This is a genomic window from Caballeronia sordidicola, from assembly GCF_002220365.1.
In the GTDB taxonomy this organism is placed as follows: Bacteria; Pseudomonadota; Gammaproteobacteria; order Burkholderiales; family Burkholderiaceae; genus Caballeronia; species Caballeronia sordidicola_C.
This window is the reverse complement of the sequence record NZ_MTHB01000247.1, coordinates 1-54,547: the sequence shown is the minus strand read 5'-3', so window position 1 is coordinate 54,547 and position 54,547 is coordinate 1. Positions and strand designations below refer to the sequence as shown.

The window sequence follows — 54,547 nt, the reverse complement described above, 5'->3', positions numbered from 1 at the left end:
CCGATCGACTGTCGGCTCTTCGGCAACGAGAGCCTATAGGAGACGCTTGCGCGCATCGCACCAAACGAGCAGTTTGGCGCTCGTCAAACCCTCCGCATAGCAATACGCTGCACTGTCGCTGCCACGATCTTGCCGATTTAGGTTCACCGTCATCCGCGTTTCAATCTATCCCACGCACGATCCGCCCTGATAAATCGCCATAGCAGTGAACGTTTCGATCACATCGGAGCACTCCGCGGTTTCCTCCCTTGGGGCTTGTAGGACGCCTGCCCGCCTGCTTCTGCGCGAGTTCGCTTGCACGCGGATTCGGGCAGGCGTCCTACAACCCTAAACATGAAGAGACATTCGAGGCCGAGTCTAGGATTGCCGACAATTCAGCGGCAGCTCGCAAGCAGACATACGGTCATGTCCATGGGCGACCGGCCGAGGCGAGCCTCGTCTCGGTTTACTCTCTCCGTTGATCACGCGATTTTTCAGCCATGGATTGGTGCTATGGATATCGGTGCACTAGTCCGCGGTCGCCGCATCAGTTGTTTCGGCCTGCACCATCGCTCGCACGATCAGATAAACAGTTGGCAGATTGTCATCGTCACGCCGCCAGTCAACGGGATCGTCGAGGGCTGCTCCCGACAGGCGACTGTCGCCAAATCGTAGAAACATCGAACGAACTGTCTCGTTGTGCCTCGCCCGGAAGCCCCGATTCTCGAAGACCTGCTCGTCGATTGTCTGCAGCGTGCGCCAGGTCGGCAATCGCGCGCCACTTGAGTAACGGCGACGGCCGCTGTCGAGGTAACGACCGGCGGTCGTCGCCATGATCTGCTGGAGGTCTAGCGCGGCGCTTCGGAGCGCACGTTCGAGGGCTACGGAGTCGATTTGACCGGTATCCGTATCGAGATCAGTCGCGTTGATCATGCTGCTATCTTCCTAGGGGCTCGGGGCATGTAGCAGCAGCTTCAAAGGTGCTGCTTCAAAGGCGCTTGGCTTCGGTGTGCCAGCAACAGGCGAATCTGGGCGAGATAGCTATCCCCGACCGTGCAGTCTTCAACTGGTCGGTCATGTTGCCGTGACGTCGGTGGACGCACGCCGAGATAACGGCACACCGCGGATAAATACGGCTTGCCACTGCCTCCAAGATGCCGCGCAGCAGCAGCCACGCGTACGTCTCCGACATGCTTGCACAACCAGGCAAGCGTTTCGCGATCACTGTCGTTCAATATGCGTATGAGGTGGTTCATGACCTGATCCTGTATGGACATACACATGTAAATTTATACAGTATTTAATCGGGACGCAAGTCGAAACACAGGTTTGTCAGATTGAGGTGCAAAACCGCCGCAATCGGTACGCATGATTGACGCAAAATCGGGGGCGGTCGACCCAAAGGCAGTACGAATGGGAGCGCTGACAACGAGGACGCGGGCGTCCGGAGCGAAACGTTGAATGCGACTTGACGTGATCGAGTGTTCTCGATGAAGCAATGCGAAGAAGACTTGTAAGTTGTAGGCCTGAGGCCGTCGTCGTCCATTCCATCTCGGTCGCGCGCCGCCAATTGTCGTCCGGCAAAAGGCGGCCAGTTGCAGCCGTTCGCCGGGGTTCGATCGCGGACGTTCGAGCGACGATTCGCTCTCGGAAGGAGACATTCAGAGAGCCAAGTATCTATCGAGCGGGCCTCGACGGATCGAAGGACAAAACTAAACGATCTCCGAAAGCAACAGTGATGATCGGCTGCGCGGGGAAGCCAAGCGGAATGTATGCTGCAGCCTGTTATAGCGACGGAGCCGGTCAGGGCCAGCCGGTCAGGGCCATTCGCTTGCCGAGGCGCTGATCGCCTTCCAGCCCCACTGCATGCGCTTCTTGTCGAAGTTGAGCAGCGCGACGCCTGACACGAACTCGCCATCCTCTACGCCGGCTTTCTTCATCACGGCAGGCGGGATGAAAATATCGTCAGTTGTAAAGCCCATGTCGCCGCTCGTGCGAACGGTGCTCTCGAAGCGCCTGAACACGGCGGCGTCGGCCTGCTCGCGGCTGGGTTCCACCGAAAGGACCCGGTAACGGTCACACTTCTGCGACGTGAAGCGGGCCATCCTGACCGCCACCATATTCCCTTCGCACACCGGACCCGGCAGGGTGGCAAGCGGGATCACGCCATCGATCCCGCGCGCGACGATGAAGTGCGCGAGTTGCTTGTCCTTATTGACGTGGTCGATCACACCGACGCGAGTGGGGACGACATCCCAGTCGGCGCCGGCCCGTCGTTCGATCTTGTACACGTGGTAACGGTCGCCCGGCCGGAATTCCCCTTTCACTTGAACGGGTTCGCCGGAGCCGGCGTCGCGGAAAGGGAAGTCCGACTCTCGAACGAACACTTCCTTCGGCATGCCGTCGCCGGACGCCAGGTATATCCGCCGCCGCGTGCGCGTCTTGCCTTCCGCCGTGGTCACGGTGAAGCGTTCGCCGATCACAGCGGAAGTCCAGGGCAGGTCGTGCAGCAGCACGTCCTCGGCATGGGCTGCGCGGGCCTTGTAGTAGTCATGGTTCGACGCTGCCGGTTCCGTACCAGCGTACCACGGCTGCCGGGTGATCCGCGCGGCCGCTTCGGGTATCTTGTGCTCCGATGCCCTGCGATGAACAATCACGCGTTCCACCTCGCACTTCGCCCGCGCGAAGTCTTGCCCGGCGATTAGTGCATCGGCTAGTTTCAGGCGCAGCTTGCCGAGAAAGGTTTCGTCGCTGGAGCAGGTGAGGCCTTTGCAGTAGCAGGCGAGGGCAGCGTCGGGATCGGATGGCGCGCAGACATCGCCCAGCAATTCCCAGGTCCAGAACTCGTCCGGCTTCGCTTTGGTGACCAGCACCACGAACTGCATGGCTTCGCCGTGACGGTTCAGCGCCAGCAGGGCCTTGGCCTTCGTGTGCCTGAGCCAGAGACTGTCGGGATACCGGTCGATGGCATCTTCGAGATAAGGCTGAAGGTAGTCCAGGTCGTCTTGGTTGCACGACGCGATCACGTCTTTCGCGGCCAGCCTGATCACCTTTTCCGCAAGCGCCGGAAGGATTTTGCCATCGTCGGTCTGGTAGGGCTCGAAGTCGTCGCCGCTGAGATTGTCGAGATTCCACAGCCGCGAAAAGGCGAGCATTTTCAGGCTGTCCTGTCCGGCGAGCTGCGCCGCCTGCTTGAGCATGCAGCTATGCAAAAGCGACGGCTTTCCCACGGCGAGCATGAGGTAATCGCTGAGATTGCGCCTAACAAGTCCGACGTTCGGCGCGTCCTGCGTCAGCAACTGCTTGTTGTGACGATAGAGTTCCCAGCCCAGACTGGTCTGGATGTCCGCGTCGCCGGGCCGGGCGGCCAGCGCCTTGCGGTACAGGGCGACGGCTTGCGCGGCGTTGCCGGCCTGGCTCACGGTTTTCGCCTCCGCGAGCAGCCGCCCTTCCGGCCTGCACAGTGCAAGCGCCTTGTCGCGATGCGTGGCGAGAATCTCGTTGTCGGCGGAAGGAAGGATCGCTTCGAGCTGGGCGCGACAGGCTTCGAGCCGGGCGTCGTCACGGTTGGCGGACTCGCGCTTGATCAGGTCGATCAGGCACCAGGCGAGGGCGCTCTGCTCCCACTCGCCAGCGCCGGGCGCTTCCACCAATTCGAGCGCGAGTTCGTACGCTTCGTCGATCTTCCCTTGCTTGCGCCTGGCGAACACCTCTTTGCTGCCCGCCATCAGTTCATGCCCTCGGTGAGCAGCCGCTCCACCTCCGCGACCAGTGAACCCGGCGTACAAGAATGCAAGACAGGCTGGCAACTGGCGAAGCGGTCCTTGCTGTTGTACCAGATGTCATAGACCGCCTGCTCGACGCCCCTGGCGAAGGTGTAGCGCTGACACCATGGGAGCGCCTTCACGCGCGCAATCTGCATGTGCTGCGCGGCGGCGAGCCCGGTCAGGCGTTGGTGAAATGCTTGGAGGAACGGCTTGTCGAATACGATCGCCTCCGGCGGAGCCGTCGCCTCGATGACGACCATCCCGATTTTCAGCGGTGCGAGCAGCGCCTGCAACCAGCCGCTGAATTCGCCCACCGGCAGACCCTGTAGCGCAGTGATGCGTTCCTTGCCGTCATAGCCGATGTTGATCCGCGCCGTCTCGTTGCCGCGCCTGAAGAAATACGCTTCCTGGTACTGGTTGTGACGAATGTCTTCGAGATCCACTTCATGGCCCGCGAGCAGCGACTTCACGCGGCTGAGTATGGCGTGCAAGAACGTCTGCGAAGGGAGGATGCCGAGGGTATTCGTCACGGCGTCCACTGCGTTTATGACCTCCGCGGGCGGCGCGAGCGGCATTGACGGCTCGGCCGGAGCCGCGCTCAGCATGCCGGGCATCTTCACCATCTTGATTCCGCCGCCGAGCTTGAGGCGCGGCGGATCGAGCAGGTAAAGGTGGGATGCGGTGCGTGTAATCGCGGTATAGAACCAGCGGAAGTAGTCAGCGGACAATTGGCTCTGATGTGTCCGGCACTTCACGAACACATGGTTCCACTCGCTGCCCTGCGCCTTGTGGCAGGGCACCGCATAGCCGAACTTCAGGCGGAGCGCGTTGAAATAAGGGTCTGCCCGAAGCGCGTCGCGATACTGCTGAGTGCCGCGGCGAAGGTGCGAATGACGCATGCAGAAATCGACGTAGAGCGCCTTGTTCTGGTCGGAATCGAGCGCGGGCTGGTCGCTGTACAGCAAGTCTTCGATAATCTTCGCGACAAAGAAATGGGCCTGATCGTCCAGATCCCGGAAGCCGACTTCGACATCGCGAAAGTTCAGCGCGACATCAATGGCCTCGACTTTCCTGGTCTGCGGGTTCCTGCGCTTGAGCGTGACTGCCCGGCGTTCGGCATCGCCAAGCACCCGGCGCACCAGTCCGAAGTCGCCATTCGAGATGAAAAAGCCTTGGGCATGGCGGTTCGTGACCGCCATTACTTTGTCGCCGCGCGTGACTTCGGCGCTGCCGGGGAAGAAGTGCTCGCGCACGCTGCGATTGAACGCGGCTACATCGGAATTCGACCCGGCGATGATGATCGATTCGCCGTTGATCCTGTTCCCGCATGACTTGAGGTACGCAGGTATCCAGTCAGCGAGACCCATGTTATGCACATCGTCATGGCTCAAATCCACGTCGAGTTGATTGAAGACGCCCGTTCTCAGACTGTCACGCAGCGTCATCGAGTTGCGCATCACGCCGCTGCCGGCTTTTTGCCGTACGACTTCGGTCAGTTCATGGCCGGTCGCGCGCACGCCGTACTCGCGCAGGAGGTAGTCCTTGTCGAGCGCCGGCGAGAAATTCATGCCCACGGGCGGAAGCTGCGCGTCGTCGCCAATGAAGATGATTTTCTTGAAGTGGTCGTTGTGGTCGAGGTTGACATACTTGAGCCAGTCCCGCAGGAGGAAGCCACTGCCGAAGCGGAAGAACTCGTGCTCGTGGTAGACGTCGGCGAGCATGGACGCTTCATCGACGATGAACACGGTGTCCGCCGACAGTTCGTTGACGTTCAGTTCAGCGTAGCATTTGAAGGTCTCGCTGCCATCGAGTTCCTCCTCGCGATACTCACGGATATCCTTGAACGAGTAAATCGTCTTGTGGACGGTGTGGGCAGGCGACCGCGTCTTGCGTGCGATCACTTTCGAGGCCTTGCCCGTGGGCGCGGCGAGCACGTAGTTGCGGCCAATGGTGCGGAAATATTCCGTCAGGCCCTTGGTGATGAACGTCTTGCCGGTGCCGGCGTAACCCTTGAGGAGGAACACCGAGTGTTCCCGGTCGTCGAGGAACTGGCCGAGCCGGTCGACCAGGGAAGTTTGCCCGTCGGTCAGCGAGGCGCTAGCGAAGACGTCCTGAAGGCTCACGAGCCGGCGCGTCTGTTCCGGCGCGAGATCGATGGCGGCCGCCGCGCGGGACGATGCTTCCCTGAACTGCTCGAGCTTCTGGACATCGAGAATCCGGTGCAGATCCGTCAATTCCGTCAGCGCCGCCCGTTCCGAGGCCTTCAGCCGCGTCAGTTCCGCCGTGGCCTGCGCGAGTTGCGACGCCATGTCGTCGACAGGGCGTGGCGGCTCTTTCGCGGGATGCGGGGGCGCCGCGAAGTCCGGGTATGCCGCCGCCGATTCGCTGGTTCCGCACGTTCCCAAGAGCCACCGGGCGAGGTGATAGGCCTCCTTCAACAAGCCCAGCGCCTGGCCTGCGGCGAGTGAGGCGCCGTGCGCCGCTTTGTTGCCGAGCATGCGGATGGCATGCAGCTTGGCGACGATATCCGCGTCGACATTCGCCCGGAACGCTTCGGCATTGAGTTGCTCGAACAAGCTGCCTGACGACGCGACCGGCAGCCGCAATTCCCGATACAGCACCCCGGCCAGCGCCTCGGCGAAGCAACGCAACCTGACCGCGGCGGCTTCGGGATGGGTGTGCACCTGGCGTTCGGCTGCCGTCGCGTGTTCATAAAGCTGGGGCCACCGCGCCTGAAGGGCGCGGAAGTTAGTCGAAGTCATACTCGATATATGGGCTCGGCGAGCGATCACAGCTTGTTGGTTTGAAAAGCCAGCAGAGAGACGAACGGCCGAGCAGGCTGTTATTAAGCGAAATGTAACATAACGTAAAGACATTCGTTGGTGTGAGCGGAGGACCACCCTCGGGCTAAATGAAGAGCTGATGCAAACGCCCCGAAACCAGGTTCGCCACAAAAAAACGCCACCCGGAGGTGGCGAAAACACTTGTCTGCCTTGGCTAATCGTCGCGTTGCTGGCTTCCATCAAGTTTGTGACGCACGGTGATCGCGGGAAAGCGAGAGCAGCGGTCAAGCGGAACATTGTGCGTCTCATGTCGCCATCAGTCTTGGCGAGCGGATGGTCCCATCGACATATCTGAGTGCCAGTGCAGCATTGAAAGGGTCTTGGTGTCCGGTGATCGAAGCTACTTTTACCGTCGTCAATCCCTTCTAAAAGAGCCACGCACCGGCCGAGACGCCGCGCCAATGGCCGTTCCAGGTTGTAACCGGCCATATCCATTGCACTGGGTCGAATGTCTCTTGAGGGTCGACGAGAGTCATTCAGCCCACTCGTCGACATGTGTTCGTGTATACGTCAGCGTAGCTAATGGGCAAAAAAACGACGGCCACTGATCGATCTGCGGCATGATTGTCGAGCCGAGATCGAATGTAAGCGTGGATCTCGGTCGCGGCGATGCCCAGGGTTTCGCCGGCGCGTAAGACTGCCGCGTATGCGTCAAGCACGTCACCGCGGGCAATGTCGTAACCGCAGGCCGCCGACATCCAGCGCAGCGCACTCAGCCCCCCGACCATCGCAAACTCAGGCTCGCTTTTCACCGAAGCCTATCGCGGCGCGCGTCGGCATTCGCGGGTCGGTAGGGCCTAAGCGCGACGTCGTGGTGGCGCGGCTCGGCTGATCGATGTAGTTTCTGTCGACCGCTTTCGATGTGGAACGACGGCCGCTTCAGAAAGCTCGTCACAGGCGCACAAAGCTTGGAGATTAGCCCTCGCAGTGTTCACGCCACTCAGAACGAGAAAATGTCCGGTATCAGTCGCGGCTCCCGACCACTCTATTCAGGCCTAGACGATTATCCCGCTTAGGCGCAAGACGCTCGACGGTGCTCGATACCCTTTCGCGTGGCGGCCTTGCTGTTCCCGCGACCGCACATCTCGCACAGCCGTGCCCGTTATTGCACCGAGAATAGCGTTTAACGGTCGCGTTCTTGGAGAGGGCGCCGATTGATGCTTTTGGCGAAAACGTGGTAAAAATATAATCTCGCAGATTGTCGCGCTGCGAACCTGTAGCACGAAAACGCAATATATCAATCGAATGGGTTTGAAGAGAATGGCAACAGGTACCGTAAAGTGGTTTAACGATGCAAAGGGCTTCGGCTTCATCACGCCGGACGACGGCAGTGCTGACCTTTTTGCGCACTTCTCAGAAATCAAGGCGGACGGATTTAAGTCGCTGCAGGAGAATCAAAAGGTCAGTTTTGAAGCCAAGAAAGGTCCTAAGGGCATGCAGGCCTCAAACATTCAGCCTGAGTAATTGGTTTGCTGCCTGATTGAATGCTGCAACAAATGGCCCGCTCTGTCGGGCCATTTGTTTGCCAGTCGCGGTCGCGCCAATGCGTCGCCATTACACATCGTCAAGCTGCCTCGAGAATCTGCTCAGAGTTTTTGATCGAACGCTGCAGCGGCGGCATCGCTGCTCGGGCTGCTTTGCGGTAGGTCGTGTTTGTGTCATCGGAAGTTCGACGGTGCAGAAGCATGGAGCGTCCTTTATCTTGAGCAGAACCGGTCGTGCAGTAGATTTTTGTAGCTCCGCACATGCACGCCGATGTGACGTCTTCTAAGTCAAACTCCCTCCTATTCAGCGACTTGTCGTCGATTCGGCGCCAAATATCCGCAAGCCGGAATAGCTGTCGACTTTCTCCAGAGCGGGCGAGACCTTCTTGAGCAGCGAAATGGTGCGTAGGCCGCGAGTACGGGATCGGTACGGGCCGCGTGTTTGATTTCTGTTCGCTTCCTTTAGGCGCTGAATCGGCAGCGCCAAGCGCCAGCCAATGTTTGCCTGGATCAAACGGGAATGGGAACCTAGCGATCATCCCAGCGGTGCTGAAGGCATTCAACGGGGATTACGGGCGATGCAGTGATATGGGAGCGAAGCGGGGCGGATGTGGCGCAAACGGCAGGACCATGACCTTCCTGGGCGGCAGCAGCCGTAAGATAGGTCGCTGGGTGGCGGCCTATCAGTCCTGAGAAATGGCAGTCTTTGCAACTAAATGCCGATTGCCGCTGCAGCAGCAACCGCGTGCCCCGACAGGTGAGCGCGCCGGCCCGGAGCGTAAAACGCAATCGCTGGAAGACCGGTTGGTGCGCCACAGGCAAAGGTTGGAGCGCCGCAGTGGAGGGCATACGCGCGGCTCGTCGGATGAATAGGTCGCTGGTTGGCGACCTATTCGCCTTGGGAGATGGACCTTGTGCAACTAACCGTCAGCCCCCGCTTCATCAATAAACACGCGGGCTGATCCCGCTTTAACTCCACAAACCAGTTCTCAGGAGAAAAGGAGTTGCCGAAGCAAACCAACCAGACTGCGGAGCCGGTGGGTGGCGACTTGCTCGTGGTGATCATCCCAGTGCGGTCCATGAGCGACTCCAGCCATCATCGACGGAGCTTGAGCATGGTCCGAATGAGCCTCGACTGCGACATTTCTATTTGGCTCAAGTACGACATTACTACTTGGGGCCTACACCACCACCACTTGTCGAGGCCAAGTTCAGATGTCCGCCTGTCAAGGCTAGATTGAAATGTCGGGGTGCTGGCTAAATAGAGATGTCGTGTTTTGGGGTTGGTTTGAGGCTTGATGTGAGATTGATTTTATTTGGTGATTTTCAGGATTTCCTCTATATCTGTGCGAAGTGATTTCCACACCGAGCCTACCCAGGGTCCGGTGTGTCCCGATTACGCCAGCGTGTGGCGTGCGCGCCGGTTGTCCACGGCCGGCCGGCGGGAGGGCGCCTGTCACGCTCCGGACGCTGGCCGGCCGTGGACAACCGGTCAGCGTCTGCGGGTCAGCGGCACGGGGGCTGCCGGGAATCGGATGCGGGTACCGGGCCAGCGGGCGTGCAGCAGGTCGCCCTCACGGCTGCATTCAGATCGTCCAGCGTGAACTCACGCTGCTTCTTCGTGCCCGGCGCGCGCTCCTTGCTGCGCACTTTAGCTCCGCGATTGGTCCGCGACGGCGAGCCCGATACACGACGGTTATCACGCTGCGCCTGCAGCGCCTGCGCGACCTGCAGTGTGTGGCCCAGGCGCTTGTGCTCAATCACTACCCCCTGGTCGATCTCGGAGAGCTTGTCGTACGGCACATAGCGCAGCGCCGCGCCGTCGGCCCGGATCTCGATGCGACCGTCGGGATACTCCCACACGTCGAGGTAGCGACCGATCAGCTTACGGTTGGCTACGGTATCTTCCAGCAGGTAGATCACGCGGTCGTTGAGCACGGTCAGCGAGCGTGACACCTTGCGCATAACCCGCCACGTGAGGATCGCGTCGAGATCCTCGTCATCGCGCAGCGGCCGATGCGCATTGAACACGCTTCTCGGCGGCTTCGCAAAGTGCGCGTTGTAGGTCGCCATGAAGGACAGTGCGTACGTATTCGCGGCTTCCATGGTCTGGATGCCGCGCAGTCGCAACTCCTTGACCAGCCGGTCCTGCAGCGTCAGGTGCGCGCGCTCGACGCGGCCCTTGGCCGGACTGCTGTTGGCGCAGAACGTGTCGATGTTCAGTTCGTACATCGCGCGGCCAAACTGCGTGACGCGGTTGCCGGTGGTTGCCGCACGCGTGCTGCGGAACACGCTGTACTTGTCGCTGTAGAACGCCACCGGTTTGCCGTGTGACTCGAGGTAATGCCGCGTCGCCTCGAAATAACTGAAGGTCGACTCGGTCGCGGTGAAATGCAGCGCCATCAGCCGGCTGGTCGCATTGTCGACGTACACCAGCAGCGTACAGGCCCGCGCGCGCTCCTCGAACCACGCATGGTCGCTGCCGTCGATCTGGATCAGCTCGCCGTAGCATGAGCGGCGATTGCGCGGCTGGTGAATCTTGGGCGTCCGCTGCCGGCGCGGTGTCCACAAACCGGCCGCGATCATGAGTTGGCGGACCGTTTCCTTGGCCAGCAAAACATCGTGACACTCGCGCAGCTTCTCGCAGGCCAGAGTCGGCCCGAAATCGCTGTAGCGCTCCTTGATGATCGCCACGGCGCGTACCGCGATGCCTGCGTCAATCCGGTGATTGCTCGGCTTGGCGCATCGACCTGATATCAGGCCCGCTGCGCCTTGCTCGCGCAACCGTGCAGCAAGACGCCGGACCTGGCGCGTGGTCAGCGCCAGTCGTTGCGCTGCACGCCACGGTTTGAGCAGTCCGTCGACCACCGATTGAATCACTTTGAACCGGTCCAGCTCGCGCATCGTCATGGTGATTCTGTCCGTCGCAGCCATCCTAGCCTCCAGCGCCGAGGACTCGACGCTGGGTAAGCTTATGCCGCACGAACGCGGACATTTGAATCTAGCTAGAAGCGGACATTACTACTTAGCTGCTACACCACATGTCGAGGCCAGATACAGATGTCGGGGCTGCAGCTAATTAGAGATGTCGGGTTTTAGCTTTGGTTTTAGCCTTGTTTTAGAGTTGGTTTCAGCCCTCTCAATCTCTCTTGAAAGCGTCATTTCCCCACCGCGGCTGCCCGCAATTCGGCAGTTCTCAAGATGATGCCGTTCAGGTCCGCCTGCGTGAGCGCGCGTTGCTTGCGCGTATTGTTGGCGCGCATCTTCGGCTTCACCGGTTCGCCCTGATTGGTCCGCGAAGGCGAGCCCGAGATGCGCCGGTTGTCACGCTCCATCTGCACCTGCTGCGCCACCTCCAGCACGTGCCCCAGCCGCTTGTTGTCGACCACCGCCCCCTGGTCAATATCGGACAAGCGATCGTACTGGCGGTAGGTCAGGGCGCTTCCATTGGCCCGGATCTCGATGCGCCCATCCGGATACTCAAGCACGTCCAGATAGTGATGAATCAGGCCCCGGTTAAGCGGCGTATCGTCCAGCAAATACATCACGCGATCGTACTGCACGGTCAAGGTCGCCGACACGCAGCGCGAGACCCGACACGTCAGGATTAAATCCAGATCTTCATCGTCCCTGAGGGGCCGATGCGCGTTGAACGCGCTCCTCGGTGCCTTACCAAAGCGGCCATTGAAGTCAGCAATGAAGTGGGGCGCATAAGCGTTCGCCGCTTCCTTCGTGTCGATCTTGCGCAGTCGCAGTTCCTTCACCAGCCGGTCCTGCAAGGTCAGGTTGGCGCGCTCCACGCGCCCCTTGGCCTGGCTGCTGTTGGCACATAACGTATCCACGTTCAACTCGTACAAGGCCCGTCCGTATTGGGTTACGCCCTTGCCGGGCGTGCTCGCCGGCTTGTTGCAATGGAACACGCTCGCGCGGTCGCTGTAGAGTGCGACTGGCTTGCCATGCGCCTCGATGTACTGGCGCGTCGCTTCGAAATAACTGAAGGTCGACTCGGTCGCGGTGAAGCGCAGCGTCATCAGCCGACTCGTGGCGTCATCGATGAACACCAGCAGCGTGCAGGCCGGCGCGCGGTCCTCAAACCACCGATGATCGCTGCCATCGATCTGGATCAGCTCGCCCAGGCACGAACGCCGGTTCCTCGGCTGGTGAATCTTGGGCGGGCGCTGCTTGCGCGGAATCCATAGGCCCGCGTCGGTCATCAGGTGGCGCACGGTTTCCTTTGATAGTGTCAGCCCGTGGCATTCGCGCAGCTTCTCGCAGGCCAAGGTCGGGCCGAAATCGGCATAGCGGTCGCGAATCAAAATCAGCGCCCGGTACGCCGTTGCCTCATCGAGCTTTCGATTGCCCGGACGTCCTCGCGCAGCCGACCCAACGCCGCCTGCGCCAGCTTGTTTGTACCGCAGCACCAGTCGCTCGACCTGGCGCACCGTCAGGTGCAAACGCTCAGCAGCCAGCCCAGGCTTGAGCATCCTGTCCACGACGGCCTGAATCACTTTGAGTCGGTCGAGTTCGCGCATGTTCAACGTCACCAGGTCGGTTGGCTGCATGGCGAGCTCCTATCGTTGGATCGGAAGCTCCCAGCATCGCACCAGCAGCAAAACACGACATTTCTATCTTGCTTAAACACGACATTAGGATATTGCTGCTACACCACATATGTTGATAATTTATCTTATGTCAAATTTGTTAATGCAGACTACCTGCCCGGCAATCCGCTCTCCGTGTCGCGTCAGCGAGCACGCAAGGCCAAGCCGTGCGTGACGCGCTTCCTGGAGGACGATCTCTGGCAAGCCGTCAAAACCTCGATCGAAGCAATGCCGCGTGACACCGCGCGTGAGCAGAACCACTACGCACGCGTGCGTTGGCCGATCTCGCAATAGACCGAGCTTGCGAGTTGCCAGTTGCGCGTGTCGGCTGACCAGCGAGTCGGATTTTTCGCCTTGGCTTGCTCATACGCAGCCTGCCGTCTGACTAGCACCTTTTCTGCTTGTCCGTTGTACCGCCGACCCAGTGTCACGTATTCCACCCGCTGTGACAAATGCTTAACGTTGTACCAAGCCACAAACTTCTGCACTCACGCACGCGCCTCATCTAATTTGGCAAACGGCGTTCGGGCCGCATCGGACAGTACTTGGCCGTGCGAAACAGCGCCTCGGCGGACGCGTTGTTGATGCTCACCCGCGGCCGGATGAACGACGATTGCACACTCAACTCGGGCATGATGGCGCGCTGTCCAGGTTCACCTGCCGTGCAAACGTGTCTGTGTCGGCACAAGTCCGACTCTCGCGACGAACTCACGCTTCGACCGAGAGGCCTCCGCATCTTTCATCATGGAAGCTGCCGCCGCCGGCCAGCACCGGATCCACGCGTTATTCTAGTTGATCAAGCGCGAGCGCTAGGGCGTGTTGACAATCAACAGATCCAGATGAAAGCAGCGGAGAGTGCAACGAATGATGAGAATCGTTCGGAGAGCTTGTCGTAGCGGGTAGCAACGCGCCGGAATTGTTTGATGCGACAGAAGAACCGTTCGACCAGATTTCGAGAGGCATACAGATGTTCATCCAAAGGACGTTGCTCAAGACGATTAGCGCGACTGGGGATGACAGCTTGAATGCCTGCCGATTCCAGATGTTGCACGATCGCGTTTGTATCGTAAGCCTTGTCGGCAGCCAGACTGGCGGGTTTCAGCTCGCCCAGCAAAGGCAGAGCTTCGGGACTGTCTCCAGCCTGTCCGCCCTTCAGATGAAAGCGGGCGAGCATACCCAAGCCGTCGACCAGAGCGTGAATCTTGGTGCTCAATCCGCCGCGCGAGCGCCCGATCGCCTGTTCGCCTTTTTTTTCGCCGCGCCGGCGGCATGCTGGTGGGCACGCACAATCGTACTGTCAATGAAGACTTCCTCAAGGTCGGCGTCGCCCGCAAGCTCGGTGAGTACCGTATGCCATATTTGCGCCCGAGACCATCTGGCAAAGCGTTGGTACACGCTATTCCACGCTCCGAAATCGGGCGGCAAATCGCGCCATGGGCTACCGGTGCGCGCGATCCATAGCACGGCCTCGACAAACAGTCGATTGTCTCCTGCGGTCCGACCCGGGTCGGTACCCTTGCCTGGCAGCAAGCGGGCGATCCGTTCGTATTGGTCATCGCTGAGCATCAGTCTTGGCATCCTGTTCTTCCGCAAAAGACAGGATGTAAACAGCTTTCCTCACAAGTTAACAGCCCCCTCGGTGATGATTGTCAACACGCCCTAGGAAAAATCGGGTATCGGATCAAGATAAAGCCTTTTTCGCCGCTCACCGACGTCATGATCCACCAAGCCAGGGCAACGAACAAGCCGGCGCCGTTCGGACGGGTAACCCGCTAGCACAGAGACTCGCCAACAAATTGCATTGCCAAGCCTCCTGATATTTCCGCGATTTATCCCTTCATTGAGACGCATTGCATAGTCGTTTTCCCTATGTCCATTAAAGTTATTAAGTATTAATTTAATAGCCTAATGATATGAACTTAGCATTTGCCGCATCCTGGGCTGGTTCGAGGCGCATTGTCTCAATGGAACAAGGCCCTCAGCGGCATAGACGACCGACAAAGAAACGGATTGCGGTCCTGGTCTATGAGAACTGTTCTTTCGTGGATATCGGATTGATCCTCGCGGCCTTCGATCTCGCCAATTCAGCCGCGGCCGCCGCGCGAGGTCAGGACCCGCATTATTCGGTATCGATGCTGTCTCGCGATGGTGGGCCCGTGCAATGCTCCAATTTTGTCAGTATGGACACGGGTCCGCTTGATGGCTCGCCACCGTCCGGATATGACGCGCTTTTTATTGCAGGGGGAGAGGGAGCGTCTATTGCCGCTAAGGATAGCCGGACGGCGGACTGGCTCAAATGCGTATTTCAGACAGTGCAGGTCGTGCAAGCCGCCGGTAGTGGCGCGCTCCTGCTCAAAGGCGCCAACCTGCCCAACGCCCGGGGCATGGTCATTCCCATACGACCAGCCGGCAAGCAGCTCAGCCCGACGCCCGGCAACGGCCTGGTGAGCGACATCAACACGGGTTCATCCCTCATTACGGCCCTGTCGATCATCAAGAACGATTTCGACTATAAAACTGCCGAGAGCATCGCAGAAGGTCTGATGCCCTTTTCGGGCCGTTGGCTCGAACCGCTTCTCGGCGACCCGCCCAACGCCAACGTCGGGTCCACCATCAGGGAAGCGACACGCTGGATTGACGAGCATTGCGCCCGAGCGATCACGGTCGATGACATGGCTCAGAGCGTCTCAATGAGCGAGCGCACCTTCCTTCGGCATTTCAAGGCCGAAACCGGCATGCCGCCGTCCGAATATCTATTGCGCATCCGCTTGGACCTTGCGTGCAGGCTGTTGATCACCACAACTTTGCCTATCGATAAAATCGCGCGGCGCTGCGGAATGTGCAGCGGCGTGCGTCTGGCAAAGATATTCAAACGGAGCCTGGGAATTTCCGCCAGCGATTACCGCAACGGTGCGTCTGCGGCTGTGGAAAAGCCTGAGCACCCCAAGGATTCTCCTGGACCTCTGGAACAATTCGACGCGGAGAAGCTAAAACCCCGTCTTTTCAAGTCCGACACTTTCACACTAACCAAAGCGCCCTTGCAGGCCGCTCCCTCTCCGTTCAATTCAACTGCTTGCCATTATTAATCAGGCAATAACCCAGCCCGTGCGAAAATCTGCGGTACCGAAGAATAACCATCGGCCAGAAACGAGCGGTCACTGACACCCCATCAACGACCGCATCATTGTGCGGCAAAATGATCCGGTCACCAAACCTGACGAAGCATGATGAAATGGCCTACGAAGCGGCCAACATCGCCGGGCCTGTACTGGATCGCATACGCGCGTGTAATCGAACCAGAGATCGTGTGGGTGACAGACGCGTTTGGTTCTGATCTGGTGGTCGAGGAACACGGCCGCGACTGGGAGGAGATGCTCAAGCTCGTGGACTACGCGCCCAACGCGCGTTGGTATGGCCCAATCACTCCGCCGAGCCGCGGGACAGATACGGAATAGTCAGGGGAGCTATCCACCTAGTCGCGAAGATGGCCTTGTTCCACCATGACGCGACGCGCCACACTCGCGGCGAACATGTCGCGCCCGCGTGCGTCGGGCTGACAGCCGTTGGCGACATACCAATCGGGGAAAACATCCGGGTTGATATACGCCTGAACCACCAGGATTCCCTGGCTAACCAAGCGTTCGCGCAAAAGTTCAACCTGCTGCTTCCACTCCTCATACGAACGCGGTAGCGCATCACCGTCGATGAACATCGCACGGCTCCTGTCGTAATCTTCCCGCATATACCACTCAACGCCGAATACACCGACCTGCGAATCCATGGTTTCCTTTTTAGATAACCAGCCGGCATGCACGACCTTAGCGGTGGCTGCCATCGGCCCATGTAGCTGCATCTGAAGGCAACGCTGCGGAACACCATTTGGTGAAAAATAGCGCGGTGAGCCTCCGGACCGCAAAGCGGATGGCGCCAGCCGATGGCTGGCTCGCCGCGTCTATCGAACCGGGGTCATCGCGTAGTACAAACTTCGCCCGAACCTCAAGTTCATCCTTGCCCGCAAGTTCAGGACGAACGAATCTCGAAGCAGCTCGACCCCGCGGCCTGCTTGCGCAGGCAGAAGACTCACCGCCTGGACGAAGTCATCCACAGCGTCCGTGTTCGCATCCTCTTCGAGCACAGCGATTCCATGTTCTCGCTGCCCCTCCACCGCCTCCGGTCCTCTAGCGTTCTCGCCGAAGCACAGCAAATTCGAGATGCCTCGCTCACCACTTGGAATGAGCAACAGGTCCGCCGCGTAGAGTCCGCCAGTGTCATCCGGGCACATCCCGGCAAACCGGGTTCGCCCGGGAAACGTCGCCGACAAATCTGCGAGCCATGACGGTACGGCTTTGTCTCGCCTGCCCGCGATCAACAAGCGCACGTTGGCGGTTTGCATCAGCGCAAGAATGAGCGCGGTTTGCCGGGCAACCTGAGCGGTGCCGGTCATCGATGACTCGTTGCTCACGACAAGCAACGCGAAGTCGTCGTCCGACACGTTCATCTGCCTCCGCGCCCGTCGTCTTGCCGCCATCGAGACGTTACCGAGCCGTGGATCGGCTAAGACTTTCATCGGTGTCTGACCAGCAGTTCTGACTTCGAAGCGCTGATCGAAGGTAAGCAATGTCGCACGGAAAGCCAGCGAAGGCCGGGCGCTCCATTCGTTATCGACCGGACACGCAGCCGGGTTCTCGCTGCGCGTGTCCAGCGCAAAGACGGAGGCTGCACCGAATCTCCGCCTCAGCGTAAACGCACATTCGATGAATGCATCTGCATAAGTCTCGACGCCCACGAACACATAGGCACTTCCCGGAGCGTCGGTGGAGATATCCGCTCTGACTCGCTGCATCATCGAGAGGAGATGAGCCGACGTGACAGCAATGTCAGCCAGCGTCCCGCCGCTCGGATCCGTGTCGATAAAGTCGACGCCCGCAAATATCTCGGGCGCCAAGCCGCGCAATAGCGGCATGGCCCTGTTCAGCGGCGCAACTATCTTGATAGGAATGTTCGAAATGGAACGAATTCCATTGATCGAGTCGAAGATAATCTTTACCGACGCTGAATGAGTTCCTGGTATTAGGAAGACTATTGACGAGTGCAATGCCAGCCATTTAAGTAGGAAGATCGATTAGCCCGCTGGACGCCGCGTCAAGCCTTATTAGGCTAATTTCACCGGGCGATTTTTTATCACAAATTCATAACACATTTAGTACCAATTCTATAGAAATTTTTCTCGATTATAGAATATGTCCTCTTAACCATTTCGGACAATACATATCCCTTTTGAGACAGCTGACAAAGCAACATTTCATTGTTGGCTAGAATGATTTGAGGACACACACTAACGAGAAAAAGATGAACTTAGAGGGTGCAAGATCCTGGGCGAACTCGAGACAGGTGGTCTCGATCGAGCAAGGAACCCGACGGCACGGACACGCAACCAAAAAGCGGATCGCGATCCTGGTCTATGAGAACTGCTCTTTCGTCGAGATCGGTTTGATTGTCGAGACCTTTGACCTCGCTAACCTGGCCGCGCTAACACCGTCAGGTCAGGCGCCTCATTATTCGGTATCCTTACTGTCCAGTAAGGGCGGTCGCATTCAATGTTCAAACTCCATTAGCATGGAGACCAGTCCGCTGGAGGGCGCCTCGCCGTCCGGATACGACACACTGTTCATTGCAGGCGGAGAAGGTGCATCGACCGCCGCTACTGATGGCCGGACAAAAGAATGGCTCAGGCGCGTATTCCAGACGGTCAGGGTCGTGCAAGCGGTGGGGAACGGCACGCTCCTGCTCAAAGGTGCGAACCTGCCCAATGCCCGTGGAATGATCATCCCCATTCGGCCGGCCAGCAAGCTGCACAGTCCGGCGCTGGGCAACGATCTGGTGATCGACGTCAACGCTGGTTCGCCGGTTCTGACCGCTCTATCGCTCATTAAGTCTGATTTCAACTATGAAATAGCCGAAGGCATCGCAGAGCGTCTGATGCCCTTTTCCGGCCGCTGGCTGGAGCCGCTCCTCGGCGACCTTCCGAACGCCAACGTCGCATCGACCATTAAGGAGGCGACGCGCTGGATAGAGGAGCATTGCGCCCGACCCATCACAGTAGACGAGATTGCCCAAAGCGTATCAATGGGCGAGCGTACATTTCTTCGGCATTTCAAGGCTGAGACTGGCATGCCACCGTCTGAGTATTTGTTGCGCACCCGCCTCGACATTGCATGCAGGTTGTTGATAACGACTACCTTGCCTATCGACAAAGTCGCGCGGCGCTGTGGAATGCGCAGCGGCACCCGGCTTGCAAAAATATTCAAGCGCCGCTTGGGAATCTCCGCAAGCGACTACCGAAATTGTGCGCGCAAGGATTTCGGTAATGGCTGAGCTCGCAAGGGTATGGTGCGAAGGACGACACGCACCTCCGAAAAGTCCAATGTCCGATTGCCGCAGCATTTAGGCAGTAAGGCGATGGCCCACGAGGTTAAGGTGTTGATCGAAGTCCAATTCGACCACATGCCCTCAAGCGCCTATACGCGAGGGCCAAAACCCCATTCAAGGCCATGCTAAAAGTTACGAAAGCGGTTTTCCCGGTTGCGGGTCTCGGTACCCGATTCCTCCCCGCGACCAAGGCCAGCCCGAAGGAAATGCTGCCCGTCGTCGACAAACCGCTGATCCAGTACGCGGTCGAAGAGGCCATGGCGGCCGGCATCACGGAGATGATCTTCGTGACGGGCCGCAGCAAGCGTGCGATCGAGGATCACTTCGACAAGTCGTATGAGATCGAAGCCGAACTGGAAGCGCGTGGCAAGCAAAAGCTGCTCGACCTCGTGCGCAGCATCAAGCCGAGCCACGTCGATTGTTTTTATGTGCGTCAGGCCGAGGCGCTTGGTCTGGGTCACGCCGTGTTATGCGCGGAAAAGATGGTTGGCGACAACCCGTTTGCCGTGATTCTAGCGGATGACTTGTTGTACGGCACGCCGCCGGTGATGACGCAGATGATCGAAGTGTTCGATCACTATCACAGCTCGGTGATCGGTGTGGAGGAAATCCCGGCTCAGGATTCCATGTCGTACGGCGTGATCGATGGCAAAGAATGGGAACGCGATATCTTCAAGCTGTCGGGCATTGTGGAAAAGCCGGAACCTGAAGTTGCACCGTCGAATCTGGGCGTGGTCGGGCGATATGTGCTCAAGCCGCGTATCTTCGATCACATCCGTGCATTGAAGCCGGGCGCCGGCGGCGAACTGCAACTGACGGACGCGATCCAGTCATTGCTCGCTGATGAACAAGTGCTCGCGTACAAGTATCACGGCACGCGTTTCGATTGCGGCAGCAAGCTGGGCTATCTGAAGGCGACGGTAGAATTCGCCCTGCGACATCCGGAAGTGGCTAAGGATTTCAACGCCTATTTATCGGCGTTCATGTCGACTTTGCATGTTTGACTAGTCGTAGGCATCTCCGCACGAAATGCCTCGTCGGTCGGGTCAGCGAGCATGAATACGTCCGCCGGCACGCCACGACCGAACTGCGTCAATGCGCGCGTCTCATCGTTCTCATGAGTTCGGAGAGGAACGTAGACGCTTCGATTTCCTCTTTCTGCACTCGCCACAGTAACGCTCCAGCAGATGCAATGGCTTCCCAGTCGCTATCTCCGACAATGCCGTGTGTGCGAGCAAGAACGCTCGCCAATGAAACAACCGTTTCCGACGGACGTTGGCCGTAGTTGGGGTTTTCGGCCATCTTCTTGAACAGCGTCAATATCAGCAAACTATCCATCTCTTTGCTCCAGGTCAGTTTCAGATTGGACATCGGATATCGCGAGCACGACGCAGTTCAGGTCAGTTCGCGTGCTGGGGCAATTTGTCTCCGGTGTGCTTCGCTTATTTTTCTGAACGCGTGCGCAAGGAACGCCCGACGTCACAGCGTTGCGTTGCCGCAGTCAACCGCGCAGTCAACCGCTTACTCGTCCCGATGGTTCGAAGACTTTTGGATTTCTATTCGGCGTCAACCTGTCCGCGGTGCGCTGCGCGGTACTCGCTCGGTGTTAGCGACATGCGGCGCCGGAAGACACGCGAGAGCCGTTCCCCACTTCCCAGGCCGCAGCGACGCGCGATTTTATCGACCGGCAGCGTCGTCTTTTTAAGAAGGTGGCAAGTGATCTCGAAACGCGCATTCAACAAGTACTCAGACGGCGTCACCCCTGTCTCAACCTTGAAACGGCGGAGAAAGTTGCGCTCGCTCATCCCCGCCACTTCCGCGGCTTGCGCAATCGAGATAGAACGCTTGCAGTTCTCACGAAGCCATTGTCCGGCTTTCTGCACTCGGTGCGTCGCATCGATCTCGTCAGATGCATCCGTTTCCACACTGGGGAAATCCAGGTTCGACGACGTCACGTGGCGGGTAATCCGCTGCGCAATTTCGATTCCCAGATTTTCCGGAATGAGTGACAGTGCAGCAGCGAGCGGGCTGCTTGCATCGCGACGTGCGAACCGCGTGCTCTCTCGCGCCCCGATGGAATGACGTTGATATTGTGCGCCGGAATCGCTAATGCCGAACGAAGAGTGGCGCCGATATCCCGTCGCCTCAACCAATCGGGATGACCGGTCATTCCATTCCACGGTGTTCGCGTTCGACAGCAACTTGCGAAGCGGTCCTATCATCGACGAATCAGTCAATGCGATGTCGCTCTCGTTTCCGAGCATGATGAAAACACCATCGAAGCGGCGGCCTGAATGCTCATCGAGCGCATCTGTCCGTATGCCGACCGATGAAGAGTCCTTTACATAACCGCCTCGGGCGGAAAGCAAAACTACTGATGAGCCGATCCCCACCGGACGCTCGGCTTGTTTCGCCAAATTGACTTGCTGACATACCTCGGCTACCAGACCTACGTCGAGTAGCGAGAAACCGTCAGACAATACAATTGCTATTTGGCCGTTTCGGCGAGGGCTAGACACGGCTTTGCATGAAGGCTTTGCAATACGACGTTGTGTCCTTGGTTCGGCCGACCCTGGCGAGCAGTGCTCAGTCAAACCGGGCAATCACTTTCAGGTCGTTGAGCCGACAGGGGTTTCGACGACGGCAAAAATTTTCGAATTTGGTCGACCGCCGCTTGAGCCATTTTGTAATCAACTCATCCGCTTGTACCTGCAATTTCTTCATCTTTCCTGGACTGTTCGAGGGTTGGCATTGCGATCTCCTTAAATGCCAGGAAAGGTTGGGAGCTAAATACGCGTCTCCTGACGCAGCGGCGTTAGCTCGCGTGTATGCGCTCGTTAGCGAGAGCGCATTCCAAGACTGTGCATCAGTGCGCGCTGGCTTATGCAGCGTCCTGATTCACGAGATAGACGCTGCGGTCCTCCACGGCCGCAAGCCAAGCGGGTGCCGGGCCGTGTCCGCTCCACGTCTTGCCAGTGACGGGGTCCAGATATTTTGGCGGCTGTGAGCCAGTAGATTGATCTTTCTTGGCTGCAGCTGTTTTCTTCGCCGCTTTCTTCGTCGCGACGGTCACGTCCGAAGATTTCGGTGCTTTGGCAGTCTTAGCAACTTTGAGTGTCTTCTTCGCAGGCACACCAAAATTCGACGGCTCTGCACCTTCGACCAGGAAACGGTTTTTGTTTCGCGCATTGGCGAGCCATGCTGGCGCGGGGCCCCGGCCGCTCCACGTCTTTCCGGTCTTCGGATCCAGATACTTAGCGGGCAACGTACTCTTTGCCGCCGCCTTCTTCACCGCTGAATTTTTCACGGCGGCGCTGGACGGTTTCTTGGCCGAGCTTTCAGGTGTGGTGGCGACGTCTGCGCTACCTGCTGTTTCGATCGGGGTGGCCGCGCCATCAACCAGAAACTTGTTTTTACTTCTCGTCGTTGCGAGCCATGCCGGTGCACGACCGCGTCCGGTCCATGACTTCCCTGTTTTGGGATCAAAGTACTTAACGGGGAACGGTCCCTTGCGCAGATCCTTCGTCGGAGATGCACTCGCTGTTTTCACGATTGCACGTTTGGATGCAGCTACTTCGCGCTTGTCTTTGGCCTTTGCCTCGATATCTTCAGTGGTGAGCCCGTGTTCCAGCATCAGTGCGCGGATGCTGTCGAGCGCAATCTGGGACTTCTGCGCGATGAGTTTTTCAGCCTGACTCTGCAGTATTGCGAGTTTTTCCTGGATTTGTTCAAGTGTACGCATGTGGACTTCCTTTGTTTCAAACCACCGGAGCAGGCACCGCTACGTTCCAGCGTCTTGAGGCGTTCTACGATGATGACACGCCTCCTGACGAACCGCCCGCGCCGAATGACAATTGGCGCGGACAGAAACGCAGTAACGAGACGCATCAATCCACGACTGACGAGCAGGCGCGCCTGTTTCGCAAGAGCAAGGGAACTGGAGCGATGCTCTGTTATATGGGGCATGTACTGACCGACAACCGGCACGGCCTGGTGGTCAACGCACAGGTGACTCTGGCGACGGGCACCGCCGAGCGCGACGCGGCCGGGCAGATGCTTGCTGATGTCGCGAGCGTTGCGCCTCGCGCCATCACGGTCGGCGCGGACAAGAACTACGACGCTGCTGGCTTCGTCGCCAGTTGTCGCGCGAATTGCGTTACGCCGCATGTGGCGCAAAACGATGGACGTCCCGGAGGTTCAGCGATTGACGAGCGAACTACGCGCTGGCCGGGTTACGCGGTAAGCCAGCAAAAACGTAAGCGCATTGAGCAGGTATTCGGATGGGGCAAGACAGTTGGACGAATTCGCCAGGTCATGTATCGGGGACTTGAACGCGTAGACCAGCTCTTCGTGCTGACGCAGGTCGGCTACAACTTGACGCGTATGCGCACACTTGCGGGCTGAGGGGCAATAAGCAATGGCGTAACACCGATATCGTGAACTCGCGAGCAACGTGGAATGCCTGCAAACGTCTTCCGCGTTTCAAAAGTGCGAGCCCCAGCATCCGTCGTAATGCACCCGAACGCATCAACGACCGATATTTCAGCAGCCTGTTAGTACTACTGTGTCATAAAAATCGTGGCATTATAGGAGCGTCTTCATCCTTTTTATGAGGAAGCGATGGACTGGGAAACATCGTTCGACGAGTACCTGGAACACTTATGTGACACGATTGGACACAGTGATCGTCGCGCTGGTCTGGTGGGATATTGTCAGGGGCTGATGCTGCCGATTGCGCGTAAAAGTGTCGAGCCACTAGCAGCCTATCTCGAGCCTCATCGCGTGAGTGCGCGGCACCAGTCCCTGCATCACTTCGTTTCAAAGTCCGAATGGTCGGACGCCGCATTACTCGAACAGGTCCGGCGCTGGGTATTACCGCACATGGATCCGTCAAACGGGCTGTACTGGATCATCGACGACACGGGCTTTCCAAAGAAGGGAAAACACTCGTTTGGCGTGGCGCGACAATACTGCGGGCAGTTGGGTAAACAGGATAATTGCCAAGTGGCCGTGAGCCTGTCGATAGCCAACGGGGAGGCGAGCCTGCCCATCGCTTATCAGCTTTATTTGCCGCAGGAATGGGCGCACGATCCGGCAAGACGGCAGCAGGCTAGTGTGCCGGAGGAAATTGATTTTGCGACCAAGCCGCAGATCGCCATCACGCAGTTGCGTGAGGCAAGGCAAAGCGGTGGGCCGAACGCAGTGGTGCTGGCTGACGCAGGTTATGGAAACGACACGGCGTTTCGTGACGGCGTTGGTGAACTCGGACTGCAATACGCCGTGGGCATCCAGTCGAGCACTCGCGTGTGGCCACCGGGCCTTGCCCCACTGCCTGCCAAAACCTCAACCGGCAAGGCTGGCCGACCACGAAGCCTGCAACGCCGGGTACCGGGACATAATCCCGTCGCAGTCAAGGACCTAGCACTAGCGCTCGAACTATCCTGCTATCACACGGTTTCGTGGCGCGAAGGCACGCGTAGCGCCCTAAGTTCCCGTTTTGCAGCGTTGCGCGTGCGGACCTCCCACCGTGATTATTGGCGGGCTGCGCCGCGCGATGAAGAATGGCTGCTTATCGAGTGGCCCGTTGGCGAACTCGAACCAACCAAATACTGGCTTTCAACGTTGCCAAAAGAGACGGTTGTCGAACATCTCGTTCACGTTGCCAAAATGCGCTGGCGCATTGAGCGTGACTACCAGGATCTCAAGCAGGAGTTTGGCCTTGGACACTTCGAGGGGCGTGGGTGGCGTGGATTTCATCATCACGCATCCCTGTGCATTGCCACCTATGGGTTTCTCGTCGCACAGCGCCTCAATGAAGGCAGTAAAAAAAACTCCGAAATCCACAGTGCACCTGTCTTACCCGCGGACTATATCCCGCGCGGCTCCCCAGCGCATGCAGCGACACGTACCTGATTCGATCGCAACGCTGCGCTGGCGAATTGCTGCCTACATCTCCAGGCGATTACAGAGATGCCCATATTGCTGCGCTACTCCACAGAGTTTTATGACACAGTAGTATTAGGGCAAAATCGCCCAAGTGGTCAAGAGCTGGCGGATGGACGAGATGTACGAAGACGAGCCGGACATAAGCGTGCTGTCTTTACCTGAAAGCCAAAATCGCAGCACATTTAGCAATTCGAGATTCCACAAGACCTTCGCTCGCGTGCACGGGAACGCTCGAGAGTCGTCTGTGTGTTAGCTATTGGGGCCCGGGTCGACTGAAGCCGCCCGGGCCCCGCATGTCACCTCAAAGCGGCTGCGCGGCGTTCGCGGTCGCTTCGCGCACGAACGCGAGCAACGAAGCATCCACGCACGTACCGGTGATCAAATCGGGCTCCGCTTGCAGTGCGTGGAGGGACTTCGCTTGAGTGCGCGGATCGTCGCTCGCATAGCTTCTGAATAGATCAAGCCAGCGCCGCGCAAGCTCGCCTGTTTGCGATGTGTTTGGTCCGATGCCCGCGTCGATCGCGTCGATCGTGTCGCGCACGTCGGCCATCAGTTGCGGCCAATCCATGGCGTGCTTGCCGTAGTTGGCACGCATGAAGCGAATCACCTCTGACGACAGATATTTTTCGTAAATCAGCAGCTTGCTTTCGCTAAAGGCGCGCAGCACATAATCGCGCAACTGGGTTGGAATACCGATATGCGCCTGCATCGACGGTTCGCTGTCGTGCATCAGGTTCAGCTTGACGAGCAGGCGCGGGTCGCCGTCCGTGTCACGCTCAAGCAACGTCATCCAGCGAATCGAAAGGGCGCGCTTCTTCTCTTTCGTGCGGCACGCCGCTGTCCATTTATGCGCGTACTTGGTCGACGAGTTCGGTCGATTCGGAACTATGCCCTGATGTGCGCATGCAAAAAGAAACATCTGGTTTTAGGGCAGTCCGTCCAATGATCCGGCACGGCATTCACCACTCGTTATACGCAGTACAAGAAGAAACTGGGTGCTTCGGCGCTAGCAGAATTAACGGACGCGAACAACGTCGGTACGGATATCGCTAGCGCTAACGACGGCTTCACAAGGTCTCGCCAGCGTCTAGCTTAGCAAGAGCGACCCGCGCCGATCCGGAGATAACCAAAGCTGATCATGATAAAAATAAAGTATTTGCGCTGTAAATTCGGCTGCACCAATGTTCGCCTATGGATGAGCGCGTTACAGCGTCTTGCGGGTCCGAATTTTGGAGGTTCGTCTCTTGACGGGTCCCGCAGCGATAAGAACCCAAAGGATTGCTAATCATCGTATCTTTAAGCCTACCGGAGACACCGAAGTGATATCTGCCCCCGCAAGAGAAACTGCGATCCTACTCTCTGCCACGGGAGAACCCGCCAACAAGACCCGCCTGATTCTTTCGACGGCACTGGGGAACGGGTTGGAGATTTTCGACTTTACGGTCTTTAGCTTTTTTGCTGGCTTCATCGGACACGCATTCTTTCCGGCGAAAGATCCATTTACGTCATTGATGCTCGCGGTCGGCACCTTCGGGGCAGGTTTTCTGGCTCGCCCGATCGGCGCGGTTGTGATCGGCGGGTATGCCGATCGCGTTGGGCGACGTTCTGGCATGACGTTGAGTATTCTTTTGATGGCTGTAGGAACCGCCGCCATTGCGCTATGCCCTCAATATTATCGTATTGGTGTAGCTGCGCCTTTTATTGTGCTTGCCGGGCGGTTGTTGCAGGGGTTCGCCGCGGGCGGCGAGGTCGGTGCGGCGACAACGTATTTGATGGAGTCCGCAGCACGGAACAGACGCGGATACATGGTGAGTTGGCAGATGGTGAGCCAGGGCGCGGCTGCAACCCTGGGTGCAATATGTGGCTTTTCGCTTTCAAAGTTCATGAACCCCGAGTCACTCGCTGAATGGGGATGGCGTATTCCTTTTCTACTTGGAACATTGATCGCGCCCATAGGCTATTACATCAGGCGCCACCTGCCGGAGAGCGAACCGGCGGATGGGACCGATCATCGCATCAAGATTGTTGCATTGCTGACCGACCACCGCAAACATCTAGCCACGGCGATTCTCGTGCTGATGAGCCAGTCCGTAACCATGTACGTTGTCGTCTTTTTTATGCCGAGCTATCTTACTCGGGTAATGCATTTCCCTGCTGCTTCGGGCTTTCTCGCGGCAACTGTTTCATCCGTGACGCTAACCGTCGTTGCATTCATCGGCGGCCGATTCGTTGACCGCATGTCTTGTCGGAAGCCGCTAGTCATGGGTGCAACTGCCTTTAGCGCAGCGTTGTGTTTGCCAGCCTTTTTCATATTGAGCCACGCTAGTAATCTCGGCATTGTGATCGTGGTTGTCTTCCTCATGACTGCATGTCTGAGTTCGGGACTGGTAGCGACTCTACTTCTGTTGATGGAAATGTTCCCTACGTCCGTGCGGGCTACGGGCTCGGCCACCGCTGTCGCCGTCGCCGTCACGCTCTTCGGCGGAACTGCGCAACTCGCAGTGACAGCTTTGATCGCGAGGACCGGGGATCCCATGTTTGCTGGATACTACGTATTCATCTTTAATGTGATTTCTATTGCCGCACTTGCGTTTTATAGAGAAGTCAAACCCGATATAAAGTAGAAAGAAACGCCTTTTACGCTGGATTTAGTTCAAGTAATAACCGTCCGAAGTCCATCGTCGCGAACGAATCCAGCAAGCGTTGTGTCGGCGACATGATCCAAGATCGGCGGGCCGAATGAGGATCACCCTGAAGTTGGTGGGAACAACTTACGGTCTTATTCCATCTGAGCATCAACGCTCGATAGACGGAATTGACCAGATTTTAGCTCGCTCGATTGCGTCATAAATTGGGGGCTGGAATTCGAGTGAATGTCACTTTTATTAATTAATAACGATATGGAAGAGACAGATGAAATACGTTAAAACGTTAAGTGCGGCAGGAGCCGTCTTGTTATCGAGTCATTCGTTGGCCCAGTCATCGTCGTATGCAAGTGTCTTGGTAGCATCGCTGCCGGAATTTAATGGCAGTATCCCCAACAACGGAATTTCGCTTTACGGTTCGTTGGACGAAGGAATGAATTATCAGAGCGTCGGTGGTAAACACCTCTTCCAGCTTGAAAGCGGCGGAGAATGGACTTCCAAGTTCGGTATGTTCGGGCGAGAGGACCTTGGTGGTGGGCTGAAAGCGGAGTTCAACTTGGAGAGCGGCTTCAATGCGAGCAACGGTAACCTGCAAGCGAGTCAAACGATGTTTAATCGAGAGGCGTGGGTTGGCCTCAATTCGACGGTTTTCGGTCAGGTCCGTTTCGGAAATCAAATCGGTGTTGGAACGCCGCTCTTCTTCGATCCATTTGGTGAGGTCGGCAGCAACTCTGTGGTCACATGGCTCGGGTATGCTGGCGTACAAACGAAGTCAGGCATAGGCTACAACACGGATCTGGGCCCCGGAGGGAGCCAGGTGGCCCCACGGGTAGCAAACTCAGTAACCTGGAACACCCCGCGTTATGCAGGTTTTAACGCCGAATTTCTTTACGCATTTAATGGCACGACGGGAGTATCGCCGCTCGCCGCTAACCAGGGCGTGCTGGTTTCGTGGGCCCGCGGTCCATTATATGTCGCTGCTACGTACAACCGAGTCTGGAGCAGCCCCGTCGTTGTAAACGCGGGTCAGTCGGCCCAAACGATCCGGAATGACTTATATAGCATAGGCGGCGTCTACGATTGCGGTTCATTCGTTTTAGACGCTTACGTCGGGCAGTATAGCCCGCATTTTGCAGCCGATGGCATTGCCCGCGTCTATACGGTAGGAGGAATTTTACCGTTGGTACAAAATGTTTTCCGTGCTTCCGTTGTTTACCGGGACACATCCGGCGTGCGAGATAGTGAGAAAATTCCCGCTAAAGATTCTGCCGTTGGTGTGATGCTCGGTTACGACTACATTTTGTCGAAGCGAACTGCGCTGTACGCAAGGGCGGGTTTTATCAGAAACTACGGCATTTCCACCGTGCTTTTGAATAATAATCCACTTCCCACACAGCCCGGAACCACCGTTCCTTTGACCGGACAAACTCCAGTTACTGCATCGATTGGCATTTATCATAATTTTTGAATCACAGTTGGCACCCGTAGGGATCGATTTACATCGACCCACGACCAGGAGAAAAAGTTATGCAGTTTTCGAAAGTTGCACAGTTTGCCGTCATATTTTCTATATGCTCCCAATTGTATGCCCAGACGAGGGATCCCGGCCAAACCTCATCTTCGCCAATTGCTAGTCCTATTGGCACGTCGAATGTCGATGATACTCAGCTTGCCAAAGATGTCCGCGTCGCGCTAAGACGGGGCAAACGCTCGGGGTACAGTTTCTCGAATATTCGTGTTCGGGCCAAAAGCGGTGTCGTCTCCTTAACCGGCGCCGTGCCAGCCCAGACGGACGTCGACGCTGCCATTAAGGTATCGCAGGCGGTACCGGGAGTCACGGCGGTTGATAATCGTCTCACTGTGCATGTGCCGATGAATCGGTTCGGCGGGCAGTAGGGTGGTCATACTAAGAGGCGAATTCCCTAAGAAGCTGCCCGGGACGCAGAACTGGAAATCCCAATCCGCGCCCGGTGTCCGATAAGATCGCCGAAGCCCATCCGACGAAACGGATATCAAAGAAAACGCAGCCAATTTGCGTTGCCGCCAGCTAGCGCATTGAATGACGGGCCGTCGGTTTTCATATGTCGGCCGGAAAGTAATGTTCGGCCCCGCGCGTCGATTCACCCGGTGGGCCCGTTACAGCGGCCTTGCAGCCGGAATACCCTGAACTCGGACCAAAGTTGTTGAGCGGAAATACGTAACGGTGATGCGTGATCAGAACGTCGGATAATTAGCTTTTGGATCGTTAACTGGAGGATTTGTGCATGGCGGATATAGAGGTATATCGGGCACGGCGAGTGATTACAATGGAACCGGACATGCCGTTCGCCAACGCCGTTGCGGTGCTCGACGGACGAATCTTGCAGGTTGGCGAGATCGAAGATTTACGCTTTATCTCGGGCGCTCAAGTTGTAGACCAATTCGCTCAAAAGGTGATTTTGCCAGGCTTTGTGGAGGGTCATGCGCACATCGCCGCTGGGAGCGTCTGGAGGATGTGCTATCTCGGTTTCTTCGATCGAGAAGGCCCGAATGGTGAACGATGGCCGGGACTAAAATCGCTCGACGCGGTGATCGAGCGATTGCAAGACGCACAGCATTTGTGCGTTGAGAAAGCGGAACCTCTATTAGGTTGGGGTTTTGATCCCTTATACTTCGGGGGGATCCATATGACAGCGAATCACTTAGACGAAGTGTCGACGACTAGACCCGTCTTAGTGTTGCACAATACCTTCCACGCGTTGAATATTAACTCGGCGGCACTTCACGCGGCCGGGATAGACCGGACGGTTACTGCAGAGGGGCTAGTTAGCGATGAGGCGGGATCACCGACCGGCGAGATTCGGGAATTCGCGCTAATGCAGCTCGTCATGGCGTCGTTGAACGTAGATCTATTGTTTGCTGACCCCACGGAAACGGACATCTGGGACTACGCGAGTGTTGCAAGACGTGCCGGGGTGACCACAGCCTGCGACATGGCCAATTTGCTCAGCGGAGAAACGCTGCGAATATTACAGCGCGTAACGACCAGCGATGCCTTTCCGCTTCGGCTCGTTCCCTTGTTCTTGGGTAGGCCCGGTGACCCCGCACCGCAACTCAAACGTATCGCTGAGGCCATCGGTTACGGAAATGAGAAATTACATTTGGGACGCGTTAAACTCATTACTGACGGCGCAATCACAGCATTTACTGCCCGCATCAAAAAGCCCGGTTACTTCAATGGTGCCCCGAATGGACTATGGAACATGCCGCCGGCAGAGCTTTACTCCAAGGTCAGGGCGTTCCATGATGCGGGGTATCAAATTCACGTCCATGTTAATGGCGACGAAGCGTCCGAATTAGCTCTGGAGGTCTTTGAAAAGGTTCAGAGGGAAAGCCCGCAGACCCGACTGAAACACACTTTCCAACATTGTCAGATGATGGATGTCTCACAGTTTCGACGCCTTGCGTGTCTCGGGATCTCCGCCAATCTATTCACCAACCATATATATTACTATGGTGATGTTCATTACGAAACGACCTTGGGCTCTCATCGCGCTGGGTGTTTAAACGCCGCAGCTTCGGCACTTAAGGCAGGAGTGACAATTTCGATCCATTCCGACGCGCCCGTGACGCCCTTAGCGCCATTATTCACGGCTTGGGTGTCAATTAACAGAACCACTTCAAGCGGACGCCTTCTCGGAAGTGAAGAGAGGCTATCACTGGACGAAGCGCTTTATGCTATTACCATGGGAGCTGCGCGGTCCTTACAGTTGGACGATCAGATAGGAAGCATATCTCCCGGTAAGCACGCGGACTTTGCGATACTGGACGATGACCCATATTCGGTTTTGCCGGAGTTCCTGAAAGACATCGCCGTTTCCGGAACTGTCGTAGGTGGCGTCTATTTTCCGAAAAAGCGGCAATCTGAATCGTAAATGAAGGGCGTGATTCGCCAGCGCATTGCGGATAGATATAGGAAAACCACCCATTGCAATCGAGGCATTAAAGTGCAGACAGGTTTAACGATAATCGGCGGTTTTCTTGGAGCCGGCAAAACAACGTTGCTTAACCATTTGTTGAATGCATCAAACGGCCGTCGGCTTGCGATAATAGTAAACGATTTTGGTGCAGTTAATATTGACGAAAAGCTGATAGTTGGGAACGCTGATAGCATTATTAGTCTAGCCAATGGCTGTGTTTGCTGCGAGTTCGGCCCGAATATTTATGTAACGCTATTAAAATTATTGAAATCTGCAAGTCCGCCCGATGCCGTTCTAATTGAGACGAGCGGCGTCGCCGATCCTGGTAAGCTCGCCCAAATCGGACAAATTGGACAATTCCTGAAGCTTCGCGCGATCGCGGTGGTAGTTGACGCAGCCCACATTCAGACACATGCTCAAGATCCCTACTTGGAAGACACCATACTAAGGCAAATTAGGGCCGCGGATGTGTTAATTGTTAATAAATCTGATCTGGTTTCTACCGATGCCCTTAGCGGTCTAAATGCGTGGCTGGACGAGATATCGCCGGGTGTTCCCCGCCTTGAAGCGGTGGCGGGCAAGGTGCCACCCGAAGTGATCTTGGATGATCTGGCCCACGGTTGTGTCAAAGGTATTGACTTCTCGAGCTGGCACTTGGGAGCTGATCGCGCGCACAGTCTGCAATTCGTCTCCTGGCACTTTCACGTGGATCGCATCTTCTCATTAGAGAAATTGCGCAAAGCTTTTGATCTACTGCCTCCATGGATTTTACGGGCAAAAGGAATCGTATTTACGGACGAGGCTCCAAACCGGCAAGTCGTGGTGCAAAAAGTGGCCGGTTGGATCGACTACGGTGGTGTCGGTCCACGAGTTTGCGACCCTAGAGAAAGTCATATTATTTTCATCTCGCTACGTACGCAAGAATCATTCGAACCATATCTTAAGCTGTTTGCGAACGCGGTTACGTGATCGTAATACGTAGAGTCGCGCGCGTGACTAATTTAATTAGTTCGCCCTTAACAATCCCTGCATTCGCCAGTGCGCTTGGCTGGGCTGATTGATTGTGCGCAACTAGGCACAGCGATGAGCGAGAGGTCGTCTCCCGCGCGGGACGAACGGCGACATCACCGCGCCAGATCGCCCGCCCTGCTTTATCTGCTACACGCTTCGATCCGACTGATGAAGAAGTCGTGTGGCAATTGGTCGGGAATCCCTACTTGCAGGTCTTCACTGGCGAGAAGTTTCTTTAAACGGAGCCACCGATCGATCCGTCGAGCTTGACGCGTTGGCGCAAAGCGCCTCAGTGAAGCGGTATCGAAGAGCTATTAGCGGCAACGATTGGAGCGGCCAAACGTGCGAGCATGATCAAGGCATCGTGCGTGAAACGCATGATTCTCGACACGACGGTTACGCCCAAGGCAATCGCCCATCCAACCGTTTCGCGTCTGCTGGAGCGGTGCCGTGTACATTTGTTCAAAACTGCCGCGCGCAACGGAGTCAAGCTCAGACAGATCCACAATCGGGAGGCGCCGCGCCTGGCACTGCAGATTGGCCGCTATGCGTACGCCAAGCAGTACAAGCGAATAGGAAAGCGTTGTGCAACTTGCGCTCGCGCGTGGGCCGGGTGTTGCGCGATGTCGACCGGCAGATCGACCGAACGTCTGAGCGGGGTCGCACGGCTCTGCTGGAACTTATTACCCGATGAAGCGGATTCTGTCACAGAGCCCCAAGGAGAGAGTAGCCCCGCGCCCTCTCGGACGTGGGGCCCCCGAAGAACGGAGCGTGCGACTTTTCACCGCACTCCGCTCGCCCAGCATTAAGCGTCGTGCTGACGCGGTCTCGCCAACCGCGCGAGCCTTCGCAGGCGGTCACATTGTTGATTCGCCTCATCGCTGAGACGAGGAGCGCTAAACCGTCTTGCAACGGTCACTCACTAGCTGCCCCCGATGATTCTCAAATATGGACCTGCGACAACAGCACCACACGGAAGTCTGCACCCTTTCGGATCAGCGCAAATCTTGAACCCCTATACAGCCCGTTTCAGCCTTCCGTTCGCTTTCTCCGCGTTCTCATACCTGCTTCCCCAACAGATCCCCTGGCGGGTCACCTGCCTTGTTCGAGGCCATGAACTGGGGCAGGGAATTAGGCTTACCACGTTCCCATACTTGCCGACGCAGCTTGACTTCGTTACGCCTGTCCGTTTAGCGTCTGTCTCTCCCCCGGTAGCGCTCGCGACGACGTGCTCTCGCCAGGGTGAACCGTCTTCTGAAGGGTACATTGTCCCCGGAGCTTCGAACGCGATCGTTGCCAATCGCGCACGTCCGGGTAGGCAACTGCCGGTCGTAGAGCAGGTCACGGCTTCAACTTCCAATCCTTAAATGCTGAATGTGACAAGGCAAGAATAAAGCTTTGCCGTCTACTACCCTTGCCGATTTGCGTCCGGTAGACGGTGACACGTGTCGCACACAAAAACGCCTCTTTCGAATCTCGAGTGGGTGGACTGCTGGGTCAAGTGCGGGCGCAAGCCCGGCGAAGCGAACACTTGACGCGCGTGGGGTAACCAAGCTGAAGCGGGGCTGGTTGCGGCAGAATGCGGCAATCAGCCCTGCAAGACCAAGCGAACGATGACGAACCAAACCCAACTCTTTGAGGCCGCCTTGGGAATCAAGGCACCGTGGTATGTGCAAGGTGTCGATTTCGGCACGGAACTGACGATTGCCGTGGACTTTGTCGCGGGCAGCCGGTTTGCCTACCCCGGGGTGCCGGGCGAACACCCGGTGCACGACACGGTCATCAAACGGCTGCGGCACCTCAACTTTTTCCAGTTCGACTGTTATCTGGAGGTACGCGTGCCGCGTGTGCGCCTGCCGGACGGCTCGGTGCGGCTCGTGGAACCCGACTGGATGGGCAAACTGGATGGCTTTACGCTGCTGTTTGGCTTTATGCTGCTGTTTGAAGCGCTCGTGCTGACGCTGCGCCGAGAGATGACTTTTGCGGCGGCGGCCCGCCTGGTGAACCTGTCGTGGTATCGCGTGAAGGCCATCTGTGATCGTTACGTGAACCTCGCGGTGGCCGCGACTGATTTGTCCGAGCTCACCGCGGTGGCCATTGACGAAACCTCGTGCCGACGTGGCCACGACTATGTCTCGCTGGTCGCCGACATGGACCGCAGGCGCGTGATCTTCGTCACGCCAGGCAAGGATGCCGGCGTTGTCGAACGCTTTGCCAATCACCTCGAGGAACACAACGCCGCGCCTGCGCAGATCAAATCGGTCAGCATCGACATGTCGCCCGCCTTCATCAAGGGCGTGGACGAGCATCTGCCCGATGCGCGCGTAACGCTCGACAAGTTTCACGTGATTGCGCACGCGTCCAAAGCCCTCGATGGTGTGCGCCGCGAGCAGCAGAAAACCGATCCCGCATTGAAGGGCATGCGCTGGTCGTTGCTCAAGGATGCTGACAAGTTGAATCTCGCTCAACTGACCGATCTTGAGGCGCTGATCAGCCAGTACACCACCAACCGCACCGCCCGTGCCTGGATGTACCGCGAGCAGCTGCGCGAGATTCTCGATCGCAAACAGATCCATGTGCTCTCCAAGATGTTGCGCCGGTGGTGCACTGGCGTCATGCGTTCCAAGGTCGAGCCCATGAAGGATGTCGCACGCATGATTCTTCGTCATTTCGACGGCATCGTCGCGTGGGCCCAGACGCGCCAGACCAATGGCTTCATTGAAGCCATCAACGGCCTGTTTCAGGCGGCCAAGCGCAAGGCACGCGGATACACCAGCTTCAAATCCATGCGAACCGTGCTGTTCCTCATCGCCGGCAAGCTCGACTTCTCAGCCTTCAACCCACATGCCTCGTAAGCCGCATTACCCACTCCACTTTTGAAATAGCCACAAAAACAAGCTCTACGCGCTGCACGCATCGGAAGTCGAATGTTTGGCCGGAGGAAAGGTTCGTACATCGTATGAAATTGGCGTGAAGGTGTCGATCACGACGACTTACAAAGAAGGACTGGCCATTGGCGCTCGCTCGATGCCGGGCAATGCTTACCGATCGGCGCACGCTGGCCGAGGCTTTGGAGCAAGCGGCAATCTTGAGTGGTGTAAGTCCCGAAATGGCAATCGTGGATCGCGGTTACAAGGGCGTCGCAATGGAAGGGGCGAAGATTTACCACCCGGGCTTGCGCCGTCGTATTTCGCGTGGACAAAGTCGATGATCCGACGGTGCAGCGCATTAGTCGGTCTTGCAGAATGGCGTGAAGCAAGACGCGGCGTGGCAACAGGGGTGAATAAAGAGTTGCGGACTCCCAGAAATGGAATGGACGCCTCCCCCCGTAAGGGCTTGCAACTGAAGCGGTTCGGCGAGATGGGTAAAGAAAGGTGGGTTCTCGCAACCGACGGCATCAGATGTGCCAAAGTGGAAGTTCTGACACGTACCACTTGAGATAGGAGAACCCAAATGAAGCTTACCGCAGTCGGCGTTGACGTTGCAAAACGAGTCTTTCAACTGCACTGGGTCGAGCCTGAAACCGGTGAGATCGTTAGCAAACAGATCAAGCGGGCGGCGTTCCTCGAGCATTTCGTGAACCGCGCGCCGTGTCTGATCGGGATGGAGGCTTGTGGTGGGGCGCAGCATTGGGCTCGCCGGCTGAATGAGATGGGGCATCAGGTGCGGCTGATGCCGGGCAAGGTCGTCAAGGCGTTCGTGAGCGGCAACAAGAACGATGTGGCCGATGCCCGGGCGATCTGGACCGCGGTGCAGCAGTCGAGCGTGAAGTCGGTGGCGGTAAAGAGCGAAGCGCAGCAAGCGGTACTGGCGCTGCATCGGATGCGACAGCAACTGATCAAGTTCCGCACGATGCAGAGCAATGGCCTGCGCGGATTACTAACGGAGTATGGCGAAGTGATGGCGGTCGGCCGGTCAGCGCTGAACAAAGCGATGACTGACGTGCTGCCCGCTTGAGCGAGCGACTGCCGGCGGCACTCGTGAACACACTTCGCGAGCAATGGAGCAGGCTCGGGGCATTGGACGAACAGATCGCCAACATCGAGCGCCGGCTGTCGGAGTGGATGAAAGCAGACAAGGCTTGCAGGACGATCGCGGAAATTCCCGGTGTGGGCTTGTTGACGGCGACAGCGGCCGTGGCGACGATGGGTGACGCGAGGGCGTTCCGGTCAGGGCGGGAATTTTCAGCCTGGCTCGGGCTGGCCCTGGTCAGGTTGGAACCGGCGGCAAGGTGAGGCTTCTCGGGATAAGTAAGCGCGGTGACACGTATCTGCGCACGCTGCTAATACATGGCGCCCGGGCGGTGCGAACGCACGCGAAAGAGCCAGGGCCGTGGCTGGAGCAGATCAACAAGCGGCGGCCACCAAACGTCGTCACGGTAGCGCTGGCGAACAAGATGGCGCGAACGATCTGGGCGTTACCGGCTCACGATCGCTCGTATGAACGAAGTTATGTGAGCGTCAAGCCAATGTGAGCGGCACGACAATTCGAAAACCAGTTTTGCAAAGGATGGGCACGTCAAAAGGTTGCGCAAGGTAATTGAGTGTGATGGCAAACAGAGGTGGCCCCGTTCGTTCGGACAGTTTTTTCGATTTTTAAGTGGAACGCTGGGCGGTCACGCTGCCGTTTTCATCGCGGGCAGCATCGCGAAGTAAGCTTCATCCGGGGTCTTGTCCGAAAGACTTGAATGAGGCCTTTGTTGGTTGTACCACGTCAGATAGTTAGCGATCGACTGCCGTGCCTGGCCGACGGACTCATAGGCCTTCAAATATATCTCTTCGTACTTCACGCTGCGCCACAGCCGTTCGATAAAAACGTTGGAGTCCGCAGACAACTGCGCCCGTGAGTGACGCTGGAAGCCGACGTTTTCAGGTAACTCATCCGTACCATCCCCTTCGTTTGCAAGAATTCGAACTGGTCCTTCACGCCCAGAACTGGCATGAGGACAGGGTTTGGTTTCACGATGCGAATGGCCGACTGCGGGCGCTGCCCGCCAGCTGGACGAGCGTCGTCGGCGAGGACCCATTCAACGTTATCGCTGCCGGGCGCGCCTTGTTTCGCGTGGAGGAGCTGCTTGAACTGGGGCGTTTGATCGCGACGCTGGAGCCATGAACAACACGAGCACGTGTAAAGCCAAATACGCCGCATCTGTAAATTAAATTATGCCGGATAGCGCATGCATGGTCACCTTGTAAGTCGACTTCGTTGCCTTTTATTGGCTTTATTCCCGGATATTTAACTTGCATCTTCATAAATATGGTACATAATTATATTTACATTTAGTTGATCGCCTTCCCCGGAGTTCGCGCATGGCGACAGACCGACGCAAAGAGGACAAGCACCGTGCGCTGCGGCAGCAGGCGAGCTTCAATCCGCGCCCCGATGCCGTGACGCATCCGCTGTTTCAGGACGAAGAGTTCTTCGATCCCCACGATCTGCTGCAGGTCAAGTACGAGATGCTGCGCGCGGTGCATGTGGACAGGCGCCCGATCAGCGAGGCAGCCAGGGCCTTCGGCTTCTCCCGGCCGTCGTTCTATCAAGCTCAGGCGGCCTTCGAGCAGGGTGGACTGGCCGGTTTGATTCCGCAGAAGACCGGGCCGCGCAGCGGCCACAAGTTGACGCCGGCGGTGATGGAGTTTCTGAATCGGGCGCGAGTTGCTGAGCCGACGGTGCGAGCGGAGCGACTGGCCAGCCTGGTGCACCAGAACTTCGGCGTCCAGGTTCATCCGCGCAGTATCGAACGACAGTTTCTGCGCCAAAAAAAACCGTAACGAAACCGTCCGTGCCCACTCCGGACCGTGCGTGCAATGACGGACTGATCTCGCGTTATGAGGATCTGAGGCAACAGGCACTTGGACTGCCGTGCGAGATTCCTCGTGGCCAGGGCCTTGTGCTGTTGATGCGCAGCGGCATGAGAGCGTGGATGCAGGCATGGGCCCAGTGCGCGACTACGGTTGTACGGCGGCCGCCGCCGGGTGAAGCAGAGATCATCCCCCTCACGCTGCATCAGGAGGCGACGATGATTCTGGCTTCAATGCTTCTATACGGGCGTCAGGAGGCAACAGCATGAAGAGCGATCCTCACCAGAAAGTCCAGGCGAGCCACCTGAAGCGCAACGCCTATCTGTATATCCGGCAATCCACATTGCGTCAGGTGTTCGAGAACACCGAGAGCACCAAGCGCCAATATGCGCTGCGCCAACGGGCGGTCGCCCTGGGTTGGTCCGAGGACCGCATTATTGTGATCGATAGCGACCTAGGCCAGTCCGGCGCGTCATCGGCAGACCGCGAGGGATTCCAGCGTCTGGTCGCCGAAGTTGGCGTGGGTCATGCCGGCATCGTGCTCGGCCTGGAGGTGTCGCGCCTGGCGCGCAACTCCGCCGACTGGCATCGGCTGCTCGAGATCTGCGCAATCACCGACACATTGATCCTTGACGAGGATGGCGTATACGATCCTGCTCACTTCAACGACCGGCTGTTATTGGGGCTCAAGGGCACCATGAGCGAGGCCGAATTGCACGTGCTGCGGGCGCGCCTTCAAGGAGGAATCCTAAGCAAGGCGAGGCGCGGTGAACTGCAGATGCGCCTGCCCGTCGGCTTCGTGTACAACGCCGCGGGCGCGGTCGTTCTCGATCCGGACCAGCAGGTCCAGCACTGCTTGAGGTGGCTGTTCGACACCTTCCGAGGTACGGGATCGGCGATGGCTACCGCGCGCGCCGCGCATCATCTCGAGCTGGCGTTTCCGCGACGGTGCTGCAAAGGTCCGCACAAGGGCGAATTGCTGTGGAGCAGCCTCGGACACAGCCAGGTAGTGCGCATTCTCCACAACCCAAGGTATGCCGGCGCATTCGTCTATGGCCGCACCCATTCACGCAAGACAGTCGATGGACGCACGCGTGTGGTTCGCGCCCCGCGGGACCAGTGGGATACGCTGATTCCGGGCGCCCATGCCGGTTATCTGTCCTGGGAAGAGTATGAGCAGAATCAGAAGCGTTTGCATGAGAGCGCACAGGCGATCGGAGCCGACCGGCGCCGAAGCGCACCGCGTGAGGGTCCAGCACTTCTTCAGGGAGTCGTGGTCTGTGGTCGATGCGGGAACCGCATGACGGTTCGTTACCACAGCCGCCAGGGCCGCCTGTGTCCCGAGTACATCTGCCAGCGCGAAGGCATTGAGCAGGCCGAACCGGTCTGCCAGCGCATCCACGGGGCTGCCATCGACGAGGCCATTGGTGAGCTGCTCGTCGAGGCGCTCAACCCGCTTGCCATTGAGGTAAGTCTGGCGGTTCAGCGCGAACTTCAGTCCCGCATCGAAGAAGCCGACCGTCTGCGTCACAAGCAGGTGGAGCGCGCCCAGTATGAAGCTGATCTGGCGCAGCGCCGCTACATGCACTGCGATCCGGAGAACCGCCTGGTTGCCGACTCACTTGAGGCTGACTGGAACCATAAGCTGCGAGTACTGACTGAGGCTAACGAGGAATATCAGCGTCGCCGTGAACAGGACGCGCGTATTCTGACGGACGAGCAGCGCGCCATCATCGTCTCGCTGGCGTCCAACTTCCCCCGGCTGTGGCGTGATCCCGCCACGCCCGACCGGGAACGCAAACGCATGATCAGGCTGCTTCTGGAAGACGTCACCCTGAACCGGGCCCAGCACGTTACCGCGCAGATCCGTTTCAAGGGCGGCGCTCACCGGACCCTCAAGCTGCCCTTGCCGCTAAAATCATGGCAGCAATGGGTCACACCCGCCGCGGTGATCGAGGAGATTGATGAGCTGCTCAATCACCATACTGTCCTGCAGATCGCGAATATCCTGAACGAACGTGGCGTCCCGTCGGGCACGGGTAGGCCCTTCAATGCAAAAATGGTCGCACGCGTGCAGCGCAACTACTGTCTGAAGCCACGCTATGATCGGTTGCGCGAAGCGGGTCTCCTAACGCTGCAGGAGATGGCCGAAGCGCTGCATATCACGCCGTCCCACGTGAAGATATGGAACCGTCGCGGACTCATCCGTGGTCACGCATACAGCGACAAGAACGAGTGTTTGTATGAGCCACCCGGCAACGATCCGCCCCGAAAAGCACAGGGCATTAAGCTGTCCTGCCGGCGCCGCGTTCCCGAAATCGTATCTGATCGCCTCAAGGAGGTGTAGTGTGAAGCGCAAGCCTTGTCAAAGCAATTCCCCTTACGCGACATTGAGGCCTGCATGCCGAATTGTTCAACCAGCTTCCGATAGTCATGAGCACAGTATTGACTTCCACGGTCCGAATGATGAATCAAGCCTTTCTCGGGGCGTTTGTTGCGCACAGCACGCCACAGGGCCTGCGCCGTGAGTCCTTGTGTCATGCGCTCACCCATGGCGTATCCAACCAACTCACAGGTGAAGACGTCCTTAATGCCGGCGACGTAGAGCCACCCCTCGTCGGTGGCACAATAGGTGATGTCCGTCACCCAGGCTTCGTTTGGCCGCGTTGGCGAGAACGTCTGGTTCAGCAGATTGTCGGCGACAGGCAAGTTGTGATTCGAATTCGTCGTGGCTTTGAATTTGCGCTTCTGCTTACAGCGCAGATTCAGCTCTCGGCGCAGGCGGGCGATGCGGTCGCGCCCGGCTATAAAGCCTTGTGCCTCAAGCTCAGGCTGCACGCGTCGCGTGCCATAGGTCTCGCGGCTCTGCTTGTGCACGGCCTTGATGGCGACTTTCAGGCGTTCATCAACCTGCGCACGTGGAGACAGCTTACCTTTTGACCAGGCATAGAAGCCGCTGCGCGAAACCTTAAAGGCACGGCACAGGACAGCAATTGGATAATCGAGTCGCATCGTATTCATGACCGCGTATTTGGCAGCGACTCCTGCGCAAAATACGCTGCCGCTTTTTTTACGATATCTCGCTCCATCCTGGTCTCCGCCAGTTCCCTGCGTAGTCTGGCTACCTCGGCTTCTAATTCGGGAACCGTGCGACTGCCTGGCGCCGTCACGGCGCCATTGCCAAGCTTAGCTGCTTTGACCCAAGTGGCCAAAGTCCCCATCGGAATGGCAATTCGCTTCGCCGCTTCATCTAGCGTCAGGCCCTGTGCAAGCACAAGCTTTACAGCTTCTTCACGAAGCTCTGGTGTGTATGTTCTTGGTTTCGTCGTGTGTGCTCCCATTGATAAAGTTTATCAAAAAGGAGTGTTCGGAAAATTCAGGCTACCTCAAATGGCACAGGCGGTCCTGCAAGCGACGCCGCTGAGCCGAACTTGGTCACGGGTCAACTAGATCAAGCGGCCCCGTCCGCTGTCGAGCCGGCTGTTCGGCAAACCGTTGATAACGATGTCTCGTTCTCCGCCGCCCGTCAGCAGTTTGCGCCAGCCTCCGTAACGCAGGTGATCACCGAGCCGCGCCGTCTCACTTCGGCAACTAGTTTGGACGATTTGCTAGGTATTGAACCGATAGCGGAGGCTCTGATAAAGACACTTGCAGGCAAAGCTCGTACTGGTCGCCTAGACGAAATGAAAGCCTTGGAACTATTGCGACAAATCGTGTCGCTCTGATTTGCATCGACAGGCCAGTTGAAATCACCGGTTGGACGCTTGGCAGGCTCACTGCGATAGCCCGCAAGAACGGTTCTCGCTGGTGCTCCAAGTGCGCGCGCGGCGCCGAAAGGGTTCTGGAATCTCGATGCGTGAAGAGGCCTGACCGGGATTCGTGAATATCTTAAGCTTCAGATATTTGCGAATCTCGGCCGACCCTCGAGAAGATGCGAGTCCTGCTGCAGGAGCAGCATGCGCGACAAGGCGTCCTAGCGAGCCTAATGCCGGCGCCTAAAAAAGAGGAGCCCCCTGAACCGGAGCCCGCGGTAATTGACTGAGCTTCGCGCTCGGAGATACATCAACGGCGGGGGCGGCTTCATTTCTACTACCGCGCGGTCAGCTTTAGGCTGGTTCCCATTCGGCGAGCTGCACGCTTCGGCTGGTGTCATGACTTGTTCGTACCGGCTATACGAGCTATCTTGAATGTATCGCTTCCAACGCGGCGTCGGACTCGCTTCTCGTTGGCAACGAAAATTGATTTATGGTACTAACCATTCGAATAATGCGGTGGGCAACATGGAATGGATCGAAGCGGAAGGAATGACTGCGCGATACGTCTTGTGGCTTGCGAAAACAAGGTTGGCTGAACGTTTAAACTCTAAGGTGGCTGCTGTTTGTGGCCGTTACGTTCCGATGGATCAATACGCTGAGATTGCGACGGCGGTTAAATCGGGGTTACAAAGCGGGTGCTGTTTTTTACTCAAAAATCCCCGTGACATCAGCGATGCATCCCTGTGGAGAGGCTTGTTCGCACTTCCTAAGTATTGGGAGCCGCCCGTGTTGCAATGTGAACCCCTGTGGCCGCGACATCAACGGCAAGCATACCGGTGGGCAGCATCGATACTTGCATACTCGGTTCGAACCGCGCTTGAAGACCTTCACGCGAGCTACATACCAGACGAGCTCATGCCGTCATTGAACCGGACGGTGCGCAGCTCGATTTATGAGAACCTTATTTCCACCCCTTCGCTGGGGTGGCGACTGAGCAAAATGCCGAGGGCGTTTCTCTTGGCGAACGCCCAATCCCGGCTGATCTCACGGCTTCCGAGTGCTGTAGGTTAATGGCGTACCGTTCGACCCATGTTTGCGTGGTGCAAACAATCGAAGCCGGCCTGCGCGAAGCTCCGATATATCTTAGGCGCGGCGGCGCGCGAGCCGGTTTCGGCCCAAGCTGCTCGGAAACCCGAGGTGTTGTTGCCTTGTGCACCCTTATGCGCGGGCCAGTTTTCTGCCCATTTCCTTGAGCGGCTTTACTTCAATACCAGTTAGCAGGCGATGCTCGCCGGCATTCGGCTTCGCAATTGCGTTGACCGCTTCCCTCACTTGCAGAACTTTGTCATCGAGACCAGCAAGGAATCCATCAAGCACACGCTCTGCCCCCGCTCGTCTTAACCCTAACTGCTCAGCAAACACAAGTACCTCGTCGCGTGTCACTTCATTGAAGAATTTAGCGTTCCCCAAAGGTATTGTCAGTTCGCAATTTGGCCACCGTTCCCCAGATGCCTGATAAGTAATATTGTTGTAGGCGACCGTGCTCACCATGTCATAAAACGGGGCGAGGTTGTAGCCACGGTCTGTCGAGAAAAAAGAAATGTTTTTGAGATGCGCATCGGCATTACCAATGAGTACGTTGAATACTGACCATTGGAAGATAGCCAGCCGGGTCGTGGCTTTGGTGCTTGTCAGTTCTATGCAGCGTCGAAGCGATTCGACATTCGCTTCGTGATACTTGTACGCACGGGATATGCCCAATAGCTGAGTCGCATCGAGCGTATGGCGCCGCGTAGCGGGTTGCGTCGAACTATCGCGGTCGAAACGGTCGATGAGGTAGCAGGGTGACGGCGCGCGCAGGAAATGAGTCGGTGGAACCTTAAGCCCCATCTTCCTCGCAAGCTGCATACAGAAAAACTCGTTTATAGCTGAGTGCGGATAATTGGTCGACCGTTGGTCTGGTTTGAGCAGGTGCATGGAGGGTTCGCTCCCGACCGGTTCAAACAATGTGCATTCGGGCGGTTGGCCATCCATTATCACTAGGAGTTTTTGTTGTGCACCTGCCGCCGACATTCGTTTAGGTGCCTTTGCGGTAAGGGCTTGCTGCGGCATTGCCTGAATACGTGTCTCGAGTTCTTCTAATGTGAGTATCTGACGGCCTCCAGCCGGCTCATCGTCGCCCTCACCCAGTAGCGTCAATGCGCCAGCCGTTTCGCGGCCAAAATACGAAAGCAGCCCCCAAGCGTCGCTTGTATCAAGTTTGGCTTCGCGGGCTATGACCTCACGCATAGCCTCTTCCGGCAACAAATTGTCGAAAAACCATTGGACCGGCCGCTCGCTTGAACCGTCGACGAGCCGTTCGACTGTCAGAGGAATCTTCGGAGAGAGGGGGAACGCCCCTTCGCTGTTGACCCAGTCATCTTCGTAGGCAAAGGACCATATGTCGTTCGTATCGAGTAGCGAACCGACGAGCCGCCCGTTCGCAAACGCGAATAGTTTTCTATTTTCCATGGGATGACCGACGTCGATGCGTAGCGGCTAAAACCGTTTTTCGCGGGATATCGACTGCGGTCTGGGCATGTAACGTCACCCCAAGCTCAGCCAGCAATTGCAGCACTTTCCCAATTTGCGCTGTCGGCTTGCCCGCTTCCACATGCGAGATAAACTTGGGCGACAAACCGGTCGCGTTGGCAAGCGTGTCCCGCGTCAGTCCTTGCTCCATTCGAGCTGCGCGGATCAACGTTCCTAATGCCGATGTCGAACCTATCGTATTGTCCAAGGTGTGCTCCGTCGTACCCGCTCGGTCGTATTATCGCATGTAGTGGCATGGAAATGAGATTTTCGTACCCGATCAGGTACGAAAAGTAGCTGCGACAGGTTTTTTGAGAGACTCGTATCCGATCGGGTACGAGAAGCGGATTTTAAACCTGTAATGGCCTATCGGTACCCGAGCGGATACTAGCCATTTGAGCTGTGTTCCCGCTCGTCTCTATCCGAACGCGCGGAATACGGGCAATAAAATGCTTGGTGAGTGCCAGTCATAGTTCTGCGATTTGGGGTCCCTTTGATTTTTGTGCAGTATACGGGGGTAGCGGGCCTCTGGCCCCATGCGGGTTTGCGAGTCGACGTCCGGCAAAGCCGCGGCTTGGACCAGCGCGTGGTTGCCACGCTCGCTAGTTGCGACTGGATCCGCAACGCCCAGAACATCATCCTGAGTGGACCGACCGGCGCCGGTAAAACCTGGATCGCGTGCGCCTTTGCGCAGCAGGCATGCCGCCAAGGGTTCTCCGCGTTATTACGTGCGCGCTGCGCGCCTGTTCGAAGAGTTGCGCATCGCCCATGGCGACGGCAGCTTCACACGCCGTCTCGCTCAGCTCGCCAAGATTGACGTGCTATTGCTGGACGACTGGGGACTGCAGGAACTCGATCAGAGCGCGCGAAACGACCTGCTCGAAGTGATCGACGATCGCGTGTGCTCACGCTCGACAATCATCACCTCGCAGTTGCCTCTTGAACATTGGCATGCGTGGTTGCAAGACCCCACGCTCGCCGACGCAATCCTCGACCGGCTCGTGCACCAACCGCATAGGCTTTCAATAAGGCCTACCCTTGATTTCAATGCAATTTGCGACGGTAGGTTGGTCTTGGTTTGATGCGGGTTTGCGGGCCGGCCCTGTTAAAATACCTCGCCAAATCATGAACTTCCTGTCTGGTCGTTTTCACATTTTGATCTCCCGGCCGAAGTGGTCGCGCTGCGGAGCGCCAATTGCCCTGCGCGCATCGGGCGGAATTCGAGTAGCGGCGCGCCGATGAAGATCACTGCCGGTCAAGCTAGCCGTCGCCGCTTCGCGTTCAGGTCGGCGGCGCTCGGCAGCAAATAATGCGTATAGCGTGCAATCGGAAAATCGAACGTTCCGCTCAAGTTGATGCCTTCGAGATGCCTCGGCGCGATGCGCCGCAAGTCGGCCGTCTGAACGGTCTCTCCACTCATCGCCTCTATCTGGTTGACCGCGCGCTGCATGTGGATCGTGTTCCACGCCATCACGGCATTGGAGAGCGGCGCCAGTGCCGAGGACACCGCCGCGAGCGAGTCGTGGTGCCTGGTCAGTTCCAGCGGAATCTTGCCGATGTGGATCGCGCGCTGCACGGTATGGACCGCCTCCCCACTATTGAGCACGTGCTGCAGTTCGGCGCGAAACGCCGGATTGGTGAAATAGTCGATCAGGTAAATCGTCCGGAATAGCCGCCCGATACGGACCCCGCCATCGTATACCGGCTGTCCGCGTGCGGCTGAACCGAAGCGCGCGAGCGCTTGCACCGCCGTGCATTGGCCGGTCTGCACCGAGGCGGAGACGCGAACGAACTCGTCCCAGATGCTCTCGATCAGGTCAATCCGCACGTCGCGATCGGTGACGGCAATCAGTTCCGCAGGGACGGTATGGTGCTGCGGGACGTGCAAGCGCCGGTCTCGAAGATGCGAGAGTCGTGGGCACAGGTCAAAGCCCAAGATTCTTGCGAGCCCCATCGCATAGTCCGTATTTATAAGGGTATCAACTTCAAGCTGGGCAACATCGTCGGCACCGCTTTGACGAATCACGCCCTCGATTGCTGCCCCGGCCTGGGGATCAGGAGCATCGCCTGACTGCGGAACGCGAAGCTGTGTTCGATGAAAACGGAGCCGTTGCGCAATGCGACGCGCAGCGCAAAGAGCGTCGCCTACTCGAAAGCCAACAGCGCTTTGTGTCGGTCATAGCCGTCGATCGCGTCGCGCCAGACACGTCCGAGTCGGATTGCTATGCGGTCCGGCAACGTGTAGGCCTTACGGGCATAAAGATCGCGCAGCACGTCAAGTGCGTTGATGACGGGATGGGTGGTCTGCGCTTCGAACGGCAGGCGGATGAGCCTCGCGAGGATCGCGCGCGCTTGCCCCCGTTTTGCGAGCAGGCGCGCGCGGACCAGACTGCGCCGGCTCGGCTTTCGGCGGTCAAGCGCCCGATCGGCCAGCTCGCATAAGCTCCTGCTGAGTTCTTCGCGCGCCAATGTTGCGTCAAGCGCGACCTTTTTCACCGCTGCTGCGAATTCGCGGAGACGCGCGTTTGGATCTAATTGGATCGATTCGACCTCACGCGTCGCGTCGTTGATCGCCTTCTGAACCCAGTGGCGCAGCATCGACAGCAGCTGATCGGTTGCGGAGCGCAGCGCGTAACGCATGAAGCAGGCTGCTTCCAGCCTGCGCGATCGTTGCTCGACACGCTTACTGACCGAAGGTGGCCGACGCGCGCAGCGCCGCGCGTAGTGCCGCACAGCGGCGTCGTTGCAAAGCGTCGGCCAGCCTTGATTCACACCAATCGCATAAAGGCGATCGATCTTTGTGAACACGTCACCCATCTGATGCGTAGACTGCCGCAGGGGTACGGCCCACAACCATTGCTGCAGGCTCCTATGTTCATTGGCAGGTTGTGCCAACAGCCGACTCCAGTTGTCCAGTGTCGCGTCGCCAAACGCACCAATAACTCCATCAGTTAGAGACCCCTCGACATCCTGCCCAGCCTTCACGATAAGCCGCTTGAGCAACCGATCGTGGACGATCAGGATGTGATGCTCGTAGAGCCAGCGTTTTAATTCGTACAGCAAGTCGTCGCGCTCGGGCCGACCTGTCAGGCGTTCCTTGAGCCAACGCACGACGTAGCGGCGCTGGTGCTCGGCCATCGGCCGGAAGCCGAGCGCCTGATATGCGGGACCTGGTGATCGATGAGCGTGCGAGTTCGCGTTTCATACAGCGTCCGCAGCGTGCCGAGATCGGGTGGATCGACTGCCAGGTGCGCGCCAAGGTGACTCCAGAGCACTTTGGGAACTTGCTTGTAGGCGTCGAGCGTGCGGCCGCTCATCCGGATAAAGCCGATGTGGAGCGCGACGGCAAGCCAGTATAGCTCGCCGCGACGCGCCTCGATCAGTGCACGCTCCCTCGCGGCAGGTGAAGAACGTGGCAAGGTCGAACTCGGTGAGCTCACGAGGGATCTGCCGGATGCCAAGATAAGTGACTTGCCAGTGTTCCATCGCGCTCGCCTCTAAGCGATTGGCGGACCGACGAGCATAGCGACAACAAATTGGCGGGGCAACGATTGTTGGCGGCGCTCCCGTCAGCACGGACACCAACGGTCGTCCAGCCGTGACGGAAGCGACTACCGAGACAGTAAGCGATTGATTTGATGCGATATTTTAATAGGGTCACCTCGCAAACCGACACCACGTATAGACCGGGCTACCGTCGCAAATTGCACTGGAATCAAGGGGACACCAAGTCGGGTCGCAAAGTCACTGGCTTGCGCTTCGAGTTCGCGCCTGATCCGCAAGGCACAATGTTATTTTAAACCATCGAATGTTTGGTGTGCGTTTGGCACATGGCGCCAAATAGACTCGTTTTATGAACATTAAGTTCGAGCACGGGCGCTCAGGCTTCGTACGCCAACTGGCGTACGTCGGCGCAAGCTTCTGCTTAGGACAGAACTTATTAAACGTTAGCCAGTTCTTTCGCCCGTTCGACGTGTGGCGCGCCGTGTGCGCGAGCTTGCCAAAGATCGTAAGCCGCTTGCTGTGAGACCCATAAATCAGCTCGGCCGCCATTTTCAATGCCTAACCACGCTTCGAGGCGAAGGGCCATGTCAGTTGAAATTCCAGCACGCCCGTTAAGAACGCGTGAAAAAGCTGCACGCGTGACACCAAGCTGCTCTGCAGCCTGAGTCACATTTAGCCCAAGCGCAGGCAGGACGTCCTCTCGAAGCGCCTCACCAGGGTGAGGCGGGTTAAAAATACGAGACATGTATTTACCTAGTTGTAGTCCTGGTAGTCCACCAAGATTGCATCAGTGCCTTCAAAGGTAAAAGTCATTCGCCAATTACCGTTTACCCAGACCGCAAAATGGCCTTCTAGGTCATCGTGTAGCGGGTGAAGCTTCCAACCCGGGAGATTCATATCCTGAGGTGACTTCGCCTCATCGATCCGGTCTAACTGACGTTTTAGCTTTTTGGCATGGTCAGGGCGATGACGTTCTGCTGGGGCTTCGCGATCTTCGTCGCTCCCGTTGGTCTGGCATACCTGTATTTTGCTCATGGCAGGTCTGGCGCAGCCGCCTGACAATGGAAATGCCGTATAACAGTATGTAAATTGAATACGTCATGAGTTGACCAAACGTGCGGTCGAACATCGCGCGCACGGTCGCATATTTGGTTCTTTGTTTGCCCGACGCCAACTACCGTTCACAGTCTATGCGCACCAAAGCCTAGCAATCACTTTGTATCTGTCGCGTCATAACCTAGCATCATTTTGGCAAAATTTGCCAAAGCGTGCTAGAGTTGTTTTATGACGACTATGAACATTTCCCTACCGGATTCGCTGAAGGCCTACGTCGACGAACAGGTTGGCGAGGGCGGGTACGGCACGAGTAGCGAATACGTCCGCGAACTGATCCGAAAAGACCAAGATCGCAAGCGTCTGCGCGCAATAATCCTACAGGGCGCAACTTCCGGCCTCGGCGCCCCTGTTGACGCCGACTACTTCGAATCACTGCGCGCTCGCGTGCGTACTTCTCGCAAATGTGGGCTAAGCCCGTCATACCGACAAGGCTAGCCAGGCAGGACGTGGAGGACGAGGTGACGTACTACCTCGTAGACGAAGGCTCGGAGCAGGCTGCGCTCGGATTCATCGCGGAGATCGAGCAGGCTTACCAGCGTCTCTCCAAGCACCCGAACATCGGGTCTCCCCGTTACGCGTACGAGCTGGGTATCCCGGACCTGCGGTCGTGGCAACTGGATCGCTATCCGCACCTAATCTTCTATATTGAGCGCGAGGCTCATGTGGAAGTCTGGCGCGTGCTCAACGGCAAGCGCGATATTCCGGCTTGGCTGGAGAGCAACGACGATGAGACTCATTAACAGCTGCTGCATGACGCCAGGTCCGTGAGGAGCATTCACGCGCTTCCCCCTTTTGCCGCCCCATCGTGCACGGACATTGCATCTAACCAGCAGCCCTCCCCGCCATGCGCAGACTGTCACCTCGCACCTTGGAGGCACCATATATCCGAATTTGTGCAGCGGGCCGCTGCACAAATTGATAACCCGCTCGCTTTAATACGCATAGGAATGCAAACTAAATTTCGATCATTCTATTTATGTCAAATTACAGCTGTTTCCGTCATTAGATTCTCCCAAGATGAATGCACACGCGCAGCACGCCTTTTACTTGCCGCCGGCAACGACGAACTCGCGAAAATTGTCTTGGCGCAAACGCCCAGCTATGCTGCGACGAACAGAGACTTGGGGATGGACGTTGAGCACCGCCAGCATAAGGAATTGAACAACCGGGCGCAGAACTCGCATCAACCAACACGGGTGCGCGAGAAGGTGATGCGCCGCTTCAAATCAGCGCGCCACCTGCAGCGATTCACTTCGGTCCACGATCAGGTGGCAAATCTGATTATCCACTGCCGCTACAACGCGAACTCTCAAGAGAAGCGGCAGGCGCGCACGCATGCCTTTGAAGCGTGGGAGGCGGCGACCGGCAATCCGATGCTGGATCGCCTTGCTGCACAAATCAGCAATATCCACGATCTACGTCTTCGCTTGTGCGACCTTTAGCAACGTGACAGTACCCGTCAATGGATGAAATTAAAAGTGATTGCGAATAGCTAGACGAACTGCCGCCTGGCGATTGGTCGAACAACGGTCGTCGCTTTAGTCTCACTCGTTTCACCCGCGTCCCAGCGGGCATCGATGATCAGTCGAATAGCAACTCCAATCGGTTGGAAACGTCGCCAGCGTAGCTGATACAGCAAGCGTGCCGCGCGGCCTTGCTGGGCTCTTCTCCTTGAAAACTTCGCATATTTCCAACCAGCGTGTCCCATCGGGTATGCCTCCGTCTTGCCGTTTATGACGGCGGTCGTGTCGACGCAAATGACCTCCCACGGTTTGGTTCACACTCCTTTATGACATCCCCACAGACCGATCACGAAACGACGTGCCGATCAAGTCAGAATGCCAGCACCGCATGAATTATCGATTGCAATCCACCAGCCGCCATTTGGTTGCTAACGCAGCATGTCGGCGCCGCTCCCTTCCAAAAGTGGACCGCCAGACTTCATTTCCAATCCCCAGGCACAGACATAAAGCGCGATACCATCGCCCTCGACGATTTGGCGCGTGCCGAACTCGATCGGCAGGTCAAGAGTAGCTGCAGTGAACTCGCGGATAGCCCCCAAGCCGGTCAAACGTTTCCCGGGTTTAGGCAATACCGCGGCGTCGTTTTCATAACACGCCACAGCAGGCTCGACGTCGCGACACGCACGGGCATCGACCAGTGACGCTATCAAGGATGCAGGTGATCGGGAAGTCATGGCATTGCACCCCTAAGTAGGAATTTTCCAAACTAACAAGATCAACACTCCAGAAAGGGATCGAGCATCTGATGATTGAAGTCATCGACCATTTCATGCTCATTCGGCCCCGGGCGAGAACGCGACGTGCCCGGACACTTTGTCTCACATTGAAAATATTACGTCCCGATAGGTCAATCAAAAAATTGTCCGCGCACTCATTGTTCGTTAAGTGGAAATTCAGATCAACATAAGGTGATGTTCAATGTCTTCAATGCGTTCGTTTTTCTATCGTTGGAATGTTTGGGAGGAGCCGTCGTGAGAGCTGTGCGCATCCGTGCTCCGGGAGGATTGGACCGGCTTGAGATCGTCGAACTCCCGGATCCAGGCGCGCCCGCTGCCGACGAAATCCGCGTGCGGATTCGTGCGAGTTCCTTGAACTATCACGACTATCGCGTGTCTTCTGGAGACGCTCCGAGCATTGATTGCCGCATCCCCATGGCGGATGGCGCCGGTGTCATCGAGGCTATCGGAGGGGATGTTTCGGACTTCGAAGTCGGTGACCGGGTTGTCTCCGTGTTCTTCCCTCAGTGGCACGACGGCCCTCCCCGTGTCGTAGGAGACTTCTCACACACGCCCGGCGATGGCGTGGACGGCTATGCGCGCGAGGTCGTGGTGCGCCCTTCCAGCTGGTTCACGCGAGCGCCAGCGGGCTACACATATGCCGAAGCTGCAACCTTGACGACCGCTGGCGTGACAGCGTGGCGAGCGCTTGTGTCGGACGGCAAGTTGAAAGCGGGCGACACGGTACTTGTTCTGGGCACGGGCGGCGTGTCCATATTCGCCTTGCAGATCGCGCGGTCCATGGGCGCTACGGTAATTGCAACTTCATCCTCGGATGCAAAATTGGAGCGGCTCAGCGCGATGGGCGCCGCGCATACCATCAACTACAGGACCCAACCGGACTGGGGGCGCGGAGTGACCGACTGGATGGGCGGTCAGGGGGTCGATCATGTCATGGAGGTCGGTGGCGCCGCCACCTTACCGCAATCGATTTCGGCGATCCGGATCGGAGGCCGTATATCGCTGATCGGCGCCTTGACCGGACGCTCCGGCGAGCTTCCGATCGTTGCTTTGATTGTCAAGAACGTGTGCCTGCAGGGCGTGACTGTCGGCAGCCGGTCGGACCAGACTGGCTTGATCGCCGGCCTGGAAACAACGGGCGTTAAACCGGTGATAGACCGAAGCTTTCCCCTGGAGGAACTCGCGCAAGCCTTTAAATACCAAATAGAGGGGCGCCATTTCGGCAAGATCGTGGTTGAGTTCTGAGGCCGTAATTGACGCATTCGAACGCTTGGGCCAATGACTTTCGTCCGCCTGGTCCAGACAAAATGCAACGCAATGCAACGCGAGAAAAGTTAAGCCAGCGTCGCGGTCGAGCGTGCGATTATCGGCGCAAGGCTCGCCGTTTCATTTCCGGCCGGACGAGACCGGAAATGAAACGGCCGGCAGCTACGGCCCGGATCTGCCAGAGAGGCCGATTACTGGCGCGAATTCTGAACGGCATAAGCGACCAGTTCGTCGTGTCGCGCGAACCAAACGCCATCCGGCAAGCTCTTTGCGTGTTTGATCAACTCTTCCACTATCCATATGCGCGAGCGGTTGGTGATCACGTGCGGGTGCATGGTGAGTTCAAAGACCCCTCCTTCTGCGTAGGCGGCGTCCAGTTCACGCTTGAAGATGTCAAATACTTGCGACGGTAGTGTGTAAGGTCGAAGTCCCTGAAAGCGATGCATCAAAAAATACACGGCGTCGTCACGAACCCAGTCAAAAGGCAGTTCGACAATGCCGGTAGGCTGCCCGTTCATCTCAAGTTCATAACAGTCGTCGTCCGCGCACAACGACGAGTCGTAAGCAAAGTCCAGATCTTTCAGAATCTGCAACGTGTGTTCCGAGAAATCAGCCGAGGGTGAGCGAAAACCTGTGGGCCGGTTGCCGGTTATCTGTTCAAGCGTATCCAGTGAACGGGCGATCAGATCGCGCTCGTCATTCATGCCCAGTTTTGAATTGAGCTCATGGATCCAGCCATGGACTCCTATCTCATGGCCGGCGTCGACGATTTCGCGTTGTTCGTCTGGATAGAGAAGCGCCGTCACGGCGGGCACGAAAAAACTCGCCGGCACGTCATATTTTTTCAACAACGAGAGAATACGGGGAACGCCCACTCGATTGCCATATTGACCCCACGCCAATCGATTGATCGACACTCCGCCATCACGCAACTCGTTGGTCTCATGGTCGGAATCAAACGAAAGCGCTACAACGCAGCGAGCGCCTCCCTTCCATTCCAAGGGCCGAAAACTGCGCCCGGCGCGTACCCGGTTCACTAGGCGACGCCACTCTTTTTCCGGCCATTGCCAAGGCTGGACTGTACTTTGCTCGCTCATTGCAATTCTCGCTTCGCGCACATGTCGCGCGATGTTGTTCAAGGAAGGGATCTGTTCGACACCGCAGCATGGTCAGTACTACTCTAAAGGCCCAAGGTGCTGACGCGAGCGCCCCTTCACGGATCGTCATTGAGTCGCTGTGCCAAGCAAGGACCTGCCGATCAGCAGCATCGCCGAGGCTACAGCAAACCAAGGTCGTCAGGCACCTACTGGCCAAGAAGCGGTAAATGCGCTGGGCTGACGAAGTGACGCATTGCATGGCGCAGGTCAAGGTCGCGGTTTTCAACGGGCGATTCTCGCTCCGCCGCATCTCGGCGCACCAGAAAGCCGCGGCACCGCAAATGCATCGGGCAGCAACGATGGCGAGAGCGTGCGAAAGCTGGGAGGCTCGCCGAGACAGCAAATCTTGATTTCTGCGCGACACCTGTTTCGTGTGGAGTACGATCGATATCGCAACGGCGGGAGAAAGCTATCCGGTTGATAATCGAAGCAAGGTTGGCAGATGGAGACAGC

At 57.5% G+C, this 54,547-nt stretch carries 39 protein-coding genes and 10 pseudogenes; 26 read left to right on the top strand and 23 right to left on the bottom strand.

The window, feature by feature from the left end; genetic code table 11:
- Window positions 1–507 precede the first annotated feature (507 nt).
- The 4 genes from BSU04_RS35200 to BSU04_RS35185 all read right to left on the bottom strand — a co-directional run bounded on the left by BSU04_RS35200 (window position 508) and on the right by BSU04_RS35185 (window position 6,508).
- A complete protein-coding gene (locus BSU04_RS35200; protein WP_089164871.1) occupies window positions 508–912 on the bottom strand; it encodes a DUF2471 domain-containing protein in 405 nt (134 codons plus the stop codon).
- Between the two features lie 41 nt (window positions 913–953).
- Window positions 954–1,235 carry a hypothetical protein gene (locus tag BSU04_RS35195; protein WP_089164870.1) on the bottom strand — a complete coding sequence of 94 codons (282 nt, stop codon included), beginning with the start codon at window positions 1,233–1,235 and terminating at the stop codon, window positions 954–956.
- A gap of 561 nt (window positions 1,236–1,796) precedes the next feature.
- A complete protein-coding gene (locus tag BSU04_RS35190; protein ID WP_089164869.1) occupies window positions 1,797–3,707 on the bottom strand; it encodes a tetratricopeptide repeat protein in 1,911 nt (636 codons plus the stop codon).
- Window positions 3,707–6,508, bottom strand: coding sequence for an ATP-dependent DNA helicase (locus BSU04_RS35185; protein WP_089164868.1), 2,802 nt, complete (start codon window positions 6,506–6,508; stop codon window positions 3,707–3,709). The genes BSU04_RS35190 and BSU04_RS35185 overlap by 1 nt, the downstream gene beginning before the upstream one ends.
- A gap of 1,341 nt (window positions 6,509–7,849) precedes the next feature.
- Between BSU04_RS35185 and BSU04_RS35175 the strand changes: the two genes are divergently transcribed.
- Window positions 7,850–8,053, top strand: a complete 204-nt coding sequence (locus BSU04_RS35175; protein ID WP_089164866.1) for a cold-shock protein — start codon at window positions 7,850–7,852, stop codon at window positions 8,051–8,053.
- A 1,526-nt stretch (window positions 8,054–9,579) separates the two neighbouring features.
- Here BSU04_RS35175 and BSU04_RS35165 read toward each other — a convergent pair.
- Both BSU04_RS35165 and BSU04_RS35160 read right to left on the bottom strand, forming a co-directional pair.
- Window positions 9,580–11,007, bottom strand: coding sequence for an ISNCY family transposase (locus BSU04_RS35165; RefSeq protein ID WP_256983695.1), 1,428 nt, complete (start codon window positions 11,005–11,007; stop codon window positions 9,580–9,582).
- Window positions 11,008–11,231: 224 nt separating this feature from the next.
- The gene (locus BSU04_RS35160) at window positions 11,232–12,611 is read right to left on the bottom strand and encodes an ISNCY family transposase (protein WP_144021444.1); all 1,380 of its coding nucleotides are present in this window, start codon (window positions 12,609–12,611) and stop codon (window positions 11,232–11,234) included.
- A gap of 198 nt (window positions 12,612–12,809) precedes the next feature.
- On the opposite strand from BSU04_RS35160, the gene BSU04_RS35155 reads away from it, so the two are divergent.
- Entirely contained in the window at window positions 12,810–12,968 is a 159-nt protein-coding gene (locus BSU04_RS35155) for a hypothetical protein (protein ID WP_179258544.1), read from the top strand.
- A 532-nt stretch (window positions 12,969–13,500) separates the two neighbouring features.
- On the opposite strand, the gene BSU04_RS35150 is transcribed toward BSU04_RS35155, so the two are convergent.
- Window positions 13,501–14,252, bottom strand: a protein-coding gene (locus BSU04_RS35150; RefSeq protein WP_089164863.1) for an IS5 family transposase whose coding sequence is annotated in 2 segments (ribosomal slippage) — window positions 13,501–13,925 and window positions 13,925–14,252 — 753 coding nt in all. Because the reading frame shifts where the segments join, the coding sequence is not laid out codon by codon here.
- A gap of 386 nt (window positions 14,253–14,638) precedes the next feature.
- On the opposite strand from BSU04_RS35150, the gene BSU04_RS35145 reads away from it, so the two are divergent.
- Complete coding sequence (locus BSU04_RS35145) at window positions 14,639–15,760, top strand: GlxA family transcriptional regulator (protein WP_089164862.1); 1,122 nt, start codon at window positions 14,639–14,641, stop codon at window positions 15,758–15,760.
- 141 nt (window positions 15,761–15,901) lie between these two features.
- On the top strand, window positions 15,902–16,129 hold the full coding sequence (locus BSU04_RS35140; protein WP_218827389.1) for a hypothetical protein: 228 nt from the start codon (window positions 15,902–15,904) through the stop codon (window positions 16,127–16,129).
- Between the two features lie 17 nt (window positions 16,130–16,146).
- Here the strand turns inward: BSU04_RS35140 and BSU04_RS35135 are convergent, their stop codons facing one another.
- Complete coding sequence (locus BSU04_RS35135) at window positions 16,147–16,509, bottom strand: hypothetical protein (protein ID WP_144021443.1); 363 nt, start codon at window positions 16,507–16,509, stop codon at window positions 16,147–16,149.
- A 117-nt stretch (window positions 16,510–16,626) separates the two neighbouring features.
- Window positions 16,627–17,637: a hypothetical protein gene (locus BSU04_RS35130; protein ID WP_089164859.1), complete on the bottom strand. Its 1,011-nt coding sequence runs from the start codon at window positions 17,635–17,637 to the stop codon at window positions 16,627–16,629.
- 386 nt (window positions 17,638–18,023) lie between these two features.
- Here BSU04_RS35130 and BSU04_RS35125 point away from each other — a divergent pair, with 386 nt between their 5' ends.
- Together BSU04_RS35125 and galU are read left to right on the top strand one after the other, a co-directional pair.
- Window positions 18,024–19,049, top strand: coding sequence for a GlxA family transcriptional regulator (locus BSU04_RS35125; RefSeq protein WP_089164858.1), 1,026 nt, complete (start codon window positions 18,024–18,026; stop codon window positions 19,047–19,049).
- Window positions 19,050–19,225: 176 nt separating this feature from the next.
- Entirely contained in the window at window positions 19,226–20,107 is an 882-nt protein-coding gene (gene galU, locus BSU04_RS35120; RefSeq protein ID WP_089164857.1) for a UTP--glucose-1-phosphate uridylyltransferase GalU, read from the top strand.
- Window positions 20,108–20,195: 88 nt separating this feature from the next.
- Here the strand turns inward: galU and BSU04_RS35115 are convergent, their stop codons facing one another.
- The 3 genes from BSU04_RS35115 to BSU04_RS35105 all read right to left on the bottom strand — a co-directional run bounded on the left by BSU04_RS35115 (window position 20,196) and on the right by BSU04_RS35105 (window position 22,845).
- Entirely contained in the window at window positions 20,196–20,474 is a 279-nt protein-coding gene (locus BSU04_RS35115; protein WP_089164856.1) for a hypothetical protein, read from the bottom strand.
- 185 nt (window positions 20,475–20,659) lie between these two features.
- Entirely contained in the window at window positions 20,660–21,583 is a 924-nt protein-coding gene (locus tag BSU04_RS35110; RefSeq protein ID WP_089164855.1) for a helix-turn-helix domain-containing protein, read from the bottom strand.
- A 401-nt stretch (window positions 21,584–21,984) separates the two neighbouring features.
- Window positions 21,985–22,845, bottom strand: coding sequence for an H-NS family nucleoid-associated regulatory protein (locus BSU04_RS35105; protein ID WP_089164854.1), 861 nt, complete (start codon window positions 22,843–22,845; stop codon window positions 21,985–21,987).
- A 68-nt stretch (window positions 22,846–22,913) separates the two neighbouring features.
- Between BSU04_RS35105 and BSU04_RS35100 the strand changes: the two are divergent.
- Together BSU04_RS35100 and BSU04_RS35095 are read left to right on the top strand one after the other, a co-directional pair.
- Window positions 22,914–23,507, top strand: a pseudogene (locus BSU04_RS35100) (transposase); the annotation flags it as partial.
- A 216-nt stretch (window positions 23,508–23,723) separates the two neighbouring features.
- Complete coding sequence (locus BSU04_RS35095; RefSeq protein WP_089164853.1) at window positions 23,724–25,016, top strand: IS701 family transposase; 1,293 nt, start codon at window positions 23,724–23,726, stop codon at window positions 25,014–25,016.
- 334 nt (window positions 25,017–25,350) lie between these two features.
- Here BSU04_RS35095 and BSU04_RS35090 read toward each other — a convergent pair.
- Window positions 25,351–25,930: pseudogene (locus tag BSU04_RS35090) on the bottom strand (MerR family transcriptional regulator); the annotation flags it as partial.
- Between the two features lie 363 nt (window positions 25,931–26,293).
- Here BSU04_RS35090 and BSU04_RS35085 point away from each other — a divergent pair.
- The 9 genes and pseudogenes from BSU04_RS35085 to BSU04_RS35050 all read left to right on the top strand — a co-directional run bounded on the left by BSU04_RS35085 (window position 26,294) and on the right by BSU04_RS35050 (window position 37,138).
- Window positions 26,294–27,673, top strand: coding sequence for an MFS transporter (locus tag BSU04_RS35085; RefSeq protein WP_256983694.1), 1,380 nt, complete (start codon window positions 26,294–26,296; stop codon window positions 27,671–27,673).
- A gap of 289 nt (window positions 27,674–27,962) precedes the next feature.
- Window positions 27,963–29,162, top strand: a complete 1,200-nt coding sequence (locus BSU04_RS35080) for a porin (RefSeq protein WP_089164851.1) — start codon at window positions 27,963–27,965, stop codon at window positions 29,160–29,162.
- Window positions 29,163–29,221: 59 nt separating this feature from the next.
- Entirely contained in the window at window positions 29,222–29,590 is a 369-nt protein-coding gene (locus tag BSU04_RS49000; RefSeq protein ID WP_089164850.1) for a BON domain-containing protein, read from the top strand.
- 422 nt (window positions 29,591–30,012) lie between these two features.
- Entirely contained in the window at window positions 30,013–31,608 is a 1,596-nt protein-coding gene (locus tag BSU04_RS35070) for an amidohydrolase (RefSeq protein ID WP_256983693.1), read from the top strand.
- On the top strand, window positions 31,609–32,622 hold the full coding sequence (locus BSU04_RS35065; RefSeq protein WP_089164848.1) for a CobW family GTP-binding protein: 1,014 nt from the start codon (window positions 31,609–31,611) through the stop codon (window positions 32,620–32,622).
- A 60-nt stretch (window positions 32,623–32,682) separates the two neighbouring features.
- A pseudogene (locus BSU04_RS48205) lies at window positions 32,683–33,390 on the top strand (transposase); the annotation flags it as partial.
- 887 nt (window positions 33,391–34,277) lie between these two features.
- The gene (locus tag BSU04_RS35060; protein WP_089164847.1) at window positions 34,278–35,519 is read left to right on the top strand and encodes an ISL3 family transposase; all 1,242 of its coding nucleotides are present in this window, start codon (window positions 34,278–34,280) and stop codon (window positions 35,517–35,519) included.
- 34 nt (window positions 35,520–35,553) lie between these two features.
- Window positions 35,554–35,895 (top strand): annotated as a pseudogene (locus BSU04_RS35055) (IS5/IS1182 family transposase); the annotation flags it as partial.
- 222 nt (window positions 35,896–36,117) lie between these two features.
- A pseudogene (locus tag BSU04_RS35050) lies at window positions 36,118–37,138 on the top strand (IS110 family transposase).
- Window positions 37,139–37,279: 141 nt separating this feature from the next.
- Here the strand turns inward: BSU04_RS35050 and BSU04_RS35045 are convergent.
- Window positions 37,280–37,483: pseudogene (locus BSU04_RS35045) on the bottom strand (integrase core domain-containing protein); the annotation flags it as partial.
- Between the two features lie 23 nt (window positions 37,484–37,506).
- Here BSU04_RS35045 and BSU04_RS35040 point away from each other — a divergent pair.
- From BSU04_RS35040 to BSU04_RS48995, 4 genes and pseudogenes are all read left to right on the top strand, one after another.
- A complete protein-coding gene (locus BSU04_RS35040) occupies window positions 37,507–37,776 on the top strand; it encodes a DUF5372 family protein (RefSeq protein WP_086386713.1) in 270 nt (89 codons plus the stop codon).
- A gap of 197 nt (window positions 37,777–37,973) precedes the next feature.
- Entirely contained in the window at window positions 37,974–38,435 is a 462-nt protein-coding gene (locus BSU04_RS35035; RefSeq protein WP_062174231.1) for a helix-turn-helix domain-containing protein, read from the top strand.
- Window positions 38,436–38,446: 11 nt separating this feature from the next.
- On the top strand, window positions 38,447–38,734 hold the full coding sequence (locus BSU04_RS35030; protein WP_075359671.1) for a hypothetical protein: 288 nt from the start codon (window positions 38,447–38,449) through the stop codon (window positions 38,732–38,734).
- A pseudogene (locus BSU04_RS48995) lies at window positions 38,731–39,885 on the top strand (recombinase family protein); the annotation flags it as partial. The gene BSU04_RS35030 and the pseudogene BSU04_RS48995, both read left to right, overlap by 4 nt.
- A gap of 791 nt (window positions 39,886–40,676) precedes the next feature.
- Here BSU04_RS48995 and BSU04_RS48200 read toward each other — a convergent pair.
- From BSU04_RS48200 to BSU04_RS35000, 3 genes are all read right to left on the bottom strand, one after another.
- Window positions 40,677–41,806 (bottom strand): IS3 family transposase gene (locus tag BSU04_RS48200; RefSeq protein WP_373452905.1). Its coding sequence is split into 2 segments (ribosomal slippage): window positions 40,677–41,539 and window positions 41,539–41,806, totalling 1,131 coding nucleotides; the frame shifts between segments, so codons are not numbered across the junction.
- A gap of 1,632 nt (window positions 41,807–43,438) precedes the next feature.
- Window positions 43,439–44,731 carry a HipA domain-containing protein gene (locus tag BSU04_RS35005; protein WP_089164842.1) on the bottom strand — a complete coding sequence of 431 codons (1,293 nt, stop codon included), beginning with the start codon at window positions 44,729–44,731 and terminating at the stop codon, window positions 43,439–43,441.
- Entirely contained in the window at window positions 44,721–44,999 is a 279-nt protein-coding gene (locus BSU04_RS35000; RefSeq protein WP_089164841.1) for a helix-turn-helix domain-containing protein, read from the bottom strand. The genes BSU04_RS35005 and BSU04_RS35000 overlap by 11 nt, the downstream gene beginning before the upstream one ends.
- A gap of 342 nt (window positions 45,000–45,341) precedes the next feature.
- Between BSU04_RS35000 and istB the strand changes: the two are divergent.
- Window positions 45,342–45,873 (top strand): annotated as a pseudogene (gene istB, locus BSU04_RS34995) (IS21-like element helper ATPase IstB); the annotation flags it as partial.
- Window positions 45,874–46,046: 173 nt separating this feature from the next.
- Here the strand turns inward: istB and BSU04_RS34990 are convergent.
- The 3 genes and pseudogenes from BSU04_RS34990 to BSU04_RS34980 form a co-directional block, all read right to left on the bottom strand.
- A pseudogene (locus tag BSU04_RS34990) lies at window positions 46,047–48,277 on the bottom strand (Tn3 family transposase).
- Between the two features lie 454 nt (window positions 48,278–48,731).
- A complete protein-coding gene (locus BSU04_RS34985; protein ID WP_089164840.1) occupies window positions 48,732–49,040 on the bottom strand; it encodes a HigA family addiction module antitoxin in 309 nt (102 codons plus the stop codon).
- An 8-nt stretch (window positions 49,041–49,048) separates the two neighbouring features.
- On the bottom strand, window positions 49,049–49,330 hold the full coding sequence (locus tag BSU04_RS34980; RefSeq protein ID WP_089164839.1) for a type II toxin-antitoxin system RelE/ParE family toxin: 282 nt from the start codon (window positions 49,328–49,330) through the stop codon (window positions 49,049–49,051).
- Between the two features lie 249 nt (window positions 49,331–49,579).
- Between BSU04_RS34980 and BSU04_RS34975 the strand changes: the two genes are divergently transcribed.
- The 3 genes and pseudogenes from BSU04_RS34975 to BSU04_RS48195 form a co-directional block, all read left to right on the top strand.
- Window positions 49,580–49,846 carry a type II toxin-antitoxin system ParD family antitoxin gene (locus BSU04_RS34975; RefSeq protein ID WP_089164838.1) on the top strand — a complete coding sequence of 89 codons (267 nt, stop codon included), beginning with the start codon at window positions 49,580–49,582 and terminating at the stop codon, window positions 49,844–49,846.
- Complete coding sequence (locus tag BSU04_RS34970; RefSeq protein WP_089164837.1) at window positions 49,813–50,151, top strand: type II toxin-antitoxin system RelE/ParE family toxin; 339 nt, start codon at window positions 49,813–49,815, stop codon at window positions 50,149–50,151. The genes BSU04_RS34975 and BSU04_RS34970 overlap by 34 nt, the downstream gene beginning before the upstream one ends.
- Before the next feature lie 207 nt (window positions 50,152–50,358).
- Window positions 50,359–50,775, top strand: a pseudogene (locus BSU04_RS48195) (DDE-type integrase/transposase/recombinase); the annotation flags it as partial.
- A gap of 527 nt (window positions 50,776–51,302) precedes the next feature.
- On the opposite strand, the gene BSU04_RS34960 reads toward BSU04_RS48195, so the two are convergent.
- Window positions 51,303–51,608 (bottom strand): hypothetical protein, encoded by a 306-nt coding sequence (locus tag BSU04_RS34960; RefSeq protein WP_144021440.1) that lies wholly within the window; start codon window positions 51,606–51,608, stop codon window positions 51,303–51,305.
- Window positions 51,609–51,905: 297 nt separating this feature from the next.
- Between BSU04_RS34960 and BSU04_RS34955 the strand changes: the two genes are divergently transcribed.
- Window positions 51,906–52,916 carry a zinc-dependent alcohol dehydrogenase family protein gene (locus BSU04_RS34955; protein WP_089164872.1) on the top strand — a complete coding sequence of 337 codons (1,011 nt, stop codon included), beginning with the start codon at window positions 51,906–51,908 and terminating at the stop codon, window positions 52,914–52,916.
- 212 nt (window positions 52,917–53,128) lie between these two features.
- Here BSU04_RS34955 and BSU04_RS34950 read toward each other — a convergent pair whose 3' ends face one another.
- Both BSU04_RS34950 and BSU04_RS47220 read right to left on the bottom strand, forming a co-directional pair.
- Window positions 53,129–54,034: a polysaccharide deacetylase family protein gene (locus tag BSU04_RS34950; RefSeq protein WP_089164835.1), complete on the bottom strand. Its 906-nt coding sequence runs from the start codon at window positions 54,032–54,034 to the stop codon at window positions 53,129–53,131.
- Window positions 54,035–54,240: 206 nt separating this feature from the next.
- On the bottom strand, window positions 54,241–54,547 hold a 307-nt coding region (locus BSU04_RS47220), incomplete at its 5' end, for a hypothetical protein (RefSeq protein ID WP_218827387.1).

What these genes read in the sequence shown, in the direction of transcription:
- BSU04_RS35200 (WP_089164871.1), bottom strand. Translation starts at nt 912, where the DNA reads ATGATCAACGCGACTGATCTCGATACGGATACCGGTCAAATCGACTCC.
- BSU04_RS35195 (WP_089164870.1), bottom strand. Translation starts at nt 1,235, where the DNA reads ATGAACCACCTCATACGCATATTGAACGACAGTGATCGCGAAACGCTT.
- BSU04_RS35190 (WP_089164869.1), bottom strand. Translation starts at nt 3,707, where the DNA reads ATGGCGGGCAGCAAAGAGGTGTTCGCCAGGCGCAAGCAAGGGAAGATC.
- BSU04_RS35185 (WP_089164868.1), bottom strand. Translation starts at nt 6,508, where the DNA reads ATGACTTCGACTAACTTCCGCGCCCTTCAGGCGCGGTGGCCCCAGCTT.
- BSU04_RS35175 (WP_089164866.1), top strand. Translation starts at nt 7,850, where the DNA reads ATGGCAACAGGTACCGTAAAGTGGTTTAACGATGCAAAGGGCTTCGGC.
- BSU04_RS35165 (WP_256983695.1), bottom strand. Translation starts at nt 11,007, where the DNA reads ATGGCTGCGACGGACAGAATCACCATGACGATGCGCGAGCTGGACCGG.
- BSU04_RS35145 (WP_089164862.1), top strand. Translation starts at nt 14,639, where the DNA reads ATGGAACAAGGCCCTCAGCGGCATAGACGACCGACAAAGAAACGGATT.
- BSU04_RS35140 (WP_218827389.1), top strand. Translation starts at nt 15,902, where the DNA reads ATGAAATGGCCTACGAAGCGGCCAACATCGCCGGGCCTGTACTGGATC.
- BSU04_RS35135 (WP_144021443.1), bottom strand. Translation starts at nt 16,509, where the DNA reads ATGGCAGCCACCGCTAAGGTCGTGCATGCCGGCTGGTTATCTAAAAAG.
- BSU04_RS35130 (WP_089164859.1), bottom strand. Translation starts at nt 17,637, where the DNA reads ATGCCGCTATTGCGCGGCTTGGCGCCCGAGATATTTGCGGGCGTCGAC.
- BSU04_RS35125 (WP_089164858.1), top strand. Translation starts at nt 18,024, where the DNA reads ATGAACTTAGAGGGTGCAAGATCCTGGGCGAACTCGAGACAGGTGGTC.
- galU (WP_089164857.1), top strand. Translation starts at nt 19,226, where the DNA reads ATGCTAAAAGTTACGAAAGCGGTTTTCCCGGTTGCGGGTCTCGGTACC.
- BSU04_RS35115 (WP_089164856.1), bottom strand. Translation starts at nt 20,474, where the DNA reads ATGTCCAATCTGAAACTGACCTGGAGCAAAGAGATGGATAGTTTGCTG.
- BSU04_RS35105 (WP_089164854.1), bottom strand. Translation starts at nt 22,845, where the DNA reads ATGCGTACACTTGAACAAATCCAGGAAAAACTCGCAATACTGCAGAGT.
- BSU04_RS35095 (WP_089164853.1), top strand. Translation starts at nt 23,724, where the DNA reads ATGGACTGGGAAACATCGTTCGACGAGTACCTGGAACACTTATGTGAC.
- BSU04_RS35080 (WP_089164851.1), top strand. Translation starts at nt 27,963, where the DNA reads ATGAAATACGTTAAAACGTTAAGTGCGGCAGGAGCCGTCTTGTTATCG.
- BSU04_RS49000 (WP_089164850.1), top strand. Translation starts at nt 29,222, where the DNA reads ATGCAGTTTTCGAAAGTTGCACAGTTTGCCGTCATATTTTCTATATGC.
- BSU04_RS35070 (WP_256983693.1), top strand. Translation starts at nt 30,013, where the DNA reads ATGCCGTTCGCCAACGCCGTTGCGGTGCTCGACGGACGAATCTTGCAG.
- BSU04_RS35065 (WP_089164848.1), top strand. Translation starts at nt 31,609, where the DNA reads ATGAAGGGCGTGATTCGCCAGCGCATTGCGGATAGATATAGGAAAACC.
- BSU04_RS35060 (WP_089164847.1), top strand. Translation starts at nt 34,278, where the DNA reads ATGACGAACCAAACCCAACTCTTTGAGGCCGCCTTGGGAATCAAGGCA.
- BSU04_RS35035 (WP_062174231.1), top strand. Translation starts at nt 37,974, where the DNA reads ATGGCGACAGACCGACGCAAAGAGGACAAGCACCGTGCGCTGCGGCAG.
- BSU04_RS35005 (WP_089164842.1), bottom strand. Translation starts at nt 44,731, where the DNA reads ATGGAAAATAGAAAACTATTCGCGTTTGCGAACGGGCGGCTCGTCGGT.
- BSU04_RS34985 (WP_089164840.1), bottom strand. Translation starts at nt 49,040, where the DNA reads ATGTCTCGTATTTTTAACCCGCCTCACCCTGGTGAGGCGCTTCGAGAG.
- BSU04_RS34980 (WP_089164839.1), bottom strand. Translation starts at nt 49,330, where the DNA reads ATGAGCAAAATACAGGTATGCCAGACCAACGGGAGCGACGAAGATCGC.
- BSU04_RS34975 (WP_089164838.1), top strand. Translation starts at nt 49,580, where the DNA reads ATGACGACTATGAACATTTCCCTACCGGATTCGCTGAAGGCCTACGTC.
- BSU04_RS34970 (WP_089164837.1), top strand. Translation starts at nt 49,813, where the DNA reads ATGTGGGCTAAGCCCGTCATACCGACAAGGCTAGCCAGGCAGGACGTG.
- BSU04_RS34960 (WP_144021440.1), bottom strand. Translation starts at nt 51,608, where the DNA reads ATGACTTCCCGATCACCTGCATCCTTGATAGCGTCACTGGTCGATGCC.
- BSU04_RS34950 (WP_089164835.1), bottom strand. Translation starts at nt 54,034, where the DNA reads ATGAGCGAGCAAAGTACAGTCCAGCCTTGGCAATGGCCGGAAAAAGAG.